This is a genomic window from Thauera sp., assembly GCF_034003485.1.
Classification (GTDB): Bacteria; Pseudomonadota; Gammaproteobacteria; order Burkholderiales; family Rhodocyclaceae; genus Thauera.
Genome location: NZ_JAVEYL010000005.1, coordinates 111,875 through 156,750 on the forward strand (window position 1 = coordinate 111,875; position 44,876 = coordinate 156,750).

38 protein-coding genes, 2 tRNA genes and 2 pseudogenes (1 of these 42 cut by a window edge) are annotated in these 44,876 nt (G+C 65.0%); 27 read left to right on the top strand and 15 right to left on the bottom strand.

The window, feature by feature from the left end; genetic code table 11:
- From nuoG to RBT54_RS04185, 9 genes are all read left to right on the top strand, one after another.
- Positions 1–1,221: the 3' portion of an NADH-quinone oxidoreductase subunit NuoG gene (gene nuoG / locus RBT54_RS04145; RefSeq protein ID WP_320364400.1), read on the top strand. 1,119 nt of this gene lie to the left of the window's left edge; only the last 1,221 of its 2,340 coding nucleotides appear in the window; its start codon lies off the left edge, out of view; the stop codon is at positions 1,219–1,221.
- A complete protein-coding gene (gene nuoH / locus RBT54_RS04150) occupies positions 1,221–2,270 on the top strand; it encodes an NADH-quinone oxidoreductase subunit NuoH (RefSeq protein WP_320364402.1) in 1,050 nt (349 codons plus the stop codon). The genes nuoG and nuoH overlap by 1 nt, the downstream gene beginning before the upstream one ends.
- A 7-nt stretch (positions 2,271–2,277) precedes the next feature.
- Complete coding sequence (gene nuoI, locus RBT54_RS04155) at positions 2,278–2,763, top strand: NADH-quinone oxidoreductase subunit NuoI (RefSeq protein WP_320364404.1); 486 nt, start codon at positions 2,278–2,280, stop codon at positions 2,761–2,763.
- Between the two features lie 33 nt (positions 2,764–2,796).
- Positions 2,797–3,402: an NADH-quinone oxidoreductase subunit J gene (locus RBT54_RS04160; RefSeq protein ID WP_320364406.1), complete on the top strand. Its 606-nt coding sequence runs from the start codon at positions 2,797–2,799 to the stop codon at positions 3,400–3,402.
- A 66-nt stretch (positions 3,403–3,468) separates the two neighbouring features.
- Positions 3,469–3,774, top strand: a complete 306-nt coding sequence (nuoK, locus tag RBT54_RS04165; protein WP_004304479.1) for an NADH-quinone oxidoreductase subunit NuoK — start codon at positions 3,469–3,471, stop codon at positions 3,772–3,774.
- 12 nt (positions 3,775–3,786) lie between these two features.
- On the top strand, positions 3,787–5,808 hold the full coding sequence (gene nuoL / locus RBT54_RS04170; protein WP_320364410.1) for an NADH-quinone oxidoreductase subunit L: 2,022 nt from the start codon (positions 3,787–3,789) through the stop codon (positions 5,806–5,808).
- Between the two features lie 74 nt (positions 5,809–5,882).
- Positions 5,883–7,364: an NADH-quinone oxidoreductase subunit M gene (locus RBT54_RS04175; RefSeq protein WP_320364411.1), complete on the top strand. Its 1,482-nt coding sequence runs from the start codon at positions 5,883–5,885 to the stop codon at positions 7,362–7,364.
- Positions 7,365–7,414: 50 nt separating this feature from the next.
- Positions 7,415–8,884 (top strand): NADH-quinone oxidoreductase subunit NuoN, encoded by a 1,470-nt coding sequence (nuoN, locus tag RBT54_RS04180; protein WP_320364412.1) that lies wholly within the window; start codon positions 7,415–7,417, stop codon positions 8,882–8,884.
- Positions 8,885–8,890: 6 nt separating this feature from the next.
- Positions 8,891–9,460 carry an NUDIX hydrolase gene (locus RBT54_RS04185; protein ID WP_320364413.1) on the top strand — a complete coding sequence of 190 codons (570 nt, stop codon included), beginning with the start codon at positions 8,891–8,893 and terminating at the stop codon, positions 9,458–9,460.
- A 7-nt stretch (positions 9,461–9,467) separates the two neighbouring features.
- Here the strand turns inward: RBT54_RS04185 and RBT54_RS04190 are convergent, their stop codons facing one another.
- Entirely contained in the window at positions 9,468–10,697 is a 1,230-nt protein-coding gene (locus RBT54_RS04190; protein ID WP_320364414.1) for a GNAT family N-acetyltransferase, read from the bottom strand.
- A gap of 243 nt (positions 10,698–10,940) precedes the next feature.
- On the opposite strand from RBT54_RS04190, the gene RBT54_RS04195 reads away from it, so the two are divergent.
- A complete protein-coding gene (locus RBT54_RS04195; protein ID WP_320364415.1) occupies positions 10,941–12,569 on the top strand; it encodes an NAD+ synthase in 1,629 nt (542 codons plus the stop codon).
- An 18-nt stretch (positions 12,570–12,587) separates the two neighbouring features.
- Complete coding sequence (locus tag RBT54_RS04200) at positions 12,588–12,926, top strand: P-II family nitrogen regulator (RefSeq protein WP_320364416.1); 339 nt, start codon at positions 12,588–12,590, stop codon at positions 12,924–12,926.
- A 60-nt stretch (positions 12,927–12,986) separates the two neighbouring features.
- Here the strand turns inward: RBT54_RS04200 and RBT54_RS04205 are convergent, their stop codons facing one another.
- Both RBT54_RS04205 and trxB read right to left on the bottom strand, forming a co-directional pair.
- Entirely contained in the window at positions 12,987–14,063 is a 1,077-nt protein-coding gene (locus RBT54_RS04205; RefSeq protein ID WP_320364420.1) for a Smr/MutS family protein, read from the bottom strand.
- A 2-nt stretch (positions 14,064–14,065) separates the two neighbouring features.
- A complete protein-coding gene (gene trxB / locus RBT54_RS04210; protein WP_320364422.1) occupies positions 14,066–15,019 on the bottom strand; it encodes a thioredoxin-disulfide reductase in 954 nt (317 codons plus the stop codon).
- A 211-nt stretch (positions 15,020–15,230) separates the two neighbouring features.
- On the opposite strand from trxB, the gene RBT54_RS04215 reads away from it, so the two are divergent.
- From RBT54_RS04215 to RBT54_RS04230, 4 genes are all read left to right on the top strand, one after another.
- Positions 15,231–15,902, top strand: a complete 672-nt coding sequence (locus RBT54_RS04215; RefSeq protein ID WP_320364424.1) for a Crp/Fnr family transcriptional regulator — start codon at positions 15,231–15,233, stop codon at positions 15,900–15,902.
- 158 nt (positions 15,903–16,060) lie between these two features.
- On the top strand, positions 16,061–18,352 hold the full coding sequence (locus RBT54_RS04220) for a DNA translocase FtsK (RefSeq protein ID WP_320364426.1): 2,292 nt from the start codon (positions 16,061–16,063) through the stop codon (positions 18,350–18,352).
- Positions 18,349–19,011, top strand: coding sequence for an outer membrane lipoprotein chaperone LolA (lolA, locus tag RBT54_RS04225; protein ID WP_413788421.1), 663 nt, complete (start codon positions 18,349–18,351; stop codon positions 19,009–19,011). The genes RBT54_RS04220 and lolA overlap by 4 nt, the downstream gene beginning before the upstream one ends.
- A gap of 12 nt (positions 19,012–19,023) precedes the next feature.
- Positions 19,024–20,460 carry a replication-associated recombination protein A gene (locus RBT54_RS04230; RefSeq protein WP_320364428.1) on the top strand — a complete coding sequence of 479 codons (1,437 nt, stop codon included), beginning with the start codon at positions 19,024–19,026 and terminating at the stop codon, positions 20,458–20,460.
- Here the strand turns inward: RBT54_RS04230 and RBT54_RS04235 are convergent.
- A complete protein-coding gene (locus RBT54_RS04235; protein ID WP_320364430.1) occupies positions 20,432–20,695 on the bottom strand; it encodes a hypothetical protein in 264 nt (87 codons plus the stop codon). The genes RBT54_RS04230 and RBT54_RS04235 overlap by 29 nt on opposite strands.
- Before the next feature lie 263 nt (positions 20,696–20,958).
- Between RBT54_RS04235 and serS the strand changes: the two genes are divergently transcribed.
- The gene (gene serS, locus RBT54_RS04240) at positions 20,959–22,251 is read left to right on the top strand and encodes a serine--tRNA ligase (protein WP_320364432.1); all 1,293 of its coding nucleotides are present in this window, start codon (positions 20,959–20,961) and stop codon (positions 22,249–22,251) included.
- Here the strand turns inward: serS and RBT54_RS04245 are convergent.
- The 5 genes from RBT54_RS04245 to RBT54_RS04265 form a co-directional block, all read right to left on the bottom strand.
- Positions 22,212–25,343 (bottom strand): efflux RND transporter permease subunit, encoded by a 3,132-nt coding sequence (locus tag RBT54_RS04245; protein ID WP_320364434.1) that lies wholly within the window; start codon positions 25,341–25,343, stop codon positions 22,212–22,214. The genes serS and RBT54_RS04245 overlap by 40 nt on opposite strands.
- The gene (locus RBT54_RS04250) at positions 25,340–26,536 is read right to left on the bottom strand and encodes an efflux RND transporter periplasmic adaptor subunit (RefSeq protein ID WP_320364436.1); all 1,197 of its coding nucleotides are present in this window, start codon (positions 26,534–26,536) and stop codon (positions 25,340–25,342) included. The genes RBT54_RS04245 and RBT54_RS04250 overlap by 4 nt, the downstream gene beginning before the upstream one ends.
- A gap of 121 nt (positions 26,537–26,657) precedes the next feature.
- The gene (locus tag RBT54_RS04255; RefSeq protein ID WP_320364438.1) at positions 26,658–27,662 is read right to left on the bottom strand and encodes a DnaJ C-terminal domain-containing protein; all 1,005 of its coding nucleotides are present in this window, start codon (positions 27,660–27,662) and stop codon (positions 26,658–26,660) included.
- A gap of 120 nt (positions 27,663–27,782) precedes the next feature.
- A tRNA-Arg gene (locus RBT54_RS04260) sits at positions 27,783–27,859 on the bottom strand.
- A gap of 41 nt (positions 27,860–27,900) precedes the next feature.
- Positions 27,901–27,977: transfer RNA gene (locus RBT54_RS04265), tRNA-Arg, on the bottom strand.
- 353 nt (positions 27,978–28,330) lie between these two features.
- Here RBT54_RS04265 and RBT54_RS18440 point away from each other — a divergent pair.
- From RBT54_RS18440 to RBT54_RS04275, 3 genes and pseudogenes are all read left to right on the top strand, one after another.
- Positions 28,331–29,437 (top strand): annotated as a pseudogene (locus RBT54_RS18440) (PAS domain S-box protein); the annotation flags it as partial.
- Positions 29,438–29,818: 381 nt separating this feature from the next.
- Positions 29,819–30,055: pseudogene (locus tag RBT54_RS18445) on the top strand (methyl-accepting chemotaxis protein); the annotation flags it as partial.
- Between the two features lie 228 nt (positions 30,056–30,283).
- A complete protein-coding gene (locus RBT54_RS04275) occupies positions 30,284–31,342 on the top strand; it encodes a peptidoglycan-binding domain-containing protein (protein ID WP_320364442.1) in 1,059 nt (352 codons plus the stop codon).
- A 61-nt stretch (positions 31,343–31,403) separates the two neighbouring features.
- Here RBT54_RS04275 and RBT54_RS04280 read toward each other — a convergent pair whose 3' ends face one another.
- A complete protein-coding gene (locus tag RBT54_RS04280; protein ID WP_320364444.1) occupies positions 31,404–32,513 on the bottom strand; it encodes a GGDEF domain-containing protein in 1,110 nt (369 codons plus the stop codon).
- Positions 32,514–32,726: 213 nt separating this feature from the next.
- Here RBT54_RS04280 and cpaB point away from each other — a divergent pair, with 213 nt between their 5' ends.
- The 8 genes from cpaB to RBT54_RS04320 are packed head-to-tail and all read left to right on the top strand — an operon-like array spanning position 32,727 to position 40,331.
- Complete coding sequence (cpaB, locus tag RBT54_RS04285; protein ID WP_320364445.1) at positions 32,727–33,719, top strand: Flp pilus assembly protein CpaB; 993 nt, start codon at positions 32,727–32,729, stop codon at positions 33,717–33,719.
- Positions 33,720–33,745: 26 nt separating this feature from the next.
- Positions 33,746–35,068: a type II and III secretion system protein family protein gene (locus RBT54_RS04290; RefSeq protein ID WP_320364447.1), complete on the top strand. Its 1,323-nt coding sequence runs from the start codon at positions 33,746–33,748 to the stop codon at positions 35,066–35,068.
- Positions 35,068–36,294 carry a pilus assembly protein gene (locus RBT54_RS04295; protein WP_320364449.1) on the top strand — a complete coding sequence of 409 codons (1,227 nt, stop codon included), beginning with the start codon at positions 35,068–35,070 and terminating at the stop codon, positions 36,292–36,294. Before RBT54_RS04290 ends, RBT54_RS04295 begins: the two co-directional genes overlap by 1 nt.
- Before the next feature lie 11 nt (positions 36,295–36,305).
- Positions 36,306–37,574 carry a CpaF family protein gene (locus RBT54_RS04300; protein ID WP_320364451.1) on the top strand — a complete coding sequence of 423 codons (1,269 nt, stop codon included), beginning with the start codon at positions 36,306–36,308 and terminating at the stop codon, positions 37,572–37,574.
- Positions 37,568–38,464 (top strand): type II secretion system F family protein, encoded by an 897-nt coding sequence (locus RBT54_RS04305; protein ID WP_320364452.1) that lies wholly within the window; start codon positions 37,568–37,570, stop codon positions 38,462–38,464. The genes RBT54_RS04300 and RBT54_RS04305 overlap by 7 nt, the downstream gene beginning before the upstream one ends.
- Positions 38,457–39,368 (top strand): type II secretion system F family protein, encoded by a 912-nt coding sequence (locus RBT54_RS04310; RefSeq protein ID WP_320364454.1) that lies wholly within the window; start codon positions 38,457–38,459, stop codon positions 39,366–39,368. Before RBT54_RS04305 ends, RBT54_RS04310 begins: the two co-directional genes overlap by 8 nt.
- 1 nt (position 39,369) lies before the next feature.
- On the top strand, positions 39,370–40,035 hold the full coding sequence (locus RBT54_RS04315) for a tetratricopeptide repeat protein (protein ID WP_320364456.1): 666 nt from the start codon (positions 39,370–39,372) through the stop codon (positions 40,033–40,035).
- Positions 40,032–40,331, top strand: a complete 300-nt coding sequence (locus tag RBT54_RS04320) for a DUF3613 domain-containing protein (RefSeq protein WP_320364458.1) — start codon at positions 40,032–40,034, stop codon at positions 40,329–40,331. Before RBT54_RS04315 ends, RBT54_RS04320 begins: the two co-directional genes overlap by 4 nt.
- Positions 40,332–40,354: 23 nt before the next feature.
- Here the strand turns inward: RBT54_RS04320 and RBT54_RS04325 are convergent, their stop codons facing one another.
- The 5 genes from RBT54_RS04325 to RBT54_RS04345 all read right to left on the bottom strand — a co-directional run bounded on the left by RBT54_RS04325 (position 40,355) and on the right by RBT54_RS04345 (position 44,389).
- Positions 40,355–40,933, bottom strand: a complete 579-nt coding sequence (locus tag RBT54_RS04325; RefSeq protein ID WP_320364460.1) for a TadE/TadG family type IV pilus assembly protein — start codon at positions 40,931–40,933, stop codon at positions 40,355–40,357.
- Positions 40,934–40,942: 9 nt separating this feature from the next.
- Positions 40,943–43,102: a pilus assembly protein TadG-related protein gene (locus tag RBT54_RS04330; RefSeq protein WP_320364462.1), complete on the bottom strand. Its 2,160-nt coding sequence runs from the start codon at positions 43,100–43,102 to the stop codon at positions 40,943–40,945.
- Positions 43,103–43,113: 11 nt separating this feature from the next.
- Positions 43,114–43,578 carry a TadE/TadG family type IV pilus assembly protein gene (locus tag RBT54_RS04335; protein ID WP_320364464.1) on the bottom strand — a complete coding sequence of 155 codons (465 nt, stop codon included), beginning with the start codon at positions 43,576–43,578 and terminating at the stop codon, positions 43,114–43,116.
- A complete protein-coding gene (locus RBT54_RS04340) occupies positions 43,578–44,063 on the bottom strand; it encodes a prepilin peptidase (RefSeq protein ID WP_320364466.1) in 486 nt (161 codons plus the stop codon). The genes RBT54_RS04335 and RBT54_RS04340 overlap by 1 nt, the downstream gene beginning before the upstream one ends.
- Positions 44,064–44,218: 155 nt before the next feature.
- Positions 44,219–44,389: a Flp family type IVb pilin gene (locus RBT54_RS04345; RefSeq protein ID WP_320364468.1), complete on the bottom strand. Its 171-nt coding sequence runs from the start codon at positions 44,387–44,389 to the stop codon at positions 44,219–44,221.
- Positions 44,390–44,876: the final 487 nt, after the last annotated feature.

A 44,876-nucleotide genomic window follows, 5' to 3' on the forward strand; every position in this document is an offset into this window, starting at 1 on the left:
CTTCTGGTGGTTGGCAGCTTCCTGCGCAAGGACGCGCCCCTGCTCGCGCAGCGCGTGCGCCAGGCAACCAAGAAGGGGCTGCACGTCAGCGCCATAGGCCCGAATGCCGAAGAGTGGCTGCTGCCGGTCCGCAATCGCGCACTGGTGGCGCCGTCGGCGATGGTTTCCATGATGGCTCAGGTGGTTGCTGCGCTGGCTCGGGAAAAGGCGGCCGAGGTCAGCGTAGCGCTGGTTGGCAAGCTGCCCGAAACCACTTCGGATGAGGCGCGTGCCATTGCCGAGAGCCTGGCCAGCGGTCGCAAGGTCGCAGTGTGGCTTGGTAATCTGGCTGCGCAACATGCACGTGCGAGCGAACTGCAGATGCTCGCGCAGGAAATTGCCCGACTGACCGGTGGCAGTTTCGGCTTCATTGGTGAAGCCGCGAACAGTGTCGGCGGATATCTGGCGAAGGCGGTGCCGGGTGAGGGCGGGCTGGATGCGGCCGCGATGGTCGCCCAGCCGCGTCATGCCTACGTGCTATTGGGCGCCGAGCCGGAGCTCGACTTTGCAAATCCGTCGACCACGGTTGCAGCGACGTCTTCCGCGCAGTTGGTGGTGGCGCTGAGCGCGTTCGAGTCGGCCACGCTCCGTGATACCGCCGATGTGATGTTGCCCATCGCGCCCTTCACCGAGACCTCCGGTACTTTCGTGAACTGCGAAGGGCGTGTGCAGAGTTTTGCCGCGGTGGCGCGTCCGGTGGGTGACACGCGGCCGGGCTGGAAGGTGCTTCGCGTGCTTGGCAATCTGCTCGCACTCGAAGGCTTCGGCTACGGTGACTCGGAGTCGGTCCGGGATGAGGCGCTCGCTGCCGAGGTTGCGTCGCAACTGGACAACGGACTGGAAGGCATCGTGGTGAATGCTGCGGCTGCAGGCGCCGGGGCACTAGAGCGCGTTGCAGACGTGCCGATCAATTTCGCCGATCCGCTCGTGCGCCGTGCGCCGTCGCTCCAGAAAGCCAAGGATTCGTCGATGCCGACCGCGCGCATGTCGCCCGCAACGCTGGCCGGAATCGGAATCGTCGCCGGGGATCGCGTACGCGTTTCTCAGGGTTCGGGGCACACAGACCTGATTGCACAGGCAGACGAAGGTCTGGCCAATGGTTGTGTGCGCGTTGCGGCTGCCCATCCCACCACCGCTGCGCTGGGCGCGATGAGCGGCGATCTCAACGTGGAGCGTGTCTGATGGAAGCGATGCTGCAACCCGTTGCCGATTTTTTCGGTCCCGCCTGGACGGCGATCTGGACCCTGATCAAGATCGTGGCGATCATTGCGCCGCTGATGATTGCGGTGGCCTATCTGACGCTTGCTGAGCGGAAAGTCATCGGCTACATGCAGGTTCGTATCGGCCCTAACCGTGTGGGGCCGAAGGGTCTGCTGCAACCGATCGCCGACGGCGTCAAACTGCTGTTCAAGGAAATCATCATCCCCAGCGGTGCGAGCAAGGGCCTTTTCATCCTCGGTCCGATCCTCGCGATTGCGCCCTCGCTGGCGGCGTGGGCGGTGATCCCGTTCGACGATGGTCTGGTGTTGGCTGACGTGAATGCCGGCCTGCTGTTCCTGCTTGCGATAACCTCGATGGAGGTGTACGGCGTGATCGTCGCGGGCTGGGCGTCGAACTCGAAGTATCCGTTCCTCGGCTCGATGCGTGCAGCCGCGCAGATGGTGTCGTATGAGGTCTCCATGGGGTTTGCGCTGATCTGCGTTTTGCTGATCTCCGCCAGCCTCAACCTCAGCGATATCGTGATGTCGCAGGGCGAGGGCCGCTTTGCGGACATGGGACTCGGCGTCCTGTCGTGGAACTGGCTACCGCTCTTTCCCATGTTCGTCGTCTATGTGATTTCCGGTATTGCGGAAACCAACCGCGCGCCTTTCGACGTGGTCGAGGGCGAGGCAGAGGTGGTCGCCGGACACATGGTTGAATACTCGGGCATGACCTTCGCGCTGTTCTTCCTGGCTGAATACGCGAACATGATCCTGGTGTCGATCCTGACCTCGATCCTGTTCCTCGGTGGGTGGTTGTCGCCGGTCGGCTTCCTGCCCGACGGTTTCCACTGGCTGGCGCTCAAGACCGCGTTCATTCTGCTGCTGTTCCTGTGGGCGCGAGCCACCTTCCCGCGCTTCCGCTACGACCACATCATGCGCCTGGGCTGGAAGGTGTTCATTCCGGTGACCCTGGTGTGGGTGTTCGTGGTTGCCTTGTGGCTTATGTCGCCGCTGTCGATCTGGAGTTGAGAAGACCATGGGTGCCAAGGATTACATCGGCAGTCTGTTCCTGAAGGAACTCGTCAAGGGCATGGCCCTGACAGGCCGCCATTTCTTCCAGCGTAAGATCACCATCCAGTTTCCGGAAGAGAAGACGCCGCAGAGCAACCGCTTCCGCGGGCTGCACGCACTGCGTCGGTATCCGAACGGCGAGGAGCGTTGCATTGCCTGCAAGCTCTGCGAAGCAATCTGCCCGGCGATGGCGATCACGATCGAATCGGATCAACGTGATGACGGCTCGCGCCGCACGACTCGCTACGATATCGACCTGACCAAGTGCATTTTCTGCGGTTTCTGCGAAGAAGCATGTCCGGTGGATGCGATCGTGGAGACCCGTGTGCTGGAGTATCACGGCGAACAGCGCGGGGATCTCTACTACACGAAGCAAATGCTGCTTGCGGTCGGTGACCGACACGAGTCCCAGATCGCGGCAGACCGCGAGCAGGACGCCAAGTACCGCTAAGGGGAGGGCGCTCAGGCGCCACGAGTCAAGAACATGGAATTCAAGACCTTCGTCTTTTACTTTCTCGCCGTGATCATGGTGTTCGCGGCGCTGAGGGTGATCACTGCACGGAATCCGGTGCACGCGGCGCTGTTCCTGGTGCTGACCTTCTTTAACGCGGGCGGCCTCTGGTTGCTGCTCGAGGCCGAGTTTCTCGCCATCACACTGGTCATGGTCTACGTCGGGGCGGTGATGGTGCTGTTCCTCTTCGTGGTGATGATGCTGGACATCAACCTCGATCGTCTGCGCGAAGGCTTCTGGAGCTACCTGCCGGTGGGGGCGCTCGTAGGCATCCTGATGCTGGTCGAGATGGCCATGGTTCTGGGCGGATCCTACTTCGGCCTCGAAGCGATGCCCGCACCGCCGGCCGCCGCGGAGACCTACAGCAACACGCGTGAGATTGGTCGCGTCCTCTACACGGACTACGTCTATCCGTTCGAACTTGCTTCGCTCGTACTGCTGGTCGCCATGGTGGCTGCGGTGGCGCTGACGCTACGCAAGCGCAAGGGGCTGAAGTCCATTCCGCCCTCGGAGCAGGTCGCGGTGAAGCGGGAAGGCCGTATCGAACTGGTAAAGATGCGGGCCGAAAAAGAAGACTGACGGCTGGCGCGAACAAGAAAAGAACACCGCGCCGGCAGATGAGCCGGCGCGATCAGGGGGTCATAGATGCTTTCGCTTTCCCACTTTCTCATTCTGGGCGCGATTCTTTTCGCGATCAGTGTGGTCGGGATTTTCCTCAACAGGAAGAACCTGATCGTGTTGCTGATGGCCATCGAGTTGATGCTGCTGTCGGTCAACATGAACTTCGTGGCCTTCTCGCACTATCTGGGCGACATCGCCGGCCAGGTTTTCGTTTTCTTCATCCTCACCGTCGCAGCCGCCGAGTCGGCGATCGGCCTGGCGATCCTGATCGTCATGTTCCGGAACATGCGCACGATCCATGTGGATGACCTCGACAGCCTCAAGGGTTAAGGAAACGTCACGATGACGGACATGCAGACTCTCTATCTCCTCGTGCCGCTGGCGCCGCTCGCCGGGGCGATCCTCGCAGGCCTGTTCGGCAAGCAGATCGGCCGGGCCGGGGCCCACATCGTCACCATACTTGGTGTCGCGGTCGCCTTCGTTGCCTCCGTGGTGATCTACCAGGATGTTGCAGCGGGCAACACCTTCAACGGAGCGATCTACACCTGGATGCAATCCGGGGGCATCAATTTCGAGGTCGGTTTCCAGATCGACTCGCTCACCGTGATGATGATGCTGGTGGTGACCTTCGTTTCCCTGATGGTGCACATCTACACCATCGGCTACATGTCCGAGGATCCCGGCTACCAGCGCTTCTTCAGCTACATTTCGCTGTTCACCTTCTCGATGTTGATGCTGGTGATGTCGAACAACTTCCTTCAGCTGTTCTTCGGCTGGGAGGCGGTTGGTCTCGTGTCCTACCTCCTGATCGGCTTCTGGTACGAGCGCCCGACTGCGATCTACGCGAACATGAAGGCCTTCCTGGTAAACCGGGTCGGCGACTTCGGATTCCTGCTCGGTATCGGCCTGATCGCGGCCTACACCGGCAGCCTCGACTACCAGGAGGTGTTCGCCAAGGCGCAGGAACTGTCCGTCACCGAGATGGCAGTCACCGGCTGGCCCTTGCTCACCGCGATCTGCATCTGTCTGTTCATCGGCGCGATGGGCAAGTCGGCGCAAGTGCCGCTCCACGTCTGGCTGCCGGACTCCATGGAAGGCCCGACTCCGATTTCGGCGCTGATCCACGCCGCGACGATGGTGACGGCGGGGATCTTCATGGTCGCGCGCATGTCTCCGCTGTTCGAGCTCTCCGATACGGCGCTGTCCTTCGTCCTCGTGATCGGTGCGACGACCGCGCTGTTCATGGGCTTCCTCGGCATCGTCCAGAACGACATCAAGCGCGTCGTCGCCTATTCGACGCTCTCACAGCTCGGTTACATGACGGTCGCGCTCGGTGTTTCGGCTTACTCGGCTGCGGTCTTCCACCTGATGACGCACGCGTTCTTCAAGGCGTTGCTGTTCCTCGGCGCCGGTTCGGTGATCATCGGCATGCATCACGACCAGGACATGCGCAACATGGGTGGCCTGCGCAAGTACATGCCGATCACCTGGATCACGTCGCTGCTCGGTTCGCTCGCGCTGATCGGTTTCCCGCTGTTCTCGGGCTTCTATTCCAAGGACTCGATCATCGAGGCGGTGCACGCGTCGACCATCGCTGGGTCCGGGTACGCGATGTTCTGCGTGCTGCTCGGCGTGTTCGTGACCGCGTTCTATTCGTTCCGGATGTATTTCCTCGTATTCCACGGAGAGGAACGTTTCGGCAAGGCGCACGAGCACCATGAGCATCACGGTGACCACGATGACGAAGAGCCCTCCGCTGACCACCACCATGGCCTCGGGCCAGGGCAGAAGCCGCACGAGTCGCCCTGGGTGGTGACCCTGCCGCTCGTGCTGCTGGCGATCCCCTCGGTCTTGATCGGCTTCTTCACCATCGATCCGATGTTGTTCGGCGAGTGGTTCAAGGGTGTGATTTTCGTTGGCGACAACCATGTCGGCCTGAAGGAACTCGCAGCGAGCTTCCATGGCCCGGTGGGAATGGCCTTGCACGGACTTCAGACCGCTCCGTTCTGGCTCGCCATGGGCGGGGTCGCGCTCGCCTGGTTCTTCTACATGAAGCGCCCGGACATCCCCGCGGCCATCCAGCGCACGTTCAGGCCGATTCACACCCTGCTCGAGAACAAATACTACTTCGACCGCTTCAACGAGATCTTCTTTGCCGGTGGTGCGCGCGCGCTCGGCAAGGGGCTGTGGAAGGCGGGTGATCAGGGGCTGATCGACGGAATCGCGGTCAATGGATCTGCAAAGCTGGTGGGTTGGGTGGCGCAAATGACTCGCCTCTTCCAGACCGGCCACCTCTACCAGTACGCCTTCATGATGATCATCGGCGTGTTCATCCTCCTCACCTACTGGTTCAACCGTGGCTGAGACGAGCACGCAGGAAGTGAACCACATAACAAGATCGAACGCGCCGTGCGCGGCGCACTGAACGGAAAGCAACGATGACGGACATTCCTCTCCTCAGTCTGGCGATCTGGGTACCGATTCTCGGTGGCCTGCTGGTGCTTGCGACCGGCTCGGATCGCAATGCCCCGCTGGCGCGCATGCTCGCCTTCGCGGTTGCGGTGGCTGGCTTCGTGGTGACGATTCCGCTCTACACCGGCTTCGACACCACGACCAGCGCGATGCAGTTCGTCGAGCTCACCTCTTGGGTGCCTCGCTTCAACATCAATTACCACCTCGGTGTGGACGGCTTGTCGGTGCTGTTCGTCATCCTCAACGCATTCATCACCATCCTGGTGGTGATGGCGGGCTGGCAGGTCATTCAAGACAAGGTTGCGCAGTACATGGCGGCCTTCCTGATCATGTCGGGCCTGATGAACGGCATCTTCTCTGCGCTCGACGGCATCCTGTTCTACGTCTTCTTCGAAGCCTCCTTGATCCCGCTCTACCTGATCATCGGCATCTGGGGCGGCGCAAACCGCGTGTACGCGGCGATCAAGTTCTTCCTCTACACGCTGCTTGGCTCCCTGTTGATGCTGATCGCGATGCTGTATCTGTTCATGCAGTCCGGTGGCAGCTTCAGCATTCTCGAGTGGCATCAGCTACCGCTGCCGATCGAGCCGCAGATCCTCATTTTCCTCGCCTTCCTGATTGCCTTCGGCGTCAAGGTCCCGATGTGGCCGGTGCATACCTGGCTGCCTGACGCCCACGTCGAGGCGCCGACGGGCGGCTCGGTGGTGCTGGCTGCGATCGGCCTCAAGCTCGGTGCCTACGGTTTCCTGCGCTTCTCGCTCCCGATCGTGCCCGATGCCGCGCATCAGCTCGCGCCGCTGGTGATCACGCTATCGTTGATTGCAGTGGTTTACATCGGCTTCGTCGCCCTCGTGCAGGCGGACATGAAAAAATTGGTCGCCTACTCGTCGATCTCGCACATGGGTTTCGTGACCCTGGGCTTCTTCATGTTCAACACGCTTGGAGTCGAAGGCGCGCTGGTACAGATGATTTCGCACGGTTTCGTATCTGGCGCAATGTTCCTCTGCATCGGGGTGCTCTACGACCGCATGCACTCGCGCCAGATCGCTGATTACGGTGGCGTCGTGAACACGATGCCGAAGTTTGCAGCCTTCTTCATGCTCTTTGCGATGGCCAACTCGGGCCTGCCCGCCACTTCCGGCTTCGTTGGTGAATTCATGATTGTGCTTGGTGCAGTCCAGTACAACTTCTGGATCGGCTTCATTGCCGCCACCACGCTGATCCTGGGGGCTGCTTATTCGCTTTGGATGTACAAGCGGGTCGTGTTTGGCAAGGTCGCCAACAAGCACGTGGCTGAACTCGAGGACATCAACGGTCGCGAGTTTGCCTTCCTCGCGATTCTCGCGGCGTGTGTGCTGGCGATGGGCCTGTACCCATTCCCCTTCACCGAAGTGATGCACGCCTCTGTAAACGAACTCCTGCGGCATGTTGCCGTAAGCAAGCTCTGAGCGTTGCTTGGCGCGAGCGCACTAGAGACACTTAACGGACTGGTCAGAAGATGAATTTCGTCGTCCCCGACTTCTACCCCGCAGCGGCCGAGATCTTCGTCGCCGTCATGGCCCTGGTGATCATGCTGGCGAGTACCTTCGCGCGCAGCATCGCCCGCAACCTGTCCTACTTCCTGACGCAGGCGACCCTGATCGGGGCAGCCTTGATCACCATCTACACGATGGAAGGGGAGGTGGTGCATACCTTCAGCAACATGTTCATCAGTGACCTGATGGGCGACTTCCTGAAGCTGATGATTTACTTCTCGACCGCGATCGCGCTGCTCTACGGTCGTGGATACCTGGCCGACCGCAAGATCGACAAGCCCGAGTACTACCTCCTTGCGCTGCTGATGACGCTGGGCATGATGGTCATGGTCACCGCCAACCACATGCTTCCGATGTATATCGGCCTCGAGATGATGTCGCTGGCGTTGTACACGATGGTGGCCTTCGATCGAGACTCTTCGCGCTCGACCGAGGCGGCGATGAAGTACTTCGTGCTTGGTGCGCTCGCCTCCGGCCTGTTGCTGTATGGCATGTCGATGGTTTACGGCGCCACCGGGACGCTCGAGTTCTCCGCGATCGCCCAGTCCATCTACAATCAGTCGGCTAACCAGACCGTCCTGATGTTCGGTCTCGTCTTCCTGGTTGCCGGCATCTGCTTCAAGCTTGGGGTCGTGCCGTTCCACATGTGGGTGCCGGACGTTTATCAGGGTGCGCCGACGGCGGTCACGCTGTTGATTGCGACCGCGCCCAAGCTGGCAGCGTTTGCGATGGCTGTCCGCTTGCTGATCTGGGCGCTGTTTGACGTCGCCGCTGAGTGGCAGGTCATGCTGATGATGGTGGCCGGCGCGTCGATCGTGCTGGGCAATCTCGCCGCGATCGCCCAGCAGAACATCAAGCGCATGCTTGCCTATTCGGGCATTTCCCACATGGGCTTCATGCTGCTCGGGCTGCTCGCGGGCGTGGTCGAAGGGGACCGTCATTTTGCGCTCAACGCCTACAGCTCGGCGATGTTCTACGCCGTGTCCTACGTAATCATGAGTCTCGCGTCGTTCGGGATGATCATTCTCTTGTCGCGCGCGGGCTTCGAGGCCGAGAACATCGACGACTTCAAGGGGCTCAACAAGCGCAGTCCGTGGTTTGCGCTGATGATGCTGTTCGTCATGTTCTCGATGGCGGGGGTGCCCTTCTTCATCGGCTTCTTCGCCAAGCTGTCCGTGCTGCAGGCGGTGGTGGCTGCGGGCTATTTCTGGCTTGCCGTGCTCGCGGTGGTGATGTCGGTGATCGGGGCGTTCTATTACCTGCGCGTCGTCAAGCTGATGTACTTCGACGAGCCGGTTGACGCCTCGCCGATCCACGCTCCGGCCGAGGTGCGTGTGATGCTCTCTGCCAATGGCCTTGCCATCGCGGCACTGGGTCTCGCGCCGCAGATGCTCATGTCGGTCTGCGCGTACGCATTGCTGGGTTCGTTGTGAGCGTGCGTGAGCTCCTCTGACGCCGTGGATCCGTTGAGCGAGTCTGCGCTCAGTTCAGAGCGGGTTTTCGACGGTGCACTGCTCAAGGTCTGGCGCGATCGCGTCCGACTACCGGATGGCGGGGAGAGCGTGCGCGAGTACGTGCGACACCCCGGCGCCGTGGTCGTCGTGGCCCAGCTCGCCGACGGGTCCTTGCTCTTCGAGCGCCAGTTTCGCTATCCGCTGCGGCGGGCATTTCTAGAGTTGCCGGCGGGAAAGATCGATGCCGGTGAAGATATCCTCGACTGCGCGAGACGCGAGCTGCGGGAGGAGACGGGTTACGAGGCGGTGGACTGGCGTCATCTCGGCGTGATGCATCCCTGTATCGGGTACTCGGACGAGCGCATCGAGATTTTCCTTGCGGACGGCCTGACTCACGTTGGGCATGCATGGGACGAGGGCGAGTTTCTCGAGATCCTCCCCTTGCCGGTGGATGTCGTCGAGGCAGGCATCCATGCTGGCGAGATCACCGACGCCAAAACCATCACCGCGCTGTACAGGGCGCTTCCGTTCATTCGGCGTGATTGCGCCCGCTAGGCGCTGCTCAGTCACCTTGCGCGTTGCGGCGAAACGGCGAGCGCTCGTTCAGTTCATCGACATAGCAGTCCATGCCGTTACGTTCGCGCGCTAGGTAGTCGTCAACAGCTCGCCGGAAACGAGAGTCCGCGATCCAATGCGCCGAGTATGTGCGAACGGGGCGCAGGCCCCGGGCGAGTTTGTGTTCGCCCTGCGCGCCGCCTTCAAATCGTTCGAGCCCATGATCGATGCAATACTCGATGGCCTGGTAGTAGCACAGTTCGAAGTGCAGGAAGGGCAGGTTCTCGAGCGCACCCCAGTAGCGGCCGTAAAGGGCCTTCTCGTCACACAGAAAGAAGGCTGCGGCGACGGGTTGCCCTTCGCGCAGTGCCAGCAGGAGTCGCACGGCGTCCGGCATGCGTTCGCCAAGGCGGTGGAAGAAGGCTGGCGAGAGGTAGGGCGTCGAGCGGTGCAGCGCGTAAGTCGTCGCGTAGCAGCGACCAAGGAAATCCCAGTCCGCTGCCCGCGCGTCGTGGCCATCCAGCCAGCGTAGTTCGAGCCCGTGTGCGGCTGCCCGACGTCGCTCCTGGCGGATCTTTTTGCGTTTTTCGCTGTTGAGGCTCCCGAGGAAGGCGTCGAAGTCCTTCCATGGGGGGCACCCGTCGTCTCGAGTAGGGTTAGACGCAACCGGGATGCTGGTGTTTTCGCTTCCGGCATCGGGTGGCTGATTCTCCCAATGGAACTGGACCCCCTCGCGGATCGTCAGTCCCGCGGCAATGAGCAGGTGCCGCTCGTCATCGGCTGGGAACAGGACGTGAAAGGACGAGGCTCCCGATCCTCGGACTTGCATCAGGACGGCATCGAGCAGCGCGCGGCGCGCGCGGAGGTCACGGCCAAGGACGCGCGCGCCGGGAATGGGCGTGAAGGGCAGGGCTGACAGCCACTTCGGGTAATAGGCGAGCCCGTGGCGCAGGTAGGCCTCAGCCCACGCCCAATCGAAAACGTACTCGCCGTAAGAGTGGTCCTTGATGTAGAGCGGCATCGCGGCAATCGGCTCGCCGTGCTCCCATAGCGTTGCATGAGCCGGCGTCCAGCCCGTGCGCCCGCCCACGCATCCGGTGTCCTCGAGAGTTTCGAGATAGGCATGGCGCAGGCCGGGGGGCAGGGTGGGCGAACTCGCCGCGAGCAGCGCGTCCCAGCGCGCGGCGTCGATGTCGCCGATACGCGAAAGCAGGTGGAGTCCGTCGGTGCGGTTCATGCGTGAGCTTCGATGGTGGTCGCGAGTGTGGAGGAGCGCCTGGGTGTTGGTTGCCTTCTTTTTGTGCATCGCGACGATACGCTTACGCCACAGGGCCTTGCAAGCGTTGTCGATGACTTATCCACAGCCTTTCCCCCACTGGCTGTGGGTTTCGCCGCTCCAGTGGTGTTCGCAGGCGCGGCGCGCGTCTCCGGGCTACGAGCGGACTTCCGTGTGGCCACCGAAGCGGTATAGTTTCGCTCCATGAAAGCACACGCACATTCCCCTGTTTCGATCGCTGTCGCGCAACTCAACCTCACCGTGGGCGACCTGGTGGGCAACGCTGACCGGATCATCGCCGCGCTGGAGCAGGCTCGCGCGGCGGGCGCTGACCTCCTGTTGACGCCCGAACTCGCCCTGGCGGGCTATCCGCCGGAGGACCTGCTCCTTAGGCCCGACTTCTACCGCGCTTGCGACCGTGAGACGGAGCGCATCGCGGCTGCCGCAAGTGGCATCACCGTTGTGCTCGGACATCCGGTCGAGGACGGCGATGAGCGCTACAACGCCGCATCGGTGTTGCGCGATGGCAAGCTCGTTGCGCGTTACCACAAGAGTCTGCTGCCCAACTACGAGGTGTTTGACGAGGAGCGCTACTTCGAGGCCGGAAACGCCGCCTGCGTGTTCGAGTGCAAGGGCGTACGCTTCGGCCTCAACATCTGCGCCGACGTCTGGGAGCGCGGGCCTGCGGAGGCGGCGCGGGCGGCTGGTGCGCAGGTGCTGCTGGCGCTCAACGCCTCGCCCTACCACATGAACAAGCAAACGCAGCGTGTGCAGGTGTTGCGCGATCGCGTGCGTGAGACCGGTCTGCCGATTCTCTACTGCAACATGGTGGGCGGCCAGGACGAACTCGTTTTTGACGGTGCGTCGTTTGCCCTCGACCGCGACGGCGCGCTCGCCTACCAGGCCACCAGCTTCGCCGAGGGTGTCGACCTCCTCGGCTACCATGCCGGCGCGTGGCTTGCTGAGGTACGGGCGGACCCGCGCACGCTGGAAGCCGAGGCGTATGAAGCGCTCAAGACCGGCGTGCGCGATTACCTCGGCAAGAACCGTTTTCCCGGGGCGATCATCGGTCTGTCTGGCGGCATCGATTCGGCGCTGACGCTGGCGATTGCGGTCGATGCGCTCGGTGCCGATCGGGTGCGTGCCGTCATGATGCCTTCCCCGTACACGGCCCAGATGAGCTTGGACGATTCGCGCGAGATGGTGCGCCGACTCGGCGTGCGCTATGACGAGATCCCGATCGAGTCGGCGATGAAGGCCCTCGCAGAGCTGCTCGCTCCCCAGTTTGTCGGGCTACCGGCGGACACGACCGAGGAGAATCTGCAGGCGCGCATCCGCGGCATGATCCTGATGGCGCTGTCGAACAAGACAGGCGCAATCGTGCTCACTACCGGCAACAAGAGCGAGATGGCGACCGGCTACGCCACCCTTTACGGCGACATGGCGGGGGGCTTCGCGGTGCTCAAGGACCTCTACAAGACGCTCGTCTTCCGCCTGTCGAACTGGCGCAACACGGTGAGCCCGGTGATTCCGCAGAACATCATCGATCGGCCGCCGTCCGCCGAGCTCAAGCCCGATCAGAAGGACCAGGATAGCCTGCCGCCCTACGAGATGCTCGACGCCATCATCGAGGCCTACATGGAGCGGGACGAGTCCCCGCGCGAGATCATCGCCGCCGGCTTCCCCGAGGCTGAGGTGCGACGCACGGTGGGCATGCTCAAGCGCAACGAGTACAAGCGCCGCCAGGCACCCGTCGGCATTCGGGTGACGCCGCGTGGCTTCGGCAGGGACTGGCGTTATCCGATAACATCCCGCTACCAGGATGAGTTCTGAAAAACAGGAGAGACGTGGATGAAGAAGATCGAAGCGATCATCAAGCCCTTCAAGTTGGACGAGGTACGCGAAGCCTTGTCCGAAGTCGGCATCACCGGCCTCACCGTCACCGAGGTAAAGGGATTCGGACGGCAGAAGGGGCACACCGAGCTTTACCGCGGCGCCGAGTACGTCGTGGATTTCCTGCCCAAGATCAAAGTCGAGGTGGTGCTGGGTGACGACATGGTCGATCAGGCCGTGGAGGCGATCGTCAAGGCCGCCCATACGGGCAAGATCGGCGACGGCAAGATCTTCGTCAGCCCGGTGGAGCAGGTGATCCGCATCCGCACCGGTGAGACCAACGAGTCGGCTATCTGACCCGCTGAGCGGCCCTGCCCTCGCATTGACCAATCCTGGGGGTAAAAGAGCAGATTCGGTTCAGCGTTGCGCCGCGTTCTGCGCGCGCAGCAGTACCAGCAGTGCGCCGCCCCCGCCGTCGTTCGGTCCAGCCTGGCAGAAGCACAGGATCTCTTCGCGCTGCGCGAGCCAGCCTCGCGACAGTTGCTTGAGGATCGATACCTTGCCAGGCGAGCCGTGTCCCTTGCCATGGATCACCCGGATGCAGCGCTTGCCCTGCGCGAGGGCGTCGTGCAGGAAATGCGCCAATGCTGAGCGGGCTTCGTCCCGCGTCAGGCCGTGCAGGTCGATCTGACCTTGAAGCACCCAGCGTCCGCGGCGCAGGTCGGTCAGCACCCGGCGCGGCAGGCCGGGGCGCAGGAAGGCGGCTTCGTCGCCCATGTCCAGGCGGTCTTCGAAAGTCAGCGGCGCGGCGAGTGATTCATGCAACGCTGCGCGCTCATCTTCCTCGCGCTTGATCGGCGCGGGCAAAGGTGGCACGCGTTCCAGTTCGACCCGATTGCGATCGCCGACGGGCCGGGCGTCGCCGACAACACTGCGAAAAAGTGCCGCCGGATCGCGCAAGTCCGCATCCGCGGGCAGCACGATCGCGTCAGGGCGCTGAATGCGCGCAGTTTGTTCCGATCCCGGGTGGCGGATCGTGTGGCGAAGTGGCGTGTCCAGCTCGATCCGGCCGCGGTCGCGCAGCGGCATGACGCCCTGGTAAGCCAGGCGCAGCGGATCAGTCTCGGCTCGCGCTGAGTGCGCCTGCTCGATCGCCTCGTCATGGACGCTGGCGTGATGCGGCACGGGGGCAGGTCGTGGGCGCTCGATTTCGGCCCGGTCGCCCCCGCGCACCGGTTGCACCTTGCCCGCCGCCTTGCGGAACAGCTCGAGCTCGCCGTCGTCGGCTGCCTGTTCGGTCGTCTCTGCCGCTGCCTGAGGCGGTGCGTGGCGGATCCGTTTCGCTGGCGCCAGCGGTTCGCTCGCCGTCTGCTTCGTGCCGCGTATCTGGGCGCGCAGGCCGGCGAACGGAGTGGCCGGCTTTTCGGCCGACCGGGCGCCGTCGTGCGCATTCTCGCCGGCGCGGGCTCTGGCGGCGCGGCGGCCCTTGGCCATGCTCAGCCGCCGAGTGAGTCGAGGTAGCGCTCAGCGTCGAGCGCAGCCATGCAGCCGGTACCGGCCGAGGTCACCGCCTGGCGGTAGATGTGGTCCTGCACGTCCCCCGCGGCGAACACGCCCGGGACGCTGGTCTGCGTGGCATTGCCGTTGCGACCGCCCTCGGTGATGATGTAGCCGCCTTCCATCTCGAGCTGGCCATCGAAGATCTCGGTGTTGGGCTTGTGGCCGATGGCGATGAACACGCCCTGCAGCGCGACGTCGCGGGTGGCGTCGGTGTTGGCGTCTTTGATGCGCATGCCGGTCACGCCGCTGTCGTCGCCGAGCACCTCGTCGAGCGTGGCGTTGAGCGCGAGCTCGATCTTGCCCGCCGCAACCTTCTCCATCAGCTTGTCGATCATGATCTTCTCGGCGCGGAACTTCTCGCGGCGATGGACCAGCGTGACCTTCTTCGCGATGTTGGCGAGGTAGAGCGCTTCCTCGACCGCGGTGTTGCCGCCGCCGATCACCGCGACATCCTGGTTGCGGTAGAAGAAGCCGTCGCAGGTGGCGCACGCCGACACGCCGCGGCCGGCGAACTTTTCTTCCGATGGCAGGCCGAGATACTTGGCGGTGGCGCCGGTGGCGATGATCAGCGCATCGCAGGTGTATTCGCCGCTGTCGCCCGTCAGGCGGAAGGGCTTCTCGCCCAGCTTCACCGTATGGATGTGATCGAAGATCATCTCGGTGTTGAAGCGCTCGGCATGCTTCTGGAAACGTGCCATCAGGTCGGGGCCCATCACGCCATCGGCGTCGGCCGGCCAGTTATCCACCTCGGTCGTGGTCATCAACTGGCCGCCCTGGGCGATGCCTGTGACGAGAACCGGGTCGAGGTTGGCACGGGCGGCATAAACGGCAGCGGTATAGCCGGCGGGACCGGAGCCGAGGATCAGCAGGCGGGCGTGTTTGGTGGTCATGTGGAGCATTCCTGCGCTTAACGGGACAAGCGCCAGATTATAGCGGAGGGGCGTTGCGCCAGCGGCCATGAGCACGATTGATCGGGTGCCGTGAGGCGCGGCCCCACGCGTGACGGAAGTCACGACATCACCATTATCGGCGTCGCAATCGTGTACACTTCCTGCCGGATTTATCGATTCATTGATCACTCTTGTGCTTGCCGGAGTACGCATGACCCAGACCACCGCCGTTTCCGTCGTTGCCCTGAAGACGTTCTCGCTTTTCCATGGCCTGTCGGACGAAGCGCTGGCCACCATCGCCCGCGTGTCGATGATGCGCAGGTTTCCGCGCGGGCAGTCCGTGGTGTGTGCGGGCGATCGGCCCGACTATGTCTATCTGATCCTCACCGGCAGTCTGAAGGTCGTGGTCAGCGATGAGGACGGGCGCGAGGTCATCCTGTCGATCCTCGGTCAGGGCGAACTCTTCGGCGAGATGGGCATGTTCGACGAGCGGCCACGCTCGGCCTCGGTGATCGCGGTGGTGCCCTCCGATCTGGTGCTGATTTCCAAGCAGGATTTTCGCCGCATCATGCACGACAGCTTCGACGTGTCGTGGCGCATCATGTGCAACCTCGCCGAGCGTCTGCGCAACGCGGATCGCAAGATCGAGAGCCTCGCCCTCATGGACGTCTACGGGCGCGTGGCGCGGCTGCTGATCGAGATGTCCGAGGATGTGGGTGGCGAGGTCGTGGTGGTGCGCAAGATTTCCAAGCAGGACATCGCCAAGATGATCGGCGCCTCGCGCGAGATGGTCAGCCGCGTGATGAAGGATCTCGGCAAGCAGGGGCTGATCGAGGAGCGTGCCGATGGCATCGTGCTGCGCGAGCGCCTGAACGACGTCTGAGCGACTTCTCAGGCCATGACTGGCGCGCCCGCGCGCGCCTCTGGCGTATGCCGCGAGGCATGACGGCTTTGTGAGCAGGCGCAACATCGGCCGCGGGCGGGGCGGTCGATCCCGTATAATCCGGCGTTGTTTCACTCTGGCCGTCCGGTCGCAACGCAATGCTGTCTCGCTCGTCCTCCCGTTCCCAGCCGCTGCCGGAAAAGATCTCGCTCTTGCTGCAGGAAGCGCGCTGGCTGATCCTGGGCGTGATGTCGCTCTATGTCGGGCTTGTGCTGGTGGGCTACAGCGAGTCCGATCCCGGCTGGTCTCATGCCGCCGACGTGGTGCGCGTGAACAACCCCGGCGGGCGCTTTGGCGCCTGGCTGGCCGACCTGCTGCTCTATCTCTTCGGCGTATCGTCGTGGTGGTGGGTGGTGTTCCTCGGCTACAGCCTGCTGTGGGGCTTTCGCCGCCTGAAGAACCGGCTCGAACTCGACCGCCGCTCTTTCATCTTCGTGATGATCGGCTTCTTGGTCGTGCTGCTCACCAGCAGCGCGATCGAGTTCCTGCGTTTTCACTCTCATGGCGCTGCGGTGCCGCTCGAGCCGGGCGGGCTGCTGGGGATGGAACTCGGGCAGGCCATTCAGCGCTATTTCGGCTTCACCGGCGGCACCTTGCTGCTGCTGGCCCTGATGGCTTCGGGTCTGTCGCTGTTCACCGGGCTGTCGTGGCTGGCCGTGGTCGAGCGTATCGGGCTCTGGCTGGAGCAGGGCGTGATTGGGATGCAGCAGGCCTGGATCCGCCGGCAGGATCGCCGCGCGGGTCGTGAGATCGCCGAGAAGCGCGAGGCGGTCGTGCAGACCCGGCGCCGCAAGGTCGAGAAGGAAGCCCCGCCGCCGCTGCGGATCGAGCCTGCGGTGGTCGCCGTGCCCAGGTCCGAACGCGTGGAGAAGGAGCGTCAGCAGACGCTGTTTGCCGATGCCCCAGAGGGGGTGATCCCGCCGGTTTCGCTGCTCGATCCGGCAAGCGGCGGCGTCGAACCGCCGTCGCCCGAGACGCTCGAATTCACCTCGCGCGTGATCGAGACCAAGCTCGCCGACTTCGGCGTCGAGGTGAAGGTGCTCGCCGCCTATCCCGGCCCGGTGATCACCCGCTACGAGATCGAGCCGGCCACCGGCGTCAAGGGCAGTCAGGTGGTCAACCTGGCCAAGGATCTCGCCCGCGCGCTGTCGCTGGTGTCGATCCGCGTGGTCGAGACCGTGCCCGGCAAGTCGTGCATGGCCTTCGAGCTGCCCAATCCCAAACGCCAGATGGTGCGCCTGTCGGAGATCATCGGCTCCAAGGTCTATCAGGACGCGCATTCGCCGCTGACCGTCGTGCTCGGCAAGGACATCGGCGGTCAGCCGGTGGTGGCCGACCTCGCCAAGATGCCCCACCTGCTGGTGGCCGGTACCACCGGCTCGGGCAAGTCGGTGGGCATCAATGCGATGATCCTGTCGCTGCTCTACAAGAGCGAGCCGGACCGGGTGCGCCTCATCATGGTCGACCCGAAGATGCTCGAGCTGTCGATCTACGAGGGCATCCCGCATCTGTTGGCGCCGGTGGTCACCGACATGAAGCACGCGGCCAACGCGCTCAACTGGTGTGTGACCGAGATGGACAAGCGCTACAAGCTGATGGCCGCGGTCGGCGTGCGTAACCTCGCCGGATTCAACAAGGCGGTGCAGGAGGCGCGCAAGGCGGAGAAGCCGCTCACCAACCCATTCTCGATCAGTCCCGAGAACCCCGAGCCACTCGAGCCCCTGCCCTACATCGTGGTGGTGGTGGACGAACTCGCCGACATGATGATGGTGGTGGGCAAGAAGGTCGAGGAGCTGATCGCGCGCCTCGCGCAGAAGGCGCGCGCAGCCGGCATCCACCTCATCCTCGCCACTCAGCGTCCGTCTGTGGACGTGATCACTGGCCTGATCAAGGCCAACGTGCCGACCCGGATCTCCTTCCAGGTGTCGAGCAAGATCGACTCGCGCACCATCCTTGACCAGATGGGGGCCGAGACCTTGCTCGGCATGGGCGACATGCTGTATCTGGCGCCGGGCACGGGGCTGCCGGTGCGGGTGCATGGCGCCTTCGTTGCCGACGACGAGGTGCACAAGGTTGTCGATCACCTCAAGAAGATCGGCCCGCCGGACTACATCGAAGGCATCCTGGCCGCGCCCGAGGACGATCTGGAGGCGGCGCTCGGCGGCGGTGGGGAGGGCGGCGACGGCGAGTGGGACGCGCTCTATGATCAGGCGGTGGAAGTCGTCATCAAGACCCGACGGCCATCGATCTCGCTGGTGCAGCGTCACCTGCGCATCGGCTACAACCGCGCCGCGCGCCTGATCGAGCAGATGGAGCGCGCTGGGCTGGTGTCGCCGATGGGCAGCAACGGCAACCGTGAAGTGATCGTTCCGGCCAAGGAGAGCGAATGAGTTTTCTGACCAAGGCAGCGTCCGCAATGATCCGTGGCGCGGCAGCGCTTGCGCTGGCGGCCGCTGCACTCACGGTGAGCGCGGCTGACGGGGTGGCGCAGTTGCGCGCCTTCGTCGACGGCGCGCGCAGTGCCGAAGGAAAATTCGAACAGGTGGTCACCGCCCAGTCGGGACGTCGCCCGCAGGAGGCGTCCGGCAGCTTTGCCTATGCGCGCCCCGGTCGATTCCACTGGGAATACGACCGTCCCTATCGCCAGGTGCTGGTCGGTGACGGCAAGCTGTTGTGGACCTGGGATCCGGACCTCAATCAGGTCACGGTGCGCGAGATCGGCGATGCGCTCGGGGCTACGCCGGCCGCGATCCTGTTCGGCAGCGGTGCGCTCGACGACAATTTCGAGCTTGCCGATGGTGGCGAGCATGATGGCCTGGCCTGGGTCGAGGCGCGTCCGAAGCTGACCGAGAGCGGCTTCGAGGCGCTGCGCATCGGCCTCGCCGAGGGTCAGCTCGAGCGCATGGAAATGCGCGACCACTTCGGCCAGACGACGGTGATCCGTTTCACCCGACTGCAGGCCAATCCGGTGCTCGCCGCCGATCGCTTCAGCTTCACGCCCCCGGCCGGCGCCGACATCATCGGTGACGTGCCCGGCACCACGCGCTGATCTTCCGCCTGCATGAGCGACCTTTTCGAGGCTCTCGACCCGCCGCAGGTGCCGCTCGCCGAGCGCATGCGGCCGAAGACCCTGGACGAAGTGGCGGGCCAGAGGCATCTGCTCGGGCCGGGCAAGCCCTTGCGCCTGGCCTTCGAGTCGCGGCGGCCGCACTCGATGATCCTGTGGGGGCCACCCGGCGTCGGCAAGACGACGCTCGCAAGGCTGATGGCGCGCGGCTTCGATGCCGATTTCGTGGCCTTGTCGGCGGTGTTCTCCGGGGTCAAGGAGATCCGCGAGGCGATCCAGCAGGCGCAGGCCGCGAAGGCGCGGGGTCGGCACACGATCCTGTTCGTCGATGAGGTTCATCGTTTCAACAAGGCGCAGCAGGATGCCTTCCTGCCCTTCGTCGAGCAGGGCCTGGTTACCTTCATCGGCGCGACGACCGAGAACCCGTCCTTCGAGGTCAATTCGGCGCTGCTGTCGCGCGCGGCCGTCTATGTGCTGGAGTCGCTCGATGCAGCGGCGATGACGCAGCTCTTCGAGCGGGCGCATGCGATTGCCTGTGCGGACATCGGCTTCGACGCCGATGCCCGCGAACGCCTGATCGGTTTCGCCGATGGCGATGCGCGGCGCCTGATGAATCTCATCGAGCAGTTGCAGGTGGCAGCCGAAACGGCGAAGGTCAATCGGGTCAGCGCGGCATTCGTCGATCAGACGCTGTCGCGCAACCTGCGCCGCTTCGACAAGGGCGGCGAAGCGTTTTTCGACCAGATTTCGGCCCTGCACAAGTCGGTGCGCGGCTCCGACCCGGACGCCTCGCTGTACTGGCTGTGCCGCATGCTCGACGGCGGCGCCGATCCGCTCTACCTCGGGCGTCGGCTGGTGCGCATGGCCGTGGAAGACATCGGCCTGGCCGATCCGCGCGCCCTCGACATGGCGCTCAACGCCTGCGCCACCTACGAACGTCTGGGATCCCCGGAGGGCGAACTCGCGCTCGCCCAGGTGACGATCTTTCTCGCCTGCGCCGCAAAATCGAACGCGGCCTACAAGGCCTACAACGCAGCACGCGCCTTTGTCGCGGGTGATGGCTCACGCCCGGTGCCGCTGCACCTGCGCAACGCACCGACCAAGCTCATGAAGGCGCTGGATTACGGCAAGGCCTACCGCTACGCACACGACGAGCCCGAGGCCTACGCAGCCGGCGAAAACTACCTGCCCGACGGCATGCAAGCGCCGGGTTGGTATCAACCCGCGCCGCGCGGCATGGAGTCGCGCATTGCCGAGAAGCTCGCCCACCTGCGTACGCTGGATCGCGAGGCCGTGCAGCGCAGCCAGGAAGGTGTCCAACAAAGGGCGAGGCATAGCCCGTCAGCCGGCTCGGCCTCGCGTCAAGACCCGACGATGAAAAAGACGTCGGGCGAGGAGAGTCTCAATGCGGGAGGGGATGATCCTTCATGAACCGCGCGCACAAATTCGCCGCCCGCTCCGCCTTTCGGGTGTCGCCACAAGCGTGCGCACGCTCAATAAGGTCGAGCATGAAGTTGGTCAGAACCATCACCCCTTCGGGCGTCTGCACCAAGCCGCAACACACTTGAGCAGCGGCCGCGTCTGGAATGTCTTCATGCTCGGCGATCAGCGAAACCTCCTCGTCGGTCAGGTCACAGTAGTCTAGGCAGTCACGAATGGATAGCATGCCGAACTCCTCCTAAGGTGAGCCGTCTGTCGCGGCTTCGTGGTTGATCTAAGGATAATTGACAGGCGACCTTTTGCAAGTTCAATTTACGTAGCGTCAACTAAACAAGTTATTGATTGGAAAAGTTAATTTTTGCGGTGCGTCATACATGGTCGGTTTGTGGTGAACCGTCTGTAAACCAGCGCTTGCCTCGTGTCGTGCGCGCCAAACCTTAGCTTCCAGTCGCAGGTTATTGATTCGAAACGTTCCAGGAAAACTCTCCGATGCTCGATATCCAGCTTCTTCGCACCCAGATCGATACCGTCGCAGCCCGCCTCGCCACCCGCGGCATGCAACTCGACACGGCCGCCTTCCAGGCGCTGGAAGAAGAGCGCAAGCAGACGCAGACTCGCACCCAGGAGCTGCAGGCCCGGCGCAATGCACTGTCGAAGCAGATCGGCATGCTCAAGGGCAAGGGCGAGGACGCGTCCGGTGTGATGGCAGAAGTGGGCCAGCTCGGCGACGAGTTGAAGGCCTGCGAGCAGGCGCTGCCGGTGCTGCTCGAGCGCATGAATGCCTTCCTCGCCACGCTGCCCAACCTGCCGCAGGAAGGTGTGCCGGTAGGCGCGGACGAAAGCGGAAACGTCGAGGTTCGGCGGTGGGGGGCGCCGCGCAGCTACGACTTCGAGGTGCGCGACCACGTCGATGTGGGTGCACCGCTCGGCCTCGATTTCGAGACCGGCGCCAAGCTGTCCGGCGCGCGCTTTGCCTTCCTGCGCGGCCCGGTGGCACGCCTGCATCGCGCGCTGGCGCAGTTCATGCTCGACACCCACACCCGCGAGCACGGCTACACCGAGTGCTACACGCCCTACATCGTCAATGGCTCGGCGCTCTACGGCACCGGCCAGTTGCCCAAGTTCAAGGAAGACCTGTTCTGGGTGCTGCGCGGCGGTGACGAGGAGGGCCTCGAGCAATACCTGATCCCCACCGCCGAGATCACGCTCACCAACAGCGTGCGCGAGGACGTGCTCGCGCTCGACGCGCTGCCGATCCGCATGACTGCGCACAGCCCGTGCTTTCGCTCCGAGGCGGGCAGCGGCGGGCGCGACGTGCGCGGCATGATCCGCCAGCACCAGTTCGACAAGGTCGAGATGGTACAGATCGTCGAGCCGAGCAAGAGCAACGAGGCGCTCGAGCAGATGGTGGGCCACGCCGAAGCCATCCTGCAGAAGCTGGAGCTGCCCTACCGCGTGATCACGCTGTGCACCGGCGACATGGGTTTCTCGGCCGCGAAGACCTACGACCTGGAAGTCTGGTTGCCGGCGCAGAACACCTATCGCGAGATCTCGAGCTGCTCGAACTGCGAGTCCTTCCAGGCGCGCCGCATGCAGGCGCGGTTCAAGAATGCGCAGGGCAAGAACGAGCTGGTGCATACCCTCAACGGCTCCGGCCTTGCGGTCGGTCGCACACTGGTCGCCGTGCTGGAGAACTACCAGCAGGCCGACGGTTCGGTGCTCATCCCGAAGGCGCTGGTGCCCTACATGGGCGGTGTCGAGGTGCTCGAAGCGCCGCTCTGACTCGGCATGCTGCGCAGCCAGCCCTGCAGGCTCTCCAGCAGGGACAGCAGGGCTGGCACGAAGAAGAGCACCAGCACGGCGGAGAAGGCGAGCCCGAACGCGATCGAGGTCGCCATCGGGATCAGGAACTGGGCCTGCAGCGAGCGCTCGAAGAGCAGCGGCGTGAGACCACCGATGGTGGTGAGCGAGGTCAGCAGCACCGCACGCAGGCGGCCACAGGCCGCACCCATCAGCGCATCGTGCACTGTTGCGCCCTTGTGCTGCAGCTCCTTGAACAGGCTCACCAGGATGATGGAGTTGTTAACCACAATGCCGGCGAGGCCGAAGAGGCCGAACATCGACAGGATGGTGAGGTCGATGTCGAGGACCCAGTGGCCGAAGATGGCGCCTGCAAGGCCGAGTGGAATGGCCGACATCACCACCAGCGGCCAGCTCCACGACGAGAACGACCACACCAGGATCAGATAGATCATCGCCAGGCCGAGAATGAGGCCTGCACGCATGTCCTCCATGGTCTCGCGCTGGTCGGCGGAGCGGCCTTCGAAGCTGAATTCGAAACCATGCTTTTGCGCCAGTTGGGGCAAGGTGTCGGCTTCGAGCAGGGCCTGCACCGCGTTGGCATTGGTGACGTCGCTGGCGACGGCGGCCGAGACTTCCACTGCCAGCCGACCCTGGGCATGGCGCAGGGCCTCGAAGCCGCGGCGCGACTCCCAGCTCGCCACCGTGGCGAGCGGGACGAAACGGCCGTCCGGCAGGCTGACGGTGATGCGCTCGAATACGTCGAGCCGGCTGCGCTCGTCGCGCGGCAACATCACCCGCACCTCGAGCTCGTCGCGCCCTACCTGTACGAGCTGAGCGAGGGCGCCATCGAAGGCGGCGCGCAACTGGCGGCCGAGGCTCTCGGTGGTGAGCCCCAGCGCTTCGCCCGCGGGGGTCAGGCGGTAGATGAGCTGCTCGCGTCCATAAGGCATGTCGTCCTCGGTCTCGCTGACGCCGGGAATGCTCGTCAGCGTCTCGGCCAGCTCGAGCGCGGCGGCCTTGAGGGCGTCGGCGTTGTCACCGGAGAGGCGAATGTTGAGGTCGCGCCCCGGTGGCCCTGACTGGCGGGCGGTGAAGGTGAGCAGCTCCATCCCGGCCACCGCGGGCAGCTTTTCGCGCCAGACGGCGAGGAAGCGCTCGTTGCGCACCGCGCGCTGATCGGGCGGGGTGAGCTCGACCATGATGCCGGCGAGCTGGTCGCCGCGTGCGCTCGATCCGCTGCCGCTGCTGATCGTGCCGCCGAGCCGGGCCACCGCAGTCTGCACCAGACCGCCGCCCAGTTCGGCTTCGGCCGCGAACAGGGCGCGTTCGAGTTCGCCGAGGAAGGCTTCGGTGCGGGCTCGTGGCGTGCCGGCGACAAAGGTGGCATTGGCGTAGATCACCTGGCCCTCGGGCGTGGGGAAGAACACAAAGCCGATTCGACCGCCCGCGATCAGCCCGACGGCGAGGATCATCAGGGCGACGGCAATGGACACGGTTGCACCGCGCCAGGCCAACGCGCGCTCCACCATGCGGCGGAAGGGGCCGTCGCGAAACCCGGCAAATGCGGCGTCGAGCCGTGCACGCAATGCCGACTGCTTCAGGGCCGCCTCGCCGGCGAGCGCGCCGCGCAGGTGGGCGGGAAGGATCAGGAAGCACTCGATCAGCGACGCGACGATCACCGCAACCATCACGAAGGGAATGTCGCCGAGGATGTTGCCGATTATGCCGCCCACCATCATCAGCGGCAGGAACGCGGCGATCGTGGTCAGCGACGAGGCCAGCACCGGCCACAGCATTCGCCGTGCGCCGCCGATTGCGGCCTGAGAGGGACCTTCGCCCATGTGGCGATGGGTGTCGGCGTCCTCACTCACCACGATCGCGTCGTCGACGATGATGCCGAGCGCCATGATGAGTGCGAACAGGCTCATCATGTTGATCGTGCCGCCGAAGAAGAACATCAGCCCGAGGGTGGCGAGAAATGCTGTCGGGATGCCGATCATGACCCACAGCGCCACCCGTGCCGGCAGGAAGAAATACAGCACGGCGACCACCAGCAGCAGGCCGGAGAGCCCGTTTTCGACGAGCAGCTCGATGCGATCGCTGATCAGTTGCCACTGCGTGTCGAAGACCTCGAGGCCGATGCTCGGTGGCAGGGTGGGGCGGGTCTTTTCCAGCCAGTCGTCGAGGATGCGCGCGGCCTTGAGCGAGTGCCCGCTCTCGCTGCGCTGCAGTTGCAGCTCGACCACGCTGTCGCCGCGCTCGAAGAGCGCGAGCTCGTTGGCACGGGGCTCGCGGATGATGGTCGCGATCTCGTCCAGGCGCACCACGCCGCGCTCGTCGCTCACCACCGCGAGCGGCGCGAAGGCATCGGCGCTGCGGCGCTGTTCCAGACCACGGATCTCGCGCGCGCCGTCGGCTTCTCCGGCGATGCCCGCCGGAATGTCGCGCGCGACCTGGCCGACACGATCGCCGACCTGCACCAGCGACAGGCCGAGCGTTTCCAGCGCCGCGGACGGGATCTCGATCGCGATGCGCTCCTCTGGCAGGCCGGTGATGCTGACCCGATCGATGCCGGCAGCGAGCAGCTCCTGCTCGAAGCGCCGGACCCAGGGCCGCAACTCCTCGACGCTGTTGCCGCGCACGAGCAGGCGGGCGATGGGCTCGTAGCGCGACACGCGGCTCACTTCGGGAGTCTCGGCGTCGCGCGGCAGATTGCGGAACTCATCCACCCGTTGGCGTACCTGGTCGAGGGCGAGCAGCGCGTCGGTGCCCTCGTGCAGTTCGAGGGTGATGCTCGCCACGCCCTGGGCCGAGGTGGAGCTCATGCGCTTGAGGCCGTCGACGGTCTTCAGGCGCTCCTCAAGGGGCACGGTGATGCCGTTCTCGACGTCCTCGGCTGCGGCGCCGCTCCACACCACGCGCACCGAGATGACGTCGAGCTCGAAGGTGGGGAAGAACTGCACGTTCATGCGCGTGAGGCCGATCACCCCGAGGACGAAGGCGAGCAGCATCAGCACGTTGGCTGCCACCTTGTGGCCGGCCAGGCGTTCGAGCACGCTGACGTGCTTCATTGCGGAGCCCCGACCACCTCGACTGCCAGCCCGTCGATGGCGTGCGGCAGGTGGGTGGCGAGGATGCGCGTGCCGCTGCGCAGTTCAGTCGTGTCGTTGGCAGGGCGCACGAGCAGCGTCAAGGTGCTGCCATCACGGCGCTCGCCGGCGCGGCGGACGGGCAACGCGCGCAGCCGGTTGCCGTCCCCGATCAGGTAGATACGATCGCCGCCGTGGAGCGCGGAGGGTGGCACGGCGAACACGTCGGTCGCAGTGGGGCGCTCGAGCACTGCGTTGACGAAGGCCCCCAGCGGGACCTTGCTCGCATCGTCGAGTCGGAGCAGCACGTCGACGCCGCGCGCGTCGGCCTCACCGCTGATGCGGTCGAGGCGGGTGAGAAGGGTGGTCGTGCCGAACTCGGCACGTGCCTCCAGCCCCTCGCCCCGCGCCAGGGCTGCACGTAGCTCCTCGGCGTAGATCGCGGGAACCCGGGCGCGTAGATAGAGGGCATCGGACGAGTACAGGCTGAGCAGAGCCTGTCCGGGCTGTACCTGATCGCCGGCGGCAACCTCGACCTTGCCGATGCGTGCAGCAAAGGGGGCGGTGATCTCGCCGCGCTCGGCGTCGCGCCTTGCCTCGGTCAGCTTCGCCTGCAACTGGGTGAGCCGGGACGGATGCTCGGCAATTGCCTGCTGGCGCTGTGACAGCGACAGGCGGACGCGGGCGACTTCTTCGCGTGCCTGGTCGAAGGAGCTCTCGGCGCCGAGGCGCGCGTTCTTGAGGCGCTCGAAACGCGCCAGCTTCGCGTCGGCCAGTTGCAGCAGGGTGCGTTCTTGTGCGATCGCTTCCTGGTCGTGACGGTGGCGGATGCGCTCGCGCTCGACATCGGCCGTGGCCTGTGCAATCCGTGGCTCGAGGTCACGCGGATCCATGCGCGCGAGCACGGCACCCGCATCGACCCGGTCGCCGTCGCGCACCTTCACTTCAACGATGCGGCCACCGACCGGCGCTGCCGCGCGGATGCGGTCCGGAGCTTCGATGCGACCGTACAGGACGAGGGTCGGCTTCACCGCCGTGCTGACGAGTTCGTGTGCCTCGACGCGCCAGATGCGCTCGCGCGCTTCAATGGGTGGGACGACCGGGCGGGTGGCGCGCAAGAGAACGAAGCCCGCTACTGCAAGCAGCAGGATCAGAAGGGGGATGAGACGGCGCATGGGAAGCCTTCGAAGCCGCGTTGCGGTGCGTGTATCAGAATTCGCTTATTTTACTGCCACACGCCTTCGGCCGTGATGCGCATTTCCGCCACGTGGAGAGGCGCGCGGCAGGAATCGGCGCTCATTCGCCTAGCCAGTCCGCCTCCCAGCGCGCCAGTTCCGGGAAATGGCGCGTCGCGCTCTTTCCGAGGGCCACGTCGAGTTGTTCGATCAGCGCGTGCAGTTGCCTGTCTGGTGCCTGCGGGAGCATCGGCTCCAGCTCGATCACCAGATCACCAGCTGCGCGCGATCCGCGCCCGGGGAATCCTGCCCCGGCTACACGCAGCGCGCGCGGGTGCGCTACGCCGGGCTCGAGCGGAACGGTGCGCAAGCCCGCAGGATGCGGGATCCGTAAGCTGCCCCCGATCAGCATCCTGAGCGCACTGACTGGCCGCTGGAGGACAAGGTTCCGCCCCTCGCGGCGAAAAAGCGGGTGTGGGGACAGGCGAACGCGTATCCGGAGGTCGCCCGGGGGATGGCCTGCGTCCGGATGGGCTTCGCCCTCGCCGGCCAGGCGCAATTCGTCGTCGTCGATCAATCCGGCGGGGATCTGAACCTCCAGCCAGCGCTCGCCGACCTCTTCTCCACTGCCGGCGCAATGGCTGCAAGCCTGGGTGCTGGAATAGCCGCGCCCCTCGCACTCGGGACAGCGGGCCAGGCCATTTTCGCTCCGGATCCGGCCCGAGCCGCGACAGGGGGCGCACAGCCGGCTGACGCTGAGCTTCTCCAGCCCGCTGCCCCCGCACTGACTACACGGCTGGGGCGTGCGCACGCAAACCGACCGAGTGGCGCCGAGGAAGGCCTCCTCGAAATTGATCTCCAGCGTCTGCCAGCGATCGGGGCCGCGCGACGGTGCCGGACCGTCAGCGTACGCTTCGGTGCCATTCGTGTCGGGGGCGTCCGGATCCTCGAGCAGGGTGGCGAGCAGGCGGTCGTGAGCCTGACGCAGCAGCTTGAAGTGCTCGAGCGCAGCCGGGTCGGTATTGCGGTCGGGGTGCCACTGCATCGCAAGCTTGCGAAAGGCGCGCTTGATCTGCTGCGTCGTGGCGCCGGGCTGCAGCCCGAGCAGTGTGTGGGCATCGGACATCGTCGGTATCGCGGAGGCGCTGGAAACGTGAGCTTAACCGAGCCGGGGGCTGGCAGGCGCCAGCGTGCGAGCCGGGAAAACAAAAAGCCTGGTCCGGAGACCAGGCTTTTTCGGGGTGTCTGGCGCGCCCGGAAGGATTCGAACCTCCTACCCCCTGGTTCGTAGCCAGGTACTCTATCCAGATGAGCTACGGGCGCGTTGCCGAAATCATTTAAAGCCCGAAATCGGAAGGCATTATTGGCGCGCCCGGAAGGATTCGAACCTCCTACCCCCTGGTTCGTAGCCAGGTACTCTATCCAGATGAGCTACGGGCGCTTTGTGCTGCACTGCGAAGGAGCGCGATTATAACGACTGCTCCAGCGACTTCAAGCTTTATTTGCCGGACACTGCGGAGCGAATCGTAGCGGGAGTGTTTTGCACTCAAAACAGTAACTTACAGAAGCAAGTCACCGCCACCTACGGCAATCTTTTCCATCCACAGCCAACAGCGGCCGCCACTATGCCAGCTAAAGCGCACTGACGCAAGCGCTTCCTGGCGGCGCAGTGCCTCTTTGCAGGCCCGGCCTGCCGGCTGCCTCCTCGCTGGCGGGTGGCTCGTTAAAGAAACTCACGTGCTTGCCGTAGAAAACGGCGTCGACCCATTACACCCTCTCTCAAGGACGGCCGAGATGTTTCATTTTTTTTTCCAGAACAGCCAGGTCCTGGATGTAATCGCGGCGATCGAGCAGACGCAAGCCGTCATCGAGTTCGATCTCCAGGGCAACGTTGTTCGCGCGAACAAGAAATTTCTCGACCTGATGGGCTACTCCCTGGAGGAGGTGCGTGGCCGACCGCACCGGATGTTCCTCAGCACTGCAGATGCAGAGAGCAGCGAATACCGCGCGTTCTGGCGCGAGCTTCAGGCTGGAAAGCCGCAGACGCGCGAGTTCCGGCGCTTCACCAAGGCGGGTGAGCCGGTCTGGATTCAGGCGACCTACACACCGATCGTGCGCGGGAACAAGGTCCAGCGCGTCATCAAGTTCGCGACGGATGTCACGGCGCAGGTCGCTGAGCGCGCGCGCATCGAGTCACAGATTGCGGCGATCAATCGTGCGCAGGCAGTCATCGAGTTCAGCACCGACGGCGTCATCCTGGATGCCAACGAAAACTTCCTGAGCCTGATGGGGTACGCGATCGACGAGATTCGCGGGCAGCACCACCGGATCTTCGTCCCGCCCGCCGAGCGCGAAAGCAAGGCCTATGCCGAGTTCTGGCAGAGCCTGCGTTCGGGGTTGTTCCAGACGGCGGAGTACGAGCGCATTGCCAAGGATGGGCGCTCGGTGTGGATTCACGCCACCTACAATCCGATCCTCAGCCCCGAGGGAACGGTCGTCAAGGTCATCAAGTTTGCCAACGACATTACCGATCAAGTGTTGCGCAACCGCGAGTTCAAGATCCTGTCGCTGGTTGCCAACGAGACCGACAACTCGATCATCATCACTGACGAGAACGGTCTGGTGCAGTACGTAAACCGTGGCTTCACCCGGCTGACCGGCTACACCCTGGACGAGATTCGCGGCAAGAAGCCGGGGCGCGTCCTCCAGGGCGAGGCGACCGACCCCGCCACGATTGCCCTCATCAGGGAGTCGTTGCGTGAGCGCAAGCCGATCTACAACGAGATCCTCAACTATGCGAAATCCGGGGACCCGTACTGGATTTCGCTCGCAATCAACCCGGTGTTCGACGCCCACGGCAAGATCGAGCACTTCATTTCCATCCAGGCCAACATCACCGCGACAAAAGAGCTGTCGCTCGAGTCGGAAAAGCGCTTTGCGGCCGTGAGCCTCAGCAATGGGGTCGCCGAATGGGAGACCAGCGGCGCGCTGGTGAGCGCCAACGAATACATGGTCCGACATCTGGTGCACAGGGACGAGGCAGAGTTGCTCGCCCAGAGGCGAAATCTGCGACAGATTGTCGGCGAGGAGCGATTCGGTCGACTGCTCCAGGGCGAGCAGATCGCTGGAGAGTTCCTGGTTCCCAACAAGAATGGTCAGCCGATTCGATTCGAAGGGACCTTGTGCCCGATCACCGACTCGGTCGGAAAAATCCGTCGCATCGTCACCTATGGCATCGACGAACAAGCGAAATTCGAGGCTGCGCAGGTGACCGATCGCGAGATGGCGCTGGTCCAGGAGTCGAGTCAGCAGATCGCCAGCATCATCGGGGCCATCAATACGATCACCGAAAAGACCAACCTGCTGGCGCTGAACGCCGCGATCGAGGCAGCGCGCGCGGGCGAGTCGGGTCGCGGTTTTGCGGTGGTCGCCGATGAGGTGCGCAAGCTTGCCCAGCAGTCCGCCGCGTCGGCGACCGAAATCACCCATCTGGTGAAGGAAAGCTCCGAACGGATCGACAGGCTCAGCGCTTCGCTCAATGCCTTGTTGTCCGCGCCCTGAGTGCAGTTGAAGTCTACTCATTTGCGCAATCAGCAGGAGGCGGCCAGGCAATTACCGTGAATTGCCGACTTTATGATGATCGAATCATGGCGTCGCGGTCATCTGTGCGGTTTGCGACTGACTCTGGGTATTGAGCCGGGCTATAATTGCACGTTTACTTAAAATCCCCAATGCTGCAGGTGCTCCGTGACCGGAAATGATCTCTCCTTGTGCGCCCTGGCCTTGGTGCTTGCCGGCTGTGCGATTCAGCCGCCGCTGGTGACGGACGTCGGTCCTGCGGCGCCGTCGCCAGCGAGCATCCAGACCGGCGCAAGCGCCGCGCCAGTCGAAACTACGCTTGCGCCCCAGGCTTCTACCGCGAGCGAGTCGCCAGCCGGCGGTGATGAAGAGCCTGTCATCGAGCCGGGGCAGTGCTGGGTCTATGCGCCGATCCGGTCGAGGCCGGTGAGCGAGACCGTCGAACTCACCGTCAGGGACTCCAGCACGCGCATCAACGTGACCCAGGCGGAGATCCGCCGTGGCTATCAGCAGGTCGTGACGCGCGAAGGTACGCGCACTTACCGCATCGAGCCGCCCACCTACCGCGAGGTCGTCGAGAAGGTACTCGTGCGGCCCGAGGTGTCGCGCCTGGTGGTGGTGCCCGCGGTGTTCGAGGAGCGCGAGGAGGTCGTCACCCTGGAGGGCGCCAGAACGGTGCTCGAACCCTGCCGCAGCGCGGGCACCCAGTACGCGCGCAGCGTCGGTGCGGTGTCCTTCTGCGCCCGTGAGCTGCCGGCGAGGATGGAGGCCGTCAAGGTGAAAGTCCTGGTCAGCCCCGAGACCACCCGCGTCGCTTTCGAGCCAGCGCAATACAAGGAAGTCCGGCGCTGGGTAGTGGATCAGCCCGCGCGCGCGGTCGAGGTGGAGGTGCCACCCGAGCTTTCGAGCCTGCCACTGCACGAGGTGATCAAGCCCGAGAGCAGCACCGTCGAGCAGTTGCCCCCAGTCACGCGCGCGATAAACACCACGCGTTTCGAAGGCAGCGCCCGAGTGGTGTCGCGCCAGGCGGTGTGCAGTGCCGACATCTCGGCCGCGCTGGTCACGCGTCTGCAGCAGCGCCTCGCCGAAGAGGGCTATCACCCCGGCGCTGTCGACGGCCTGCTCGGCGTGCGTACGATCGGCGCCCTCACCGACTACCAGACCCGTAACGGCCTTGCCGTCGGTGCGCTTACCTACGAGAGCCTGAAACGGCTCGGAATACAGTAAGAATCGAGCATGGGCCGACGCCCACCTTGTCTCCGACGTGGTGCGCTGAATGGCCACGTACTCAGATCTGCGCCCACTCGACGCGGTTGCGGCCTTGTTCCTTGGCGCGGTAGAGGGCGGCGTCGGCGGATTCGAGCAGGGCTAGCGCGCTCATGGCCGAGGTTGGGATGCAGGTGGCGCCGCCGAGGCTGATGGTCACTACGCCGGTGGTATTCGCGGCATGTTCGAGCTGCAACTGTTCGACCGCACGGCGCAGCGTCTCACCGATGCGCGTCGCGTCGTCGCGAGGGGTATGGAAGAGCAGGGCGACGAACTCCTCGCCGCCGTAGCGGGCGAGCAGGTCGGTCTGGCGCCGGCATGCGGTGGACAAGGCCTTCGCCACCGCCGCCAGGCAGGTGTCGCCCGCCTGGTGGCCGTAGCGGTCGTTGTATTTCTTGAAGAAGTCGATGTCGATCATGATCACCGAGAGCGGCACCTTGAGCCGCGATGCCCGGCCCCACTCACGCTCCATGGCGACGTCGAAGGCGCGCCGGTTGGGCACGCCGGTGAGCTTGTCGCGCACGGCCTTGTCTTCCAGAGACTGCTGCGCGGTGTAGAGCGCCACCACCCGCTGGTGGGCGCGGCGCGCCTCCAGGGTGAGGGCGACCCAGATCAGCGCGATGGCGCTGATGAGCGCCCAGTAAGCGCTGCCGAATACCACCACCAGGCCGATGAGCAGGGGCAGGAACACCGCCGCGGTGTATGCCGACTGGACACTGGGCAGCGCGGCGAGCCGGGTCATCGAGGCCACGCCGATCGCGGTGGGGACCACGATCACCAGCTGCTGCGCCGGCGCGCTCAGGAACGGCAGAAAGGCCACGCTTGCGCCCCAGCTCAGCCCCGAGGCACCGGTGACGAGCATGAGCTGCGACAGATTCGCGCCCACGTGTCTGTGCTGGTCACCCCGAGCGTGCAGGCGGCGTCCGAGCAGCGCGTGGCCGGCGTTGGCGAGCAGGTGAAAAGCGAACCAGCCGAGCACGGGCAGCAGCGGTACCTCGGTCGCCAGACAGGCGGCAAGCGCCCCACCCATCAGCGCGGCAAGGACGAAGCTCTCACCGGCGCGCTCATAGGCATGGGTGATCTGGTCCGATGACAACTGGTGCGGATCGGTGTAGCTGGTGTTGCTATTCACGATGCGTGGCTCCCGGCGGGCGCGACCAACAGTTGATTACGAATGTGACATTATCGCTGGCCCGGAGGCCTTTTAGGATGCACCATAATAGTGGATCGCTTGATTATCTTTTTTTTCGCGAATTCACATGAATATGCTTATCCCTGAGATGCTTACCGCTCAGTTGCGCCTTCGAATTCCATCCCGGTATCCGATCTGTGCAGGTGGTCCCAGATGATGACCTGGCTGTTGCGCCTGATGGCTTTGCTCCTGGTCGTCGGCGCCGTCCTTGCTGGATTCATGGGATATCGCCTGAGCAACACCAAGCCCCCGGTGCCTGCGAGCGGTGGAGAGGTCGGGGCGGCGGCTGCCGCGCCGGCGGTACCCACGGTGCAGCTCGTTCACAGCACCCGGACGCTGCGCGCCGGTACGGTGCTGATGCCCGACATGATCGAGCTGCGCGCCGTGCCCGAGCCGGCTCCTGTCGGCAGCTTCCGGGCCGTGCAGGGCGTGCAGGGGCGCATGATCGCGCGTGACCTCCTGGCCGGCGCGACGCTCACCGCCGACGCGCTGATGGCGCCGACCAGCCCGCTGCAGCTGGGTTTGCGCCAGGGCGAGCGCGCAGTGGCGATCAAGGTCGATGAGCTGGTCGGCCTGGGCGGGTTCGCCCAGGCTGGCGACCTTGTCGATGTGCTGCTGTTCTTGCGCCCCTCGCGCGAGACCGGAGAAGCCAGCTCGGCGCAGGTCGTGCTCGCGGGCGCACGCGTGCTCGCCTATGGCGACATGATCACGAGCGCCGAGCCCGATGCGGAGCCCCTGGCGGGCGCCGGTGGTTCTGGCACTTTGCCGCCGCGCGGAGGCAGCACGGCGGGCAGCAAGGTGAGCAAGGACGAACGCGCCAAGGCGAAGGCGAGCACCTCGGCGGTGTTGGCGGTGGCGGAGAAGGACGTGTCACGCCTGATGCTGGCCTCCAACAGCGGCGTATTGCGTCTGGCGCTGCATCCGCCCGCGCCCGAACGCCTGTCGACCGGTGTCGACCCGGTCGTGGACAGCTACTTCATCGAACTCGACGACTTGCAGCCGACCTCATCGCGCGGCCCGCAGCCGGTCGTGGCCGCGCCGTCGCGCATACCCGCCGTGAGCCCCATGACCGCTCCGGCTCCCGCCCCCGCAGTGGTGATCCACGAAGGGGACAAGACGCGCACCGCCGACGGCGCGCGATACTGATCCGATCCGTCCCTACAGAGGCTGCCTTGGTCCCCCGTCTGCTCGTCCTGATCCACCTCGTTTCCGTGCTGCTGATCGGCACGGTGGGTGCCGCGCACGCCGCGCCGGCGAATGAACTCCGCCTCGCGCCGGGTGCGCAACTCGCCTATCCGATGCGCGGCCCGGTGCGCCGGATCGCGATCGGCGACCCCGAGGTGGCGGCGGTCACCCTCACCGGTCCGAGCGGAGTGCTGATCACCGGCAAGAAGGCGGGCAGCACCACCTTGTTCGTCTGGGACCAGCTCGAGGCGGCCCGGCCGGCGTTTTCGGCCACCGTAGTGGTGGCGCCGGCGCTCAGGGCCGAGGGGTTGAGGGCAGAGGCCGCCGGATCGCACCCGGTGCTCGACGGGGCCATTTCCTCGCTCGACGCGCACCAGGCGGCGCTCAGCACGCTCACGCCTGGCACCGATGTCGTCGATCGCACGACCACCAGCTTCGACACCCAGGTGCAGATCGACATCAAGGTCGTCGAGGTGTCGCGCCGCCGCCTGATGGAGGCGGGCTTCTTTCTCGGGCGCAACTCGCCCGGTAGCGGGCGCACGGCGGCGATCTCCGGGCCGGGCAACGTGAGCGGCCTGGAGCTCGAAGGCACCAACTTCACCCTGAGCAGCGCCTCCGGTTTCCTGCCTTTTGCCAACGCCTTCAACCTGGTGCTGGGCAAGGGCAGCAATGGCGTGCTGTCGGCGTTGAGCGTGCTCGAGTCGAATGGCTTCGCCTACACCCTGGCCGAACCCAGCCTCACCGCCCTCAGCGGCCACAGCGCGACCTTCCTCGCCGGCGGCGAGATCCCGATCCCGATCAGCTCGGGCTCGGACGGTGCGACCAGCATCGAATACAAGGAATACGGCATCAAGGTCGCGCTCACGCCCACCGTGCTCGAGCAGAACCGCATCTTCCTGAAGGTGTCGCCCGAAGTCAGCGAGCCCGATTTCAGCCTTGCCGTGCAATCGGGCGGGGTGGCGGTGCCGGGGCTGAGCGTGCGTCGCACCGACACCAGCGTGGCGCTGGCCGATGGCGAGAGCTTCGTGCTCAGCGGCCTGGTGAGCCGCAACACCGCCAGCAACGTCGACAAGTTCCCATTCCTGGGTGACTTGCCGATCATCGGCGCCTTCCTGCGTTCGACTCGTTTCGACCGCACGGACAAGGAGCTGCTGATGGTGGTCACCGCGCACCTGGTGCGACCCTTCGCCAAGGACCAGCCGCTGCCGCCCCTGCCCGGTGCGGCGCTGGAAGACTACAACCCCAGTTTCGGTGAGCTGATGTTCGAGGAAAAGGGGCGTTTCAAGGGTTTGACGGGGTTCTCTGACTGATGGCCGAAGAACGCAGCTTTGTGATCGTCACCGATCAGCCTTCGATCCAGAACTGGCTGGCGCGGTCTTTGCGCGAGCTCGGCTCGGTGATGGTGGGTGATCCCGCCTCGCTCGAGAGTGTGCTCCAGCTGGTAGACGTGACCGGCACCCGCGTCCTGCTGGTCAGCCTGAGCCGCGCCGGTTTGCGCCAGGAGGCGAAGCTGCTCGCCGGCTTGCTGGCGGCCAAGCCGCTGCTGCCGGTCATCGCGGTCGGCGAGTCGATGGATCAGGAGTTGCTGCTCGCCGCGCTGCGGGCGGGCGCGCGGGATTTCATCACCCCCGAGCAGAGCACCAGCGAGGTGGTGAGTGCGGTGCGCTACGTGGTCGAGCGCAGCCAGGTGGTCAGCAACAACAACAACGGCGCCCGCGACGACAGCTGGATGCTCGCGCTGCTGTCGTCGCGTCCCAACGGCGATGCGGCGATGCTGGCGCTGCACATGGCGCTGGCGATCCAGCAGCGCTCGCCGGCCAACAAGGTGTTGCTGCTCGATCTCGGGGTGCCGCCGGCCGACACCTTGCTGTTTCTCGGCATCCAGTCGTCGTACACCTTCGTCGACGCCGTGCGTAGCTTGCGCCGACTCGACGAGACGCTCATCGAGACTGCCTTCGGCATGCACGAGAGCGGCCTGCGCCTGCTGGCGATGCCGGAGGATCCCAACCTCGCCGGGCAGGAGATCACCTCGGCCGATGTCTATGTGCTGCTCGGAACCCTGCGACGCTTTTTCAGCCACATCGTCATCAATCTCGGCGGCATGCCGAGTTCGGACTTTCTCTCCCTGGCCGTCGGGCGCGCCGACAAGGTGGTGTTCCTGCTCGAGCAGAGCCTGCCCAGCTGCAAGCAGAACAGGGCGCTGCTGCAGAGGCTGCGGGACAACAAGATTGCGCTCGAGGGGGCGGGGATCATCGTCGACTACTACCTGCCGAAGATGCCGCCCGACGCGGAGAGCATCGCTGGCGGCATGAACCTGCCCCTGCTGGGCACGCTGCCGTCCTCGGGCATGGCGCGGCTGGGGGTGATGAACACCGGTCGCAGCATGTTCGAGGCGGCGCCGCGCGACCCTTATGCGGCAGCGGTGCGCAGTGTCACGCTGAGCCTGCTACCGGAGTCGGCGGCCGCGATGGGCGCGGCCGGGGCGACCGGCTGGCGCCATCCGCTGCGCTGGTTGCTCAAGCGCGGAGCGGACTGAGGGGGGCGGCCATGCCTTTTCGCAACCTGAACTACGACTACAGCCTCAAGCAGAGCGACTCCTATCAGGACATCAAGCTGCGCCTGCACCGCCACCTGATCGACGCGATCGAGGACGAGCGCGTCCCGCTGGCCGAGATGACGCCGGGCGACCTCTCGCAGTTCGTCCGCAACAAGGTGACGCGCTACGTCGCCCAGGAGCATCTGCCGGTCACCGCCTACGACACCGAGAACCTCGCCCAGGAAATGGTCGATGAGCTCACCGGCTACGGCCCGCTGGAAAAGCTCATCAACGATGACCGGGTCAACGACATCCTGGTCAACGGCGCCCAGCGCATTTTCGTCGAGCGCGCAGGCAAGCTCCAGCTCACCGAGCTGCGCTTCATCGACGACGACCATGTGCTGCGCGTGGTGCGCCGCATCCTGGCCCCGCTCGGGCGCCGGCTCGACGAATCCAGTCCGATGGTCGACGCTCGCCTGCCCGACGGCAGCCGGGTCAACGCGATCATTCCGCCGGTCGCCCTCGACGGCCCCTGCGTGTCGATCCGCAAGTTCCGCAAGGACCCGCTGCTTGCGGCCGACCTGATGGCCTTCGGCACCGTCGACAACGATCTGATGAACTTCCTTCACCAGGCGGTGGACAGCCACTGCAACATCCTCATCAGCGGCGGCACCGGCGCCGGCAAGACGACGCTGCTCAATGTGTTGTCGCAGCGCATCGTAGCCGGCGAGCGCCTGATCACCATCGAGGACGCGGCCGAACTGCAGCTTGGTCACGAGCACGTGGTGCGGCTCGAAACGCGTCCGGCCAACATCGACGGCCAGGGCGAGGTGTCGGCGCGCGAGCTGGTGCGCAACGCGCTGCGCATGCGTCCGGACCGCATCATCCTCGGCGAGATCCGTAGCGACGAGGTCATGGACGTGCTGCAGGCGATGAACACCGGCCACGACGGCTGCATGAGCACCGTGCACGCCAACAACGCCCGCGACGCGCTGGTGCGCCTCGAGATGTTGGCCGGGCTGGCGGGCTTTCAGGGCACTGACCTGACGCTCAAGACCATGATCGCCACCGCCATCGACCTCATCGTGCAGATCAGCCGCCTGCCCGATGGCCGCCGCCGGGTGACCGGCATCGACGAGGTCCAGGGCCTGCGCGACGGTCAGTTCGTCACCAGCACGCTGTACGAGCACCATGCCGCCTCCGACGCCTTCGTTCCTTCCGGGACGCCACCCAACTCGCCGAAGCTGCGCGCCGTCATGGGGGCGCGGCCGGCATGGTAGTCCTCACCCTGTATGGCGTCGCGTTCGGCCTGCTGATCGGGGCCGTGCTGTTGCTGCGTTCGAGCAACCGCACCCAGCTTCGCCAACGGGTGCGCAGCCACTTCCTCGATACCGCGATCATCCATCTGGGCAAGGAGCACGGCGAAAACCCCCTTCATGGCACGGCGATCGAGCGCTGGCTGTGGCGCAGCGGCATCGAGCTCAGGCCGGTGCACGTGCTGCTGGTCGCCCTGGCCGCGCTGGTGCTGGTCTTGCTGGCGTGGTCGCGGGGAGGAGTGTTCGGCGCGCTGGTGGCGCTCGGGGTGGTGATCGGGGCATGCTTCGCGTGGCCGGAGTACAAGTACCACAAGCGCGTCACGGTCATGATCGGGCAGGTGCCCTTGTTCCTCGACCAGATGGTGAGGGGCCTCGCCACCGGTCGCAACCTGGACGGCGCGCTCAAGCAGGCTTCCGAGGAGACGCCCGAGCCCCTGCGTGACGCCATGCGTCGGGTGCACCAGGCGGTTGCCCTCGGCGCCGACATCAGCAGCGCGATGCGCGACGCGGCCCATCTCTACAAGCTGCGCGAGCTGCTGCTGGTGGCGCTGGCGGTGCGCATCTCGCACGACTACGGCAGCAGCCCGCGCGAGATGCTGCAGAGCGTGACCACACTGATCCGCAACCGCGAGCAGATCCAGCGTGAGCTGGCCTCGCTCACTGGCGAGACCCGGCTCAGCGCCTGGGTGCTGACCTTGCTGCCGAGCGGCATCGCGGCCTACATGGTGGCGGTCAACCCCGACTACATCATGTCGATGTGGAACGACGACGGTGGGCGCATGGCGCTCCTCACCGCGCTGGGCTTTCAGCTCGTGGGCGCCTTCATCCTTTGGCGGATGGTGAAGAGTGTCTGACGAGGCCATCCTGTTCTGGGCAACGCTCACCGCCACTTTGCTCGTCGCTGCGGCGATGGTCATCGTGGTGCTCATCGGCCGGCGCGAGGAAAAGGAGGCGAGCGTGCGCTTTCGCGAGGTGCTCGCCCGGCGTTCGGACATGGCCTGGATGCGCGTGGCCCCGGAGCCGGATAAGGGTAGCGCGCTGTTCGACAAGCTTACCGATACCGCCGAGGTTGAGCGCGACCTGCGGCGGGCCGGCCTCGGCAGTGAGCGCGGCATGCGCGTGTTCAAGCTCGCCCTCTTCCTCGTACCCTTGCTCGGCGCTGGCCTGGGCGTGAGTCTTGGCCTCGCGCGCGGGATGCACGGCAGCGCCCTGCTGCTTTCCGGGTTTGCCGGCTTCGCCATCGGCTACCTGGTGCCGCCGCGTGTGGTGCGCATGCTCGCCGCCCGCCGCCAAAAACGCATCCGCGAGGAGATGGTGCCCCTGCTGCATATGCTGCGCATGCTGTTCGACGCCGGGCTGTCGCTGGAGCAGACCCTGCGCATCCTGCACCAGGATGGCGGCGAGCTGATTCCCGAGATCGCCGCCGAGCTGCGCGTGGCGGTGACGCGCATCGGTGCCGGCCAGGACCGCGCCGAGGCCTTGCAGGATATGGTCGCGCCGCTCGACGTGGCCGAACTCAACGACACCGTCGCCATCCTCAAGCAGGCCACGCGGTACGGCGGCAGCCTGCGCGAGTCGCTGGGGAGCTTTGCCGCGCTGATCGAGGAGCGACGTCTCTCCGGCCTGCGCGAATACGTCAGCAAGCTGTCGGCGAAGATGACCATCGTCATGATCCTGTTCATGTTCCCCGCGCTGCTGATCTTCATCGCCGGGCCGGGAATGATCACCCTGGTTCGCGCACTTTCCTCCATTCGCTGACATGAAGCCTCTGCTCGCCTGCTGCACTGCCTTCGCGCTCCTTGCCGGCTGCGCCGCGCAGCCCAACCGCCCGGGGGACGCCGTCGCCTGCAGTGCCGCGCTCGAGCCGGGGGTGGGCACGCGGCTGGCCATGGTCCGTCAGGTGCTCGATGACGGCCAGCCCTACGCGGCGCTCGCCCACCTCGAAGCGCTGAACTACAAGGGCGAGCACGCCGCACTGCTGCGTGCGGACATCCTGCGCCGCATCGGTGGTGGCACCGAGGCCGCGGCGCTCTATCGCGGCCTGCTCTCCGGCTGCCTCGCCGGGCTCGGCCACCATGGCCTGGGCCTGCTCGCCAGTGCCGAGGGCCGCGCCGGCGAGGGCATCGAACATTTTCGCCAGGCGCGCGCGCTACTGCCGGCCAACGCGCGCGTGCGCAACGACCTCGGCTACGCCCTGCTGGTGTCCGGCGCGCTGGACGACGCCCGCCACGAGCTACTTACCGCCCAGGACCTGGCCCCCTCGGATCGCAAGGTCGCCTTCAATCTCGTGCTGCTGTACTACGTCATGGGGGACACCGCGCGTGCCGAAGACTGGGGGCGCCGCCATCAGGCCAGCCCGGAGACGCTGGCCCAACTCAAGGCCTTGGCCGTGCGCCTGGCCGCGAACAAAGGAGAACAACCATGAAGCTGTGCCGCTGCGCCTGCGTGATCGCCCTGAGCGTGCTGCCTGCCGCCGCTGTGCTCGCCGCGGAAGGCGACCGCCCCGTTACCGGGCACGAAGACCGGCTTGTCGACGATCGACGTAATGGCGCCACTGCACGCTACTGGCTGGAACTGCAGCGCAGCCGGGCACAGGCCTCGCTTCATCCGCAACCGCTTTCCGGAGAGGTGCAGCAGAAGATTCATGAGCGGTATGTGAAGAGCTTCACTCACGAGGTTGAGGAGCGCCTGAATCAGGAGTCCGTCGGCACGAGCAAGTAGGCCCGCAGGCGACGCACGCAGACCTACAGGTGCATGGCGGTGGTGGCGCGCAAGATGGTGTCGCCGTTGTCATCCACCGGAAGGGCGGGCAGGGTGACGCCGATAATCTCGAGCACCGGCACGATCGCGGTCTCGTTCGCTGCGCCGCTGCGGTTGTACTTGCGCTCGAGACATACCAGGATCACCGGGCGGGGATCGTCGGGGTCGCTGTTGTCGCTGGTGAGGTAGGCGTATGAATCCGCGCCGTCACTGCGCAAGGCCTGCCACTGCGTGTAACCCTGCGTGCTGCCCGGGCCGGCGGTAGTGCAATGCGCATACCAGTTGCCTGGGAGCCAGCTGTTCTTGACCGTCTGGTCGACGATGTCGGCCACCTTGTCGCGATACCCCGCCACCGCGGGGTCGATGCGCGCCGCCGAGCGCGCTGCATCCGCGCTCACCTGCTTGAGGCTCTGCTGCAGCATGAAGGGAATGCTGTAGGCGAGGGCGGCGTAGAGCACGACGAAGAAGACGGCGAACACCGCGGCGAACTCGATCGCCACGCTGCCGCGCTGCATCCGCGGGGCTTGCGCGATTTCATTCCGGGTGCTGGCGTACGCGTCCATGTCGCTACCTCAGCCCACCAGCCGCGGCATGCCGCAGCCGATGTCACGCATCTCCACCTCGGTGCGACCCAGGTCGATGCCGAGGATATCGGAGAGCAGGGTGGTGAGCACGCCACCGATGGTGTCGAGCAGGGGTTCCAGGGCGGCCATCAGGGCATCGAGCACGATGGCGAGCAGCGGACCGCCGACGGCGTTCAGGAGCGGGCTCAGGAGCGCATTGACGATCGCGCCCAACAAACCGACGTCCGAGGTGGTCTGCAGCGCTGCGATCAGCTTTGTCCGGGCGCAGGCTGCATCGTAGTAGCTGGTCAGTACGATGTAACAACCGTTGGTAAGCGGAAGCTGTTCTGTTTTCGATCGCCATTCAGCGTTCATCTTTCCGGTGAACAGAAATGCCGGGCGATCCCAGTTCAGCCCCAGGTCGTCGAGCTTGTGCTGGATGTCCCAGAGCCTGCCGATCGTGTATCGCCCAGGCTGGTTCGGGGCGAGCTCGGGCAGCGCCAGGATGCTGTCGGCGATGGCCGTTGCTTGCGCAGCGCTGAATGGTTGCGCTGCCCCTCCGCCCGCGTCCGTGCTGCTCAGCAAGGCGGTCAGCCCGTCCAGCAGATCGTCCAGGAGCGATCCGAGGTTGAGGGTGTTGGCCCCGGTCAGTTCCGATTCGCCCGGGCTCAAGGGCGCCGTGGTGTCCGTCTCGGCGAGCGCGGGGAGGGCGATCTTGCCGTTGAGCAAGGTGCCGCCCAGCAGGGTTACCAGGGCGGTGCTCTGGACCTGGTCGGTGCAACTGCCGCCGATGGACCACAGGGCTCCAGGAGGCAGGGTGCCCACGCACACGCTGCCTATGCGCGACTCGACGCCGACCGTGGCGGTGGCTGGAGAGACCGAGCAATCGATGGCGGTGAGCGTGCCTCTGGCGTCGGTGAGGTCGATGGTGATCGGCAGCCGAATCCGGGTGCCGAGCAGGTCGAGCAGGTTGCCGACGAGTACGGTGCCGCTGGTATCCACGTCCACGTGCAGCCTGACCTGGGCGTTGTAGGCCTGGGTGCCGACCGGGCCGATGGCGATGGTGGGTGGTTCGACAACGCCGAGCGACAAGGTGGCCAATCCGAGCAGGTTGGTGTTCGGGATCGTCAGCGCCCGCCCGCCCGCACCGGCGAGAATGCCCGTGCTCAGCAGTTCGCCGAGGTTGATCTGTGCGTCGAGGGCGGAGCCCAGTGGGTCGTTTGCGGAGCCGGCTGCGAGCCGGATCAGGCCCGGCGTATCGGGCGTGCCGAAGAGCTTCACGCTTGCAGGGCCGAGCACCGCATTCGTCGCCACCGCGTCACGCAGCACACCCAGGCTGGCCCCTAGGGTGTCGTCGCTGACGACCTGTACCCCCAGATTGATCAGGTCGTCGATGCCGAGCACACCGACCTCGGTGTCGACTAATTGGACCAGGCCAGCCGGTGAGAGGGCCTTCAGCTCGTCGATGCTGGCAGTGACGCCGAGCGCGCGCAGCAAACCGGCCGGTGTGACCCGTGCGCTGGCCAGGCCGGCGGCGCTCAACACGGTGAGGTCGGTATTGACGCCGACGGCGGACAGCACCGTGTCCAGCAGTCTGTCGTCGCCGAGCGATAGCAGTTGTGCGCCAACCGAGAACTCCGCCCAGGGCTCGACCAGGTCCTTCTCGGCGGTGGCGACTGCGCTCAGCGTGATGGCGTCGCTGCCACCCGCGCCGAACAGGCTGCCGCCGCGCAGGATCAGGCTGGACGGCACCTCCCGGGAGACCGTCACCTGCACCGCTCGGCGCTCTGCGGCGGGGGTGGTGTCGTCGGGTGCGCGCACGCCAGTACTTGAATTGGTGCTGAGGCCGACGCAGAGGGTGGTGATCGCTTCACCGGCGGCGCTGCCGAAGCCGTAGGCTGCGGCGTTCTCGCTGGCGTAGGTGGCAGGCAGGCTCCCCGCCGCGGCGCAGTTTCCCGATGGCAGGCGCGAGATGGCCTCCATCGCAGCCGTGTCGGCGATCTTCTGCAGGTCGCGCTGCTCCAGGTACAGGCGCCCGGTGTCGAGCGCGAGTACGGTGGCGAGGATGGCGATGGGGAGCGTCACCGCGGCCAGGATGCCGATCGCCCCACGCTGGAAAGTGCGCGCGCGATGGGGGCGGGGGGCAGGGCGGCGTGGGGCGAGGTTCATGACCCTGGTCTTCAGTTGAGGAGGCGTATCCTCGCCTCGCCGCGGAGCTCGCTGGGGAGCGCCGGGATCGTGACGCCGAGCAGGGAGAGCTGCGGCATGATCGTGTGTGGCGCAGTGTGGCGCAGGCATACGCTCCACACCCGGTGGCCCTCGGTGACGCGCAGGAAGTTCCCGCCGTAGTCGGCGCACGGCACCGCCCAGTCCTCGGGCAGCCAGGCGGTGCGGATTTCGCGCAGGGCACGCGTTTCCGCACGGGCCAGTTCGTCGGTTTGTGCGCCGGCGTCGAGGCGGCGGAAGTCCTGCCGGATCGCGGCGCGCAGGGCGTCGGCGGCGACCTCCTCGTAGGTCGCGCGGATCATCAGCGGCATGAAGTAGCCGACGATGGCATAGAAGAACAGGAAGAACACCACGAACACCGCCGCGAACTCGATCGCCGCGGCGCCGTGCTGCCGGCGGGGGGATCCGTGAGCCGTCATCAGCGCCATCCGGGTGGAGCGTCTCCAGCGAACATCATGATCAAGAGGCCAACCGCCAGCGCGCTGCCGAAGGGCAGGTGGCGGCCCTGTTTCGGGTCGAGGCCGAGCAGGCTGCGAACTTTCAAGTCGAGCAACCCGCCCGCCGCAGTGAGCAGGGCGCCGATGGCGAAGCTGCCGAAGGTGATCCAGACTCCGCCGAGCAGGGCGATGACGAAGAGCAGCTTTACGTCACCTGCGCCGAGGGCGCGGAACAGGTAGCCGGGCAGGGTGAGCAGCAAGGCCAGTCCGGCGCCCTTTGCTACGGCCATTCCACTCGCACCGAGCGGACTCGCACCCTGGATCAGCAGCACAAGCAGCGCGAGCGCCGCCGCAGGGGCGAGCAGCGCGTTGGGGATGCGGCGCTGGCGCCAGTCGGAGGATGCGACTGCCAGCGCCCAGACGCCAAGCGAGATCTCGAAAACGACACCCGCATTTAGAAATGGCATTTCTTCAGCAGAACTGCGGCAAAGCATCCGAGCGCGTACTCGTCAGCGCTTTCGACGGCCGAACGCCAATATGCGCGGTGGAAATTCGGTATGTAAGAATCTGAGGCAATCAAACCCCTATGTGGATCGCATCTTTCTGCCGCTCCAGTTTCTTACTACGGTGTCGTCAGCTTTCCCGAGATGAAGGTGAAAACCTCGCCGAGGTCTCCGCCGAGCGTTGTCAAAGCCGTAACTGCAGCGACCGCAACCAACGCCGCAATCAGCGCGTATTCGATCGCCGTCGCGCCCTCTTCGTCTTTCAGAAATTCGATGATTCTGGTTTTCATGCCGCCCTCCCGTAATTGAGAAATTTGATACGTGTCAATTTTATGACTAAGCGGCGGAATGCGGCGTTAAATATGTCTCATGCCTGCCTATTCAGGATTGCTGTTTGCTTTATGAATGCCTTATTAAAATCTATTTTTGAAGTGGGTATGACTATCTGTTTTGGATTGGCGTTATTGGCGTGGAGTGTTGCGTTTGTCATCAAGCTCAGGTGTGCGTTATTGCGCAGACGTGGGACGGTCTGCATGGGAAATTGATTTGTAAGCGGAGTTCGAGGTGCCGCAGTGTGATCGGGTGCGCTGGCGTGCTTCGCGATGCGAGGAGTTTTCATGCCGAGATTGCTTGTCCCTGATCGTGAGTCTCCCTAACAGGGTGTTGAAAATTGAACCGTCACCTTCGGTTTCCAGCTTGGCTGGGAAAAATCGACGCTGAAGAACCCCGGCGTGGTTTGGCATGAAGCACTTTCCAGCCGTCTTTCGAGCCGATTCC

Excerpts from the sequence above, each read along its gene's own strand:
- RBT54_RS04335 (WP_320364464.1), bottom strand. The coding sequence starts at position 43,578 with ATGACGGCTCACGGATCCCCCCGCCGGCAGCACGGCGCCGCGGCGATC.
- RBT54_RS04315 (WP_320364456.1), top strand. The coding sequence starts at position 39,370 with ATGAAGCCTCTGCTCGCCTGCTGCACTGCCTTCGCGCTCCTTGCCGGC.
- RBT54_RS04345 (WP_320364468.1), bottom strand. The coding sequence starts at position 44,389 with ATGAAAACCAGAATCATCGAATTTCTGAAAGACGAAGAGGGCGCGACG.
- RBT54_RS04330 (WP_320364462.1), bottom strand. The coding sequence starts at position 43,102 with ATGAACCTCGCCCCACGCCGCCCTGCCCCCCGCCCCCATCGCGCGCGC.
- RBT54_RS04175 (WP_320364411.1), top strand. The coding sequence starts at position 5,883 with ATGACGGACATTCCTCTCCTCAGTCTGGCGATCTGGGTACCGATTCTC.
- RBT54_RS04220 (WP_320364426.1), top strand. The coding sequence starts at position 16,061 with ATGCTGTCTCGCTCGTCCTCCCGTTCCCAGCCGCTGCCGGAAAAGATC.
- RBT54_RS04205 (WP_320364420.1), bottom strand. The coding sequence starts at position 14,063 with ATGGCCAAGGGCCGCCGCGCCGCCAGAGCCCGCGCCGGCGAGAATGCG.
- RBT54_RS04245 (WP_320364434.1), bottom strand. The coding sequence starts at position 25,343 with ATGAAGCACGTCAGCGTGCTCGAACGCCTGGCCGGCCACAAGGTGGCA.
- RBT54_RS04200 (WP_320364416.1), top strand. The coding sequence starts at position 12,588 with ATGAAGAAGATCGAAGCGATCATCAAGCCCTTCAAGTTGGACGAGGTA.
- RBT54_RS04340 (WP_320364466.1), bottom strand. The coding sequence starts at position 44,063 with ATGCCATTTCTAAATGCGGGTGTCGTTTTCGAGATCTCGCTTGGCGTC.
- trxB (WP_320364422.1), bottom strand. The coding sequence starts at position 15,019 with ATGACCACCAAACACGCCCGCCTGCTGATCCTCGGCTCCGGTCCCGCC.
- nuoI (WP_320364404.1), top strand. The coding sequence starts at position 2,278 with ATGGGTGCCAAGGATTACATCGGCAGTCTGTTCCTGAAGGAACTCGTC.
- nuoL (WP_320364410.1), top strand. The coding sequence starts at position 3,787 with ATGACGGACATGCAGACTCTCTATCTCCTCGTGCCGCTGGCGCCGCTC.
- cpaB (WP_320364445.1), top strand. The coding sequence starts at position 32,727 with ATGATGACCTGGCTGTTGCGCCTGATGGCTTTGCTCCTGGTCGTCGGC.
- RBT54_RS04250 (WP_320364436.1), bottom strand. The coding sequence starts at position 26,536 with ATGCGCCGTCTCATCCCCCTTCTGATCCTGCTGCTTGCAGTAGCGGGC.
- RBT54_RS04235 (WP_320364430.1), bottom strand. The coding sequence starts at position 20,695 with ATGCTATCCATTCGTGACTGCCTAGACTACTGTGACCTGACCGACGAG.
- lolA (WP_413788421.1), top strand. The coding sequence starts at position 18,349 with ATGAGTTTTCTGACCAAGGCAGCGTCCGCAATGATCCGTGGCGCGGCA.
- nuoH (WP_320364402.1), top strand. The coding sequence starts at position 1,221 with ATGGAAGCGATGCTGCAACCCGTTGCCGATTTTTTCGGTCCCGCCTGG.
- RBT54_RS04215 (WP_320364424.1), top strand. The coding sequence starts at position 15,231 with ATGACCCAGACCACCGCCGTTTCCGTCGTTGCCCTGAAGACGTTCTCG.
- RBT54_RS04255 (WP_320364438.1), bottom strand. The coding sequence starts at position 27,662 with ATGTCCGATGCCCACACACTGCTCGGGCTGCAGCCCGGCGCCACGACG.
- RBT54_RS04190 (WP_320364414.1), bottom strand. The coding sequence starts at position 10,697 with ATGAACCGCACCGACGGACTCCACCTGCTTTCGCGTATCGGCGACATC.
- RBT54_RS04230 (WP_320364428.1), top strand. The coding sequence starts at position 19,024 with ATGAGCGACCTTTTCGAGGCTCTCGACCCGCCGCAGGTGCCGCTCGCC.
- RBT54_RS04295 (WP_320364449.1), top strand. The coding sequence starts at position 35,068 with ATGGCCGAAGAACGCAGCTTTGTGATCGTCACCGATCAGCCTTCGATC.
- RBT54_RS04195 (WP_320364415.1), top strand. The coding sequence starts at position 10,941 with ATGAAAGCACACGCACATTCCCCTGTTTCGATCGCTGTCGCGCAACTC.
- RBT54_RS04300 (WP_320364451.1), top strand. The coding sequence starts at position 36,306 with ATGCCTTTTCGCAACCTGAACTACGACTACAGCCTCAAGCAGAGCGAC.
- RBT54_RS04320 (WP_320364458.1), top strand. The coding sequence starts at position 40,032 with ATGAAGCTGTGCCGCTGCGCCTGCGTGATCGCCCTGAGCGTGCTGCCT.
- serS (WP_320364432.1), top strand. The coding sequence starts at position 20,959 with ATGCTCGATATCCAGCTTCTTCGCACCCAGATCGATACCGTCGCAGCC.
- RBT54_RS04160 (WP_320364406.1), top strand. The coding sequence starts at position 2,797 with ATGGAATTCAAGACCTTCGTCTTTTACTTTCTCGCCGTGATCATGGTG.
- nuoN (WP_320364412.1), top strand. The coding sequence starts at position 7,415 with ATGAATTTCGTCGTCCCCGACTTCTACCCCGCAGCGGCCGAGATCTTC.
- nuoK (WP_004304479.1), top strand. The coding sequence starts at position 3,469 with ATGCTTTCGCTTTCCCACTTTCTCATTCTGGGCGCGATTCTTTTCGCG.
- RBT54_RS04325 (WP_320364460.1), bottom strand. The coding sequence starts at position 40,933 with ATGGACGCGTACGCCAGCACCCGGAATGAAATCGCGCAAGCCCCGCGG.
- RBT54_RS04305 (WP_320364452.1), top strand. The coding sequence starts at position 37,568 with ATGGTAGTCCTCACCCTGTATGGCGTCGCGTTCGGCCTGCTGATCGGG.